Here is a 53,771-nt window from a genome sequence, read left to right on the forward strand (position 1 = left end):
ACGCGGTCGAAGGCGCCGTTGAAGAGGTTCTGGTCGCCGGGGAAGGTGCCGGAGTCGGCGTGCTGCCAGATCGTCTGGAAGCTCCAGCCGGCCGGGAGGGTGCCGACGGTCGAGGCGTAGCGGGCGATCCACAGCGGGTTGGTGGCACCGAACGAGGCGTTGTTGCCGGTGCAGGTCTGCCACCAGTTGGTGGTGGTGTGTACAGCCTTGTACCTATGTCCTGAGCTGCGAAGTTTCGATTATCACACCATCTACGGCAAGGCGCTGCGGAGAGGCTGCCGGCCGTTGGCGGCAGGGTCCGCCACCTTGTCCGGGCTGAGGTGCGAGGGGCCAACGACCGAGCGCCCCTGTCCGGGCTACCCGGCGGGCCCGTGCGGCTGCCTGGGCGGCCTGCTCGCGGCTGCGCAGGGGGACGTTCCAGGCTTCGAAGAGGATTTCCATGCGGCGGCAGGTGACGCCGTAGTACCCCATGAGGGTGGAGAGCGAGGTGCCGTCGTTGTAGAGCCGGGTGGCCTCCTCGCGGTCCACGGCGGGGTCGCTGTCCACCGGGCCTTGGGTGGCTCCCCAGTTCCGGAGCCATTTGGCCATGGTGCCCTCCGACACCCCGTGGCCTGTGGCGATCACGTGCACCGGGGTTCGGTTCGCGTACGCGGTGATCAGGTCGGTGCGGGTCTTGCCGGTGGGCTCGGGGACCCTGGGCGGCACGGAGGTCCGTTCGGGCGTGGGGGCCCGCCCTCGTGCGGTGCTGTGGTCGCGAAGGGGGCAGGGCCGGTCTGCGAGGTCAGGGCATCGTCGTTCGACGCGGGAGGGGGACGGCCTCCCATGGCAACGGGGCGGGGCGCAGTCCGGTCGCTTCCTCCAGCGGTCGGACGCGGTATCCGGCCTTGAGCATCTGGTCCTGGAGCCATTTGGGGTCGCAGGCGTACACCGTCGCGAGCCGTCTGACGCCGACACCGGCGGCATAGCGCTGCGCGATGGCCGGCAGTGCGGCGATCACAAGGGCTCCGATCATGGCCTGCCGGTCGGGCTCGGTGGTGGCCCACATGGCTGCTCCTGCTGATGTGGAGAGCGCCCCCGCTTCGTGACTGCGGGGGTCATCACGAAGCGGGGGCGGGCCCGCCGCCGGGGGTTGAGGGCGGCGGGGGTGCGAGGTGGTCAGGCCCGGCGAGCCGTCCGGGCCGGGCGCGGCGGCCTGACCGAGGAACGTGTACTCGGCGTGCCACCGCTTGCCGTTGGGGTCGAAGCTGCCGGGGCCGGAACTGTCGCTCACGGGGGCGTCCCTGCGGGTCGGGAGTACGGGTTCGAGAAGGGAGCCGCCGACCGTTCGCGAGGGCCGGACGACGTACGTCAGGCAGTCGGTGTGCTCCCCGGTCGGGACGAACCCCGCTTTGAGGAGGACGCGGCCGGAGGCCGGGTTGTCAGGGTGGTGCTTGGCGTGGATCTCCGGCAGGCCGAGGCGGCCGAACGTCAGTTCGAGGATCTTGTGAACCCCTTCGGTGGCGTAGCCCCGGCCCCAGGCGTCGGGGCGCAGGATGTAGCTGATGGCGGCGTCGGGGCGGTCACAGTGCAGCTTGACGATGCCCAGGAGGTCGCCGTCCACGACGAGGCCGAGCATGTACAGCGCGCGGGGGTCCTGGGCTGCGTGGACGGCGGCGTCGCGGGCGTAGTAGCGGGCTTCGGCGGCATCCATCGGTGCCCGGCCCAGGTACCTGGTCGCCTCCGTGCTGTAGATCCGCAGCAGGGCCTCGGCATCGCCGGGAACCAGCTCCCGTAGCTCGATCACGCGTCCACCGCTTCGATGAGCTTGACGAGTTCGGTGGCGGTGGGCCGGTCGTCGGGGGTGGCCAGTAGGACGTAGCGCAGCCGGGCCTGGAGGGCAGGCCAGGGCATGGCGGTGGACATCGGGACGGTACGGTGGGCGATGGCCTTGCGTTTCGCCTCCACCGGGGCGTCCTTGGCGAGTCCGCCGGCCTCGTAGTCCAGTGGCCAGGCACCGGTGGCGCAGGTCCACAGGGTTGCGGCGAGGGCGTAGACGTCGGTGGGCTGGGTCGTCTGGACGGGCTGGGGACCGTTGATGATCCGGGCGGCCAGTTCGGGCGAGGTGAGGTGGATCATCGTGCCGTCGAACCTCGACCAGGGGGTGTCGCCGAGTCGCCGGGACCAGGCGAAGTCGAGGAGCCGGACGCCGTGCTCGGTGTGGATACCGTGCTGCGGTTGGAGGTCCCCGTGCACCCACCCGGCGTGGTGCAGGTCTGCCACGGCGCGGCACAGACCGACCGCGGCGGCCAGGGCGTCGTCCCTGCCCTCGCCCCGCTTGCGCAGGGGCCGGAAGACGTCCCAGGTGGACGGTCCGGCCAGCCACGGGGTGACGTACCAGACGCCGTCGGCGAAGCGCCCGGCGGTCACGGTGTAGCCGGTGAACTGCTCCAGCACGGAGGCTTCACGGGCGGTGACCTCGGCGGCCTCGCCGGTGCCGAGCTTGATGCTCACCGCCCCGCGCGGACCGCTGGCCTTCCAGACCGCCGAGCCCCGCCGGTCGCTGATCTCCTCCAGCTCGACCGGTCCGCAGGCCGCCTCCGCGGCGCTCAGCGCGGCTGGGGCAACGGAAGTGAACTCGCCCATTCTCGTACTGCCTTCCACTCGCAAGGGATGTGCTCGAAGACGTCCCGACCGTCATCGGCCGCCACGGACAGCGCCGTCGCGAGGTCGGGCGTGGTCTCCAGGAATGTCGGGTCCAGCGGTCGGACGCCCGCTCGTACCGGGAGGAACGAGAGCGGCGGCGGCGGGATGCTCTGCCCGCGCCGGCCGGTCTCGACGGCGCCCTGGGCGAACTTGCCGAACATGATCCCGACCGGGGCGTACAGGTTCTTCAGGGCCCAGTGCGGCCAGGTCAGCAGTTCGCGGTGGTCCGCGCCTTCGCAGTGCCCGAGCAGCACCACGTTCTCGCACGGGAGAACACCGTAGGGCCGAGGCATCAGCGGACGGATCCATTCTGCGGCCTGGACCCCGGCGTAGAACAGCTCGGCCTCCACGGCGTACGGGTGGCTGCCCGGGGTGATCTCGTAGACGGTCCATCCGGTCATGCCGCGTCGGGTGGACGGCCTGAGGAACGGGCAGTGCTCGTGCAGGCCGGCGAGGTAGCCGTTGATGTCGATGCCGGACGGGTTCTCCGTCCGGGCTTCGGTGAGGCGGAGCGCCCCGGCGGTCGGCCGGGACGCTCCGTCGACTGGTGCGGTGATCACAGGTAGGACGCCGCCGGGGTGAGGTCGTCGCCGTCGCCGGGGCCGGGCTTGGGGCCGCAGTCCCACTCGGCGGTGACGGTCCCGCTCTCCCGGTACTGCGTGAGGGCTTCGGTGTTCACGGTGCCGTCGGCGTTCGTGAACCAGATCTCCGGCAGCGGCCCGTACGCCTCCTCGTACGCGGCCACCCACGCGATGGGCCCGTGACCGTTCATCTCGACGTGGTCCAGCGTGCGGCCGGCGTGCTGGAGCGCGAACGTGTGGTGCGCGGCGGGGTCCGCGAGGAGGGTGTGCCACGCGGAGTCGATGGCGGCGGAGAACATCTCCGGCGCGGTCTGGCCCGCGTCGATCCGGCGCGCGGCGATCGTGAAGAACTTGCCCAGCTCGTCCAGCTCGACGCTGGGCTTGAGGGTGGGGGTGCTCATGTGCCTCTCCAATCAATCGGGTTGGCTCCGCTCGCCCGGGAGTGGGCGAGCAGTGGTGCGTGGTGGTGCGGCCCGGGTTCGGCGGAGGGTTCGTTCCGGCGAGCCGGTGGCGCGGTTGGTGGTCAGAAGCGGCCGGAGGCGATCAGTGCCGTCGCCAGCGCTATCAGCGCGAACAGCGCGAGGGTGTAGGCGACGGCGACCGAGCGGGGGGCGGGAGCCCCGCGAGCGAAGCGTTCGGCCGCGTCTCGGTAGTCGTCCTGGCCGTCGTCCACGGGCCTACGCCGGCCGCTTGGTGAGCACGGCCCGCAGGGTGGCCCGGCGGAGGGGAGTCCGGGCTCGGGCGATGCCGTCGGCGCAGGTCATGTGGCAGGTGCTCCGGGCGTCGCCGGGGGCCTGGAGGACCGTGCCCGCGCAGACCGGGGTCCCTCGCCGGCAGGCCCAGCAGGTGCCGTCGCGGTAGCCGTCGGGCCGGCGGATCGGTGCGACGAGCCGTGCAGTCCCGGCAGCGGCAGGTAGAGCGCACGGCGGCGATCTGGAGCAGCGTTCCCACGGACGGCGGATGATCGGCCGCTCGGGCCACTCGGGCGGCCCGGTAGTCGTCCAGCGGGCTCCAGCTGGCGGGGATCCGGTGCAGCTCGCTCCTGCTCGAACCGCTCACGACCTCGCGGTATACCCGTGTGGTGGTGCGTCTCGCCATCGCTCTTAATTCCTTCGCTGCCCGGAATAGATGAGTCCAGTGAACGGTCCGGGAGTTGTTCCGAACCAGAGCAGAAGGTGAGCACCTGTCAGGCATAATCAAGGCACTGTCCGGCCTGACCCGGGCCTTACGAACCGAGCGGAGGCCGTTGTGGCTCCGAGACGGACGCGACTCGCGCAGCGCCGCAAGGCGCTGGGCTACAGTCAGGAATCGTTCGCCGAAGCACTGGGAGTGGCGGTCTCCACAGTCACCCGCTGGGAGGCCGGCAGGAACGACCCCCAGGGGTATGTGCACCCCAAGATGGCAACGGCCCTCAAGGTCACCCCTGAGGGGCTGGCGGACCTCCTCACACCAGAGGTGACAGCCCCTGACCGTTCGGTGCTCTACGCCGCTGCCCCACCTCTTGGTGATACTGACGACATGAAGCGCCGCGATGTCCTGAGTCTGCTCGCCGTGACCGGTGCGCTCATTGCCCTGCCGGGCTCTGAAAGGCCCTCGTCCCGGTCCGGAACGGCTGCGTCCCTGGCAGAAGCCGGGCCGGAGCTCAACTCGCACCTCTGGAAGGTGTTCGTACTCTCCGGCTCCAAGCAAGCCGTGTACCCCATGGTCAGGCACCAACTAGGTCTCCTGGCCAAGGGGCTGGGAGAAAGCCAGAGCGGTGCCTCCCATCGGCAGCTCTGTGCGCTGGTTGGAGACCTGTACCAGCTGGCCGGCGAGATCTTCTTCGATGCCAACCGGTACACAGATGCAGCACATTGCTACACCCTGGCCGCCAGTGCCAGCCGGGAGGCCGGGGCCTTCGACATGTGGGCTTGTGCACTGACGAGGCACGCCTTTGTGGAACTCTACGAGCGGCGTTTCACCGTCGCGGCTCCGATACTGGCAGCGGCTTCTCAAATCGCCGAACGGGGAGACAGCCAGCTGTCGACTCGGTACTGGGTGGCAGCGGTCCAGGCGGAAGTTCATGCCGGGCTCGGCGATCTCGATGCCACCAAACGGGCCCTCGATGATGCCGAGCAAGTACACAGCTTGTCCGGACAGCTCCATAACGGCGGCTGGCTCCGATTCGACGGTTCGCGCCTCGCCGAGGAACGCGGGACCTGCTATCTCGCGCTCGGCCGTGCGGATTTGGCGGAGCAAGCGCTGACAGCCGCGCTCTCACAACAGCTCTCGCTACGTCGTCGCGGGGCGGTGCTCGCGGAGTTGGCAGCCCTGAGTGCCGAGCGCCGTGATCTCGACAAGACGAGCCACTACACTCGCGCTGCCCTGGAGCTGGTGGACCAAACCGGCTCGGGCTTCATCAGCAGGAAGGTGCAGGGCGTCAGGAGTCGCCTTTCTCCGCTCATGGCCGATGGCCGGGCTTCAGCACTGCACCAGCAGATCTCGGCGCTTGACAGCGCCCCTTTGGCGAAGGAGTAACGAATGTCGTCTGATGGGCGGATCTTCCGCGACGCGTGGATCGCGGGTGTGCAGGAGCACTTCCCGGGCGAACCGAAGGCCGGTTACGTCGCTCCCTGGGACGAGACCCCGGATTGGGAGCGGGAGTGCGCCGCCGCGGTCTACGGCCAGGTCCGCGACTTCATCGTCGTGAGCGGCGGCAATACGTCGAAGCTCACTAGGGAACAGAAGGGCCGGTTTGTGGCGACGTGCTGGATCGCTCAGATCCACAAGCACATCGAGAACCCGAAGCCGGGCTATGTTGCCGACTGGAGTGACCTGCCGCTCTGGCAACAGGAGACTGACGCGGACATCTTCGAGGCGATCGAGCGCACGCAGTCCTGACCGACCTGACCCTGCCCCGCCGGTCCACTTTCTCAAAGCCGGAAGGGGAACGGCCGGGGTGGGGCCTGGTGCACCCGGCACTTCGACACCGAGGGGCCCCACCCCTGGGTGCGGGGGTGGGGCCTGGTGCGGCCGGGGTTCGGTCAGTCGGTTCCGAGGGCTTCGAGCCATTGGTCGGCGTTCATGCCGTCGATGGCGGGGTGGCCGTCGCGGAAGCGGATGTCCCGGGGTGCAAGGGCGACGTCGAGCAGTGGGCCGAGGTGCAGGCACTCACGGACGACGAGCCCCGGTGGGCGGCCTCCGCTCGGGCCTGGGTCTCGTCTCCGAAGTACTGGCGGGGGGCGGTCTCCGTCGAGCATGCGGCCGGCGGCTCCGTACGCCTGGCGCTCGACGGTCCTGTGCCATGGGGGCCAGCCACTCCGAGCAGTCGGAGCACTCGGCGTACCCCGTGCCGGACAGAACGTCCTCCACCATGGACATGGTGATCTCTCCGAGCGAGGGGCAGGACAGCTTGCGCAGCACGTCCTCACTGTCCACGCCGTCGGGCAGGGCGAGGGGTGAGCCTTCGATCTCTTCGACCATCGCGGCCCACTCCCGGGCGCTGTGGTCGTCCTCGTCGAGCAGCGGATACCCGGCCAGGCTGTCCGTGATCCGGCGCCCTGCGTCGGCGGCCAGGAAGCTTCCGGCGTCGTGGATGATCCCTTCGCCGTACGTGTCCCACAGCCCGCCGCACTCCCCGGCTGCGTCGCCCATGATCTGGCACGCGGCCTGCCAGCTGGACTGTGTGCGGACGGCGTCCGACTCGTGCTGGTGCCAGCCTTCCCCGTCCTCCAGAACGCCGCCTGTGCCGTCCAGGACCATGCCGAGGGTGGCCCATTCGTGGGCTCCGCTTCGGCCTCCATGTGGTGCGCGAAGTCCCATGCGTGGGCGCGCTGTTCGGTGGCGGTGAGGAGTTCGGCGGTCAGGGTGGTGCTCATGATCGTTCCTTGCGGTGGTGCGGTCCGGGGCGGGGGCTATCGGGTGAGCCAGTCGCAGGCGTACACGCTGCCCTGCTGGCAGGCGTCGCGCATCGCGTCGGTCCACCCGTCGTTGAAGGCGGTCACCTGTGCGGCGTCGGTCGGGGCCGGTTCGTTGTTCGGGGCCTGAGCGCCCTTCCGCCGCCGGGGCGCGGTCGGCCCGGGCTGGCGCGGAATCGTTTCCGCGCCGGCCCGGGCCGGGGTGCGCAGCGGCGTTCGGGTCAGCCGTTGGCGAGGGCCTGGACGCGGTCGAAGGCGCCGTTGAAGAGGTTCTGGTCGCCGGGGAAGGTGCCGGAGTCGGCGTGCTGCCAGATCGTCTGGAAGCTCCAGCCGGCCGGTAGGGTGCCGACGGTGGAGGCGTAGCGGGCGATCCACAGCGGGTTGGTGGCACCGAACGAGGCGTTGTTGCCGGTGCAGGTCTGCCACCAGTTGGTGGTGGTGTAGATGGTGGGGTAGCGGCCGGTGCGGGTGTGCACGGTGTTGCTGAAGGAGCGGATCCAGCTCACCATGGCGCTCTGGCTGAGGCCGTAGCAGGTGGCGCCGTAGGGGTTGTACTCGATGTCGAGGGCGGGCGGGAGGGTCCTGCCGTCCTTCGACCAGCCGCCGCCGTGGTCCACGAACCAGTTGGCCTGCGCGGTGCCGGAGGAGCGGTCCGGCAGGGCGAAGTGGTAGGCGCCGCGGATCAGGCCGGCGTTGTAGGAGCCGTTGTACTGCTGGGCGAAGTACGGGTTGGTGTAGGTGGTGCCCTCGGTGGCCTTGACGTAGGCGAAGCGGGCGCCGTTGGCGCGCACCGTGGACCAGGCGACGTTGCCCTGGTAGCTGGAGACGTCCAGGCCGGGGGTCTGGGTGACGGCGAAGGCGGCGGCCGGGGCGGCGCCTGCCTCCCGGCCCTCGTGGGCGGCGACGGTGGAGCCGGCGAAGTCGAGCTCGGGGTGGATGGGCGGCAGCTCGCCGTGCCGGGCGGCGGAGTTCTCGGCCGTGACCGCTTCGGAGGGGGACGCGGTGGTGGGCGCGGGCTCGGCCGCGTACGCCGGGGCGGCGACGCCGACGGCCAGGGCGGCCGAGGCGGCGAGGGCGGCGAACGCGGGGAGACGGCGGTTCCCCTGCTTGCTGGCGGTGGCGGTGGCGGTGGGGCTGGCGGAGCGGGAAGTGCTGGGCATGACACTCCTCTGGTCCGTGGTGACGACCCGTTGGATGCGCGGACAGCCGGTGCGCCGGTGACGGCAACCGGCTGGAGCAGGTTAGCCATGTACGTGCCAGCCCGCCAGGTATCGGTGGCCACATCCTGAACGGGCGTCACATGGTGCTGGTCCCCACCTTTCGGCCTCCGTTCGCACGGGAACCCGGCCCGTGCCGCCCCTCGGCGCACCGCCCACCTGGGCCGACGCGGCTACGGACGGCGCGGGCGCGGGTGCGGACGGGGGGTGCGGGAGCGCCCGGCCGGCGCCCCCGCACCGCCGCGTCTTTCCGCTGCGGTCAGCCGGCCGTCGCCCACTCTTCGCGCAGCCGCCCGAACACCTCGTGGAACTCGGGGAAGGTCTTCCGCACGCAGCCGGGGTCGTCGAAGGTGATCCCGGGCGTCCGCAGCGCGGTGACCGAGAAGGACATCACCATCCGGTGGTCGCCGTGCGAGGCGAGCGCGGTGCCGCGCGGGGTGCCCGGGCTGATCTCGATCCAGTCGTGGCCGGTGGCGACCGCGATGCCGAGTCGGCGGAGGTTCTCGGCGCAGGCGTCCAGCCGGTCGCACTCCTTGACCCGGGTGTTGGCGACGTTCTCGATCCGCACCGGCCCGTCGGCGAACGGGGCGAGGGCGGCGAGCGTCGGCATGGTGTCGGAGATGTCGCGCATGTCGACGGTCAGGCCCGAGAGCCGGCCGTCCCGGGGGCCCTCGACGGTCACCCGGTCCGCGCCGACCTCCACCCGCGCGCCCATCCGGGCCAGCACGTCGACGAACCGCAGGTCCCCCTGGAGCGCGTCCTCGCCGAGCCCCGGGACGGTCAGCTCCCGGCCGGTGAGCGCGGCGGCCGCGAAGAAGTAGCTCGCCGTCGAGGCGTCCGGCTCGACCGGGTAGGCGGTCGCCCGGTAGCCGCCGGGCGCGACCTCGAAGACCCGGCCGGTGCGGGTCACGGTGGCGCCGAAGGCCCGCATCATCGCGACGGTGATCTCCACGTACGGCGCCGAGACCAGGTCGGTGACCGTGATCCGCAGGCCCTGCTCGGTGAGCGGGCCGAGCAGCAGCAGCGCGGTGAGGTACTGCGAGGACAGGCCCGCGTCGAGGGTCAGCTCGCCGCCCCGGACCCCGTCGGCGGTGATCCGCAGCGGGTGGTGGCCCTCGGCCTCCTCGTGCCGCAGGTCGACGCCGAGGGCGCGCAGCGCCCCGGTCAGCGGGCCGAGCGGGCGCCGGCGCATCTGGGCGGAGGCGTCGAAGCGGAAGGAGCCGCGGCCGGCGGCGGCGAGCACGGGCAGGAAGCGGGCGGTGGTCGCTCCGTCGCGGCAGTAGACCTCGGCGTCGCGGGCCGGGCCCTGCGGGCGGCCCTCGACCGTCCACCGGTCCGTCTCGCGGGTGATCGCGTAGCCGAGCGCCAGCAGGCCCTCGGCGAAACCCTCGGTGTCGTCGGAGCGCAGTGGCCGGAGCAGGGCGGTGGTGCCGTCGGCGGCTGCGGCGAGGAACAGCGCCCGAGCGGTCACCGACTTGGAGCCGGGGATCTCGACGGTCGTCATGGGGCCTCCGGGATGAGTGGGCCGGGTGGGATGGGCGGAATGGACAGGGAGAACGGAATGGGTGGGACGGGCTGGAGGGGAGGGAGGGCCGGGCTCGTCCCGGCCATCCTGCCGGAGGCGGCGCGGCGCCCGGGGTGGCGTCCGGCTGTCGGACGGCTGCCGCGCGCAGGGCGGACACCGGCGCGCGGTACGGCGGGCCGGGGTGGCGTCGGGTGGCGTCGGGGCGGGTGCCGAGGTGGACGTCCGGGCAGGTCGGGGGCCCGGGCGGTTGTGGCACGATGCCAGGGATCGGCCCCACGGCCGCCGCCCCGCCCGGGGACCCGTCCCGGGCCCGCCCGAGAAGAGGCCCCCGTGCCCGAGAGCAGCACCCGAGCGGCCGCCGAGGCCGTCGGCACCGACCGGCTCGCCTTCCGCACCGCGACCACCGCCGACGTCCCGGCCCTGCTCGCCCTGGTCGAGTCCGCCTACCGGGGCGAGGCCAGCCGGGCCGGCTGGACCACCGAGGCCCATCTGCTGGAGGGCCAGCGCACCGACACCGAGGGCGTCACCGCGGCGGTCACCCACCCCGAGGGCGTGGTGCTGCTGGCCGAACTGGACGGCGAGCTGCTCGCCTGCTGCCAGCTGGAACACCGGGGCGAGCACGCCTACTTCGGCATGTTCTCGGTGCGGCCCGGCCGCCAGGGCGGTGGTCTCGGGCGTGCCCTGCTCGCGCGGGCCGAGCAGTACGCGGCCGAGGAGTGGGGCGCGGTGGAGATGGAGATGACCGTGATCGAGCAGCGCGCCGAGCTGATCGCCTGGTACGAGCGGCGCGGCTTCCGGCGCACCGGCCACTACTCGCCGTTCCCGTACGGAGACGAGCGCTTCGGCATCCCGCTCCGTCCCGATCTGCGGTTCGAGAAGCTGACCAAGGAGCTCACCGCCCGGCCGTGACGACCCGGCGTCGGGCGGTGCGCGGCACCGGCCTGATGCGGGCCCGGTGTGATGCGGGCCCGGTGTGGGGCCGCCCGCCCGTGCGGTGGCGGGCGGCCTCTGCCGCTTTCTCCGTCGTGGATCAGCCCTGGGTGAGGACCGGCAGCAGACCGCGTTCGCGCAGCAGGGGAAGCAGGTGGTCGCGCACGGCGGGGGCCAGGTGCAGGGCCGGGTCGAGGCCGTCCGTCCAGCGCAGGTCGGCGAGTTCGGCGGCGGGGGCGGGCACGCGGTCCAGCCCGGCCTCGAACACGGTCATCCGCAGCGGCACGCCCTCCAGCGCCGCGACCGCCTCGATGTCCGCGAGGTGGCGCGGTCCGACGGGGGCCGCACCGAGTTCCTCGGCCAGCTCGCGGGTCAGCGCCGCGAGCGGCTCCTCCCCGGCGTCCGGCTTGCCGCCGGGGAGGTAGAAGACGTCCGGTGCCGCCTTCTTGCTGACGACCAGGAGCCGGCCGTCCTCGACGACGGCGGCGGCCACGACGGTGAGCGGTGCGGGATCGGGTTCCGGTGTTTCGTGCTCGAACATGATCGTGATTGTTCCAGTCGCCGATCATCCAGGTCCTTGCGGGGGAGTCCTCCGGGGAGGCCGCGTACGCTCGGCGACGTGCCCCGCCATCGGAACGAGCCCCGCCGCCCGGTCTCCGACGGGCACACCTCCCTGTGGACGCTCCGTCACAGCCACAGCCACAGCCACGCCCACAGCCGAAGCCACCGCGGCGCCGCGCCGGGTGGCGTCCGGTCCCGGGAGTGCCGCGGGACGCTCGGGCTCCACCCGCAGCCCGCCGGTTCCGGCGGACCGCTGCGCATCGTCCTCGTCGAGGGGCCCGGGCCGTTTCGTCCCGGGCGGGTTCCCGCCGGGCTGCGGTGGCGTGGGGTTCACGCACGGCGCCTCGCCGAACCTGCGCGAACCGGGCGCCGTGCGGGCCGTGCTCGACGCGGTGCCGGCGCGCGGGGCGTGGCGGCCGGGGGAGCGGCGGGTGGTGGAGCGGCGGCGGTGCGGGCCGACGGGTGGTCGCGGCCGGCGGCCGCCGCCGACGGTCCACAGGACGCGCCCGCTCAGCCGTAGATGCTGTGGCAGAGGCGGGCCTGCTCGGAGCCGGCCGTCCAGCGGCCGAACCGCTCCGCCTGGTCACAGATCGTGTCCGCCCCTGCTCCCGGTGCGGTGCCCGCCAGAGGGGCGCTGACGGCGGGGGAAGGCGCGCGCGTGGCCCCGGGCGCCGGGGTGGGCGCCGGAGCGGGAGCGGCGGCAGGGGCGCCCGCCGTCCGGGTGGGCGCCGGGCGCGGGGAGCGGCTCGTCTTCGGTCGCGGTGACGCCGCGTGATCCCCGCCGTCGGCCCGGGACACCGCGCCCGCCGTCGGCCCGGCCGCCGCGCTCGTCTCACCCGTCCCGCCCTCCGCGGTGGCGGGCCGCGCGGCCTCGCCGCCCGTCGTCGTCGGCGGCGGCAGGGGGGAGGGGGCCGGCACCGGCAGCCGGTCGGCCGCCGGGGACGCGGCCGGGGACGGCGCCAGCGGAGGTGCCGCGGACGGCGCCGGGAAGGCCACCACCCCGGACGACTCCTCGCCCGGCCCGGTCCCGCACATCGCCAGCACCGCCGCCAGTCCGGCGACCATCCCGGCCGAGCCCACCGCCCACATCCGGCGCCGCCGCCGGCGGGACGCCTCGGCCGCCGCCGCCATCGCCTCCCAGGCCGGTGGCTCGTGGGGCGCCGCGGGCGGGGCCGGCACCGGCGGGGGCTGCCACGCCTGCGAGGGCCACTGCCACTGCACGGCGCCGGAGGGCTTCGTGGTGCCCGCGCCGGTCGGCCGCGTTCTGCCCGCCGTTCCTCCCGCCGACCCGCTGGGCGGCCCGCCCACCACCGGTCCGCGCGGCGGCGGACCCCCGTTCGCCGGAGCCCCGCCGCCTGCCGAATGCCCGCTCATGTCCTCGTCCTCCTGCCATCGCCTGCCCCGGCTCCCCGGCGGCCCGCTGGCGGCCCACCCGTCACCGACGCCCGGTCGTACGGGAACGGGGCCGGTCCGGCACAGCCGAGGGGCCCCTGCTCGCCGTGCTCAACGAGCGCGCCGACGGCGGGACATGACCCGTAAGAGGGGCCCGGGGGCGCGCCCGGGCCCGCCCGCGCCCCGCCCGTACGCTGCCTGCCGTACCCCGGGTGCGTTCCCCGGAGGTCCGCCACATGCTGGGGTCCATGGAAACCAACAGCACCTCCGGCACCGCGCAGCCCCTCGTCAAGGTCGCCGAGTTCCGCACCGACAGCCGCTACCGGCTGGTCCACTTCGAGGGCCACGGCTGGGAGCCGCTCGGCCCCGAGGAGTTCGAACCGAGGGTCCACCAGCTGTTCCCCGACCTCGACCCCCGCGACCCGGTGCGCGTCCGGTGGGAGGACCGCCCCTGGGAATGGCCCGCCTGGCACCCGGGCGAGGCCTGACCGCAGGCGTGACGCCCATCCGGGTAGGGTTGACGCGGCCCGCTGACGGCCCCGGTTGACACCGCGCGGCGCCGGCCGGCAGGCGGGCCGGGACGTGGGCCGGGACGTGGGCCGGTCGGACGGCTTCGGAGGGTGGAGGGGGAGTGGCTGTGGGGGACGCGCGCACGGACCGCCCGGCGGGTACCGCCGGCTACGGCGAGGCGGCCGAACAACTGGCGGCGCAGTACGAGGCCGTCACCTTCGCCGAGGTCCACCGCGAGGCCCTGCACCTGTTCCCGACCCGGCCCGCCGACGTCCTCGACATCGGCGCCGGCAGCGGGCGCGACGCCGCCGCGCTGGCCGCCCTCGGCCACCGCGTCGTCGCCGCCGAGCCCACCGCCGAACTGCGCCGGATCGGCGAGCACCTGCACGCCGCCGCCGGCGTGCGCTGGGTGGACGACGCCCTGCCCGCCCTGCCCCGCCTCGGCGCGGCGGGCGCACGCTTCGACGTCGTCCTGCTGACCGCCGTCTGGATGCACCTGCACCCCGACGAGCGCCCGCCGGCCATGGACGCCCTCACCCGCCTGCTCGCCCCCGCCGGCCGGCTCTTCCTCTCGCTGCGCCACGGCCCCGTCCCGCCGGGCCGCCGGATGTACGACGCCCCGGCCGAGGAGACGCTCGCCCTCGCCCGCGCCTGGGGCCTGCGCCCCGTGCTGCACACCGAACGCCCCGACCTGCACGGCCGCTCCGACGTCCACTGGACCGTCCTGGTCCTCTCGGACGTCAACCAGCGCTGAAGCTCCACAGCTGCGCCGGGTCGTCCGGCCGGCACTCGGCCATGGTGACGGCGGCGTTCACGCCGTTGGCCCGCAGGCAGCGCCCGGTGACGACGTCACGCATCGTGTAGCCCGTCCCTCCCGCCGCCGGCTGGACGTGCCAGAAGCCACTGGCGGAGGCCCGGTCCTCGGAACCGAGCCGTACCGGCCCGGTCCGGTCCGAGGTGAGCCGGGGCCCGTGTTCATCGCACGCGCCGTACATGGTGGTGCCGAACGGCCCGGGTGCGCTGACCCAGCCGAACTCGGAGGCGCCGCCCAGTCCGACGGGATTGTCGGCGGACAGGTCGTCCTTCGCCATCCCGATCGCCACGCCGAACTTCACGCTGACGATGAGGCTCCAGGCGGCGCCGGTGCATGCCGCCGGCCGCGCACCGGCGGTCGTCGGCGCGAACGTCGGGTACGTCGCCGTGGGGAGCGGCGGTCTGCCCCCGCTACCGGTCCCCGGCGGCGGGGACGCCACGTCGGCGCTCTGGCCCACCAGGCCGTAGGCCAATCCCGAGACCACGAAGAACGCCATGGCGGCGCCCACCAGCCTGCGGAGGCCGAACGAGCGCGGTCTGGCAGGGGTCCGGATCCCCGCAGACGCGTGCCCGGACGCGTGGACGTGCGCGTGCAGACGACCGGAGCTCCGACGGCGGGGCACGCGATCAGGGCGTGGGCGGAGCCAGGGGCCGCCCGTCGTCAACCGCACGTCGACGAGGGCGGCCAGGTACCGCCGCCACCACGAGTGGCTCCCGCGCGCCGCTTCCCCCGCACCGCCGACCGCGTCCGCGCCCGTCACCAACAGGGAGTCCAGGTAGCGGCGAACGAAGCGTCCCCCAGCGTGTCGCGACCGACCCCCCGGCCGCATCACTCGCGGCACAGTATGCCGCAGCGGGCGACGGGGGACGGGGGACCCGGCGATGAACTCCCGCAGCTGTCGACGCATCGTCAAGTCCCCTACGCCCGCGCCTGGAACCCACCCGCCCCCGACCCTTGCCCGCATGGACCGCCCACCCAACCGCCGAACACCGCATTAACCACAACTGACCCACGCCGGCCACCCCGAACCCGGATAGGCTTCTCCCACACCCACTGCGAAGCACGCCAGATGCCCGATATGCCCGACTCTCAACAAGTTGCAGAATCCCGCCCCATCGCCCCATGAACCCGCAGCTCACGAACTCTGCTCCCCGCGCCCGCGGGGATGGTCCCGACACCGTCCAAGCCCCGTCGTGCCGGTACGTCTGCTCCCCGCGCCCGCGGGGATGGTCCCTGGTCCGGATGGCGCGCACCGGGGAGCTGGACGCTGCTCCCCGCGCCCGCAGGGATGGTCCCGTCTCCCCTGGCGCGCTGCGGTGGGAGAAGCTCTGCTCCCCGCGCCGCGGGGATGGTTCCCAAGAGCGCTGCTCTTACAAAGCAGATCTCAGCTGTTCCCCCATGCGGGCGCCAATCGGGCAGTTGGGGAACGGACTGCTCTGTTCCCCAACGTGCGGGGGAAGAAGGCGTTCTCCTCATGCCCCAGGGTGTCGATGTAGTTGCTCGGCACATGGTCCAGGGTGATCGCCTGGCTTCCGTGCTCCGGTGCGGGGTTCGTCGCTGCCATGTGGCGTCGCTGAGTGGGTGTCACGGGCTGAGTTCTTCTGCTCCCATGCTCGGGCCTCAGGTTGAGATGCGGGCCGCGATGCCGTCGAGGAGGAAGTCGAGGCCGGTCCGGAAGGTCTCGTCGGGGTCCAGATGCGGGCCGTCGCGTACGACCGTGGCGAGCGCGGGGAAGCGGCCGGTTGCGAACGTCCGCTGCAGATAGGGCCCGAAGGCGGCCTGCCACTGCGCCTTGTCCATCCCGGTGGACCGCTCGGCGCGCCGCTCGGTGATCTCCCGGCGCACCGCGCCGATCACGTACGCGTTGACCGCTCCGATCGCCGGCACGGCGACGTCCAGGGCGACGCCGCCCATCGCGGCCACCACCGCCTCCCCGCTGGCCAGCGTGTGCGGCCCGAGCTGCGGCCGTCCACCGATCAGGTCGGCGAACCACTCGTGCCGGTGGGCGGCTTGCCGGGTGGCTTCGGCCAGCGAGCGCAGGACCTCCCGCCAGCCGTCACCGGTCGGTCGGATCTCGGCGTGGACGGTATCGACCATCAGGTCGAGCAACTCGTCCTTGGTGGCGATGTAGCCGTACAGCCGCATCGGCCCGACGTCGAGCGCGGCGGCCACCTTGCGCAGCGACACCGCCTCCAGGCCGTCCGCGTCCGCCAGTCGGATCGCCGTTCGAACGATCCGCTCCCGGCTCAGCGGGGCGGGCACCGGTCGATCCGACGGCTCCGGTCGCTCCCATACCAACATGCCGACGACAATACCCCGCCTCCCTGTTACAGTGACCTCGCTCGATACGGTGTATCGACCAATACGGTGAATCGGGGTAGCCATGACCATCGCCATCGTCGGAGCCGGCTTAGGCGGCCTGCTCCTCGCCCGTGTGCTCCACGTGAACGGCATCGACGCCGTCGTCTACGAACGCGAATGCTCGCGCGGTGCGCGCGCTCAGGGCGGCATGCTCGACCTGCACGCCGGGACCGGCCAACAGGCCATGCGCAAGGCCGGCCTGATCGACCGGTTCCACGCGATCGCCCGACGTCAAGGCCAGGACCTGCGTCTCCTCGAACCGGACGGCACCCTGCTGCTCCAGGAGGACACGCCCGACGACGCTCCGCTCGACCGGCCCGAGGTCGACCGCGCCGATCTGCGCAACCTCCTGCTGGACTCCCTCCCGGACCGCACGGTTCGCTGGGGGTGCGCGTTCGAGTCCGCCGACAGCGGGCACCTGCGCTTCGCCGACGGCGGCTCAGCGACGTACGACCTGCTGGTCGGCGCCGACGGGGCGGACTCCCGGGTCCGCGCACTGCTCACCGATGCCCGGCCGACCCACACCGGCCAGAACGTCGTCGAGCTCGGCATCCCCGACATCGACCACACGCACCCCGACCTCGCGGCGATGGTCGGGCGCGGCAACTACTGGGTGCTCGGCAACCGGCAGTCCCTCGCGGCGCAGCGGAACGGGGACGGCCGCGTACGCGTCTACCTCAGCTTCTACGACACCGCCGAGGAATGGCTCGCCACCAGCGGCATCCCGTTCGACGCCCCGGCCGCCGCCCGGGCACGGCTGATCGACCTGTTCGCCGGCTGGGACCCGCGGTTCACCGCACTGATCGCCGCCTGCGACGGCACGATCCTGCCGCGGCCGATCACCACCCTCCCGGTCGGCCTGACCTGGCCGTCGACACCAAGCGTCACCCTCCTCGGCGATGCCGCGCACCTGATGCCACCGGTGGGCCAGGGCGCCAACATGGCGCTGCTCGACGGCGCCCTCCTCGGCCTCGCGCTCGCCGCGCACCCGGACGACTTCCCGGCCGCCGTCGAGGAATACGAACACGAGATGTTCGAACGCACCAGCGCCGCCGGACGGCAGTCCGCGCAGATCCAGGACATCCTGGCGTCGCCGGACGCCAGCCGGAAGATGCTCGCGTTCTTCCAACCCGCCTGACCACCAACAAACTTGACGAGACCTCAGGCTCGCGGCCCGGAACCGGGAACGGCTACCAGGACCACGGAATTCCCGACGCGCCGTGCTCTACGAGCTACCGGACCCACGAGACCCGAGCAGCGTGCGGCTGCCCCACCCTCACATGCTCGAACGGCTCCGACAGCGGCTCGACGGCGACGCACTCGACCGCCCGTCAGGCTCTGCGGCAAGGATCGCAAGCCGGACACCCAGCGCGCACGCCGCCTACCTCCTCGGCCCCTGGAACGACCTTCCGGACCAAGGCCACCACCGTGAACAACCTGCCCTCCCCCGGCGCCCGCCAAGCGCCCCAATTCACCGCCCTCACCTGCCCGCCCGCCCAACTCGCCCACGACTACTGGGAAAGTCTCGGCCCCACATCACCACCTACGCCGAGCATGCCCCCCAAACTACGCACCGCCAACGGCCCCCGCGCCATGCGCCCCTCCCTCGGCCCCCCGACGCGAGCCGCTGCCACCAACACCACGACAATCCCACCACGCGACGCCCACCAACTCACCACCCGCTCAAACCCCTCGGCCCCGCGCGACCACCCACCGGAATCCAAAGAACTGCGCCAAAGCCCCGCCGAGCACCCCGGCCCCGGCCTTCGGGACCATCCCCGCATGCGCGGGGAGCAGAGTTCGTGAGCTGCGGGTCTATCGGGCGGCGGGGCCGGATTCTGCAACTTGTTGGGATTCGGGCACATCAGGCCTTTGGGGTGCGTGGTGGATGCTGGAGAAGCTTATCCAGGGTGAGCTGGGGCGAGGGGCGGCATCCGTCGCGCAGGAAGTCGGAGTGGCCGACTTCCTGCGCGGTACGAGTGGTCCACCGTTCGTCGGCCCGGGGTGGCCGAGGTGGCGCTCGTCGTGCGGGCTGTGGTGGTCGGGGTTGGGGGCGTTGGGCTGTTCGTGGCGCCTCGGTTTGAGGTTTCCGCCGTGGTGGTTTGTGGTGCACGCCGGAGTGTTCGGTCGGACGTGCCTGATGAGTTGGTTGTTGCGCGTGTTGCGATGGCGGGATGGGTGTGGCCGGGATTGTCAGGAGTGTGTAGGAGGTGCTGGAAAGCCGTCCATCGCCTCTGGCGTGGGTCGTGGCCTCGGCTGCCCGGCGTTCTGCGGGTCACTGCGGTGAACGCTCGAAGGCGGCGCCATCCTTGTCCGGTTGGGAACCTGGTCGGGTGGGGCGGCCCGGTCTTCGGCGATGTCGAAGGTCGAGACCTCGGTTCAGGTGACGGCCCGCCGCACGCCGGATCCAGGCGATACGATTTCCCGCTGTGGCAGCCGACACGAACCCGGAGTCGTTTGACAGGTTTGCTCGGGACTATGACCGCACTTCGTCGGCTTGCTTCCAGGGCGGAACACCTCCTGGATCTCGGGCCTTGGCCTCGCAGGGAAGAGGGCCCTGGACGCGGGATGCGGCCCGGGCCATGCTGTTGAGGTGCTCGCCGACTCGTTCGGAGAGGTTGTTGGGGTCGACCTGAGCGAGCCCTTGCTAGACATCGCGAGCGTGAAGCGCGGCAGGGACAACGTCCGGTACGTGCGGAGCAACGTACTCGACATACGTGAAGAGGGCGGCTTCGACCTGGTCTACAGCCACACGATGCTGCACCACCTGGAGGACTACCGGGCGGGCCTGGAACACCTCAAGTCCCTGGTCCGTCCTGGCGGCACGGTGGCACTGATCGACAACGTCTCAGATCTCTGTCCGACGCCGCCCCGAGCGGCATACACCTGGCCGGCGGTCTGGGGGTTCCCGCGCAGCGTGCGCGAACTCGGTCTGCGGGACGCCTGGTTCATGCTGCGGTTCTGGCACAGCAAACCCTGGCTCGACCACTTGCTCAGTGACCGGTACCTCTCCCGCGACCAGTTCCGCTCCCTCTACGGCTCGGTCTTCCCGGGAGCCCACTTCGATGATCTGGGGTTCGCACTGGCGATGAGCTGGAAAGCGCCTGCGCTGAATTGATGAGAACTCCAGAACGGCCACCTGATCTCGGAGAGTGAGCGTTTTCAGGTTCGCCACTCCGGGGTGACGCCGTGGCCCTCGCTTGAGTCCTGGAAGCTGTTCGGCTGGGCCCGCCGGGCACAGTGGCTTGTCTGTGAAAGTCGCGGGCGGGCAGTTCGCTGAGGGGCCGACCCTGCGCTTCGGGGCGGAAGACGATCGTGGGGAGGAATGGAACACACGCTCCAAGTACCATCTCTGCAAGGTTCTCCGGCCGGTACTTCTCAACCTCCGCAGTGGCGTGGTCGGACGGAGACATTTCTGCAGGGAGGGCAGAGGGCGATGAGTGTGGCTGAGAGTTGGTCGCGTGTGATGAGTCTTCTTCGGGAGCACGCGCCGGCCGATCACGCGGATCTGCCGGGGCCCGCTACGGAGCAGATGCTCGCGGCAGCCGAAGAGCGGATGGGGATCTCCCTGCATGGGGACCTGCGGACGTGGCTGTTGCAGAACAATCCGGATCTGCCGGTGGAAGACGTCGACGACGACGTGATGTGCTGCGGCTTCGACGGGTTCCCCGACGAGGGAAGCTTCTTTCTGGGTATCCGGGCGATGGAGAGGCTTTACGCGAACCGCTCGACGTCCTGTGGATTCGACCCTCCGGACCAGCCGGACTATCCGTTCTGGCGTAACGAGTGGATCCCGTTCCTGTCCGACCAGGACGGCTGGAGGGGAAAGTTCATCGATGTGCGGGACGGGCGTGTCGGCAGCTGGTTCGTGGGTGAGATCACGGTCACGGGCGAGTACGAGTCGATGGCCCGGTACTTCGACTCCGTGGCAGAGACGCTGACGAGGATCGCTGGTGGAAGCTCCCCGGTCTGTCGGTTCACCGAAGGCCGACTTGTCTGGTCGTGAGACGGTCCTCAACCGGATGACGGCCATTGCCAGGCCGCCCTCACCTTGGAACGACAATGAGCCTCGTCAGCGATGGCGTTCCAGCGTGAGGACGGCTGCGGCGACGACGGTCATCCGGTTGGGGCTGCAGCGGGCCCGGCGGAGGATCTGCCAGGACTTGAGTCGAGCGATGCTTCGTTCGACCGTTGCTCGTGCCGCTGACAAGGCTCGGTTGATCGTCTGCTGGGTCGTGGTGAGGTCCCGGCCGGGAAGCCGACTGATGGGTGTGGTCATCCAGGAGCCGGCCCCGATGTAGGCGCGGTCGGCGAGCACGGGGACGCCCTGGCGTTCGCAGATCCGGATGATGCGGTGGGCACGGGCCGCGGTCAGGTCGTGGGTGCGGCCGGGCAGCGCGGGTGAGATCCACAGCAGCTTGCCGGTGGGATCGGCCACGACCTGCACGTTCACGCCGTGACGGCGGTGCTTCTGGGAGAAGTCGGCCCGACTGTCGCCGACCCGGTCGCACTCGGCGAGCGTCCCGTCGAGCAGGACGTAGTCCGGGTCGGTCTCGCGCAGGACCCGCAGGAGGCCGGGTGCTTGGCGGGACAGGTGCCCGACGACGGCCGTGACGTAGGTGTGGGCGGTCCCGACGGATATGCCGAAGCAGGCGGCGATCTGTGCGAGCGTGTCGTGCCGGCGCAGGTAGACCAGGCCGACGAGAGCACGCTGGTGAGGCGGCAGTTTGCAGCGTCGGTCACCCTCACGGGTGACGATGAGCATGGATACCCACTCGACCAGAGCGTGCGGCAAGTCGAGTGCGGCAGGACGGGGAACCAACGAGCCGCCTGCGCTGATGAATTGAGACGTCGAGCACATCTCTCAACGGCACGGGAGCCTCGTGTGTTACGGGACGCTGGCCCGTCACCCGATCCGGGGAAGGGGCTGGATGATCAACCCGTGCTCGGTCTCGACCAGGATCCCGTGTTCGACCAGCCGCTTGAGCTTCACTGGATCTGATCTTTGCAGGCGTTCTTTAGTACTCCAGTCATACTTCGCGATCTGGTTCGATGACCCACGGGACCTTCTGGCCTCAGCCGAGTCACGGAGGTGGGCGGATGGACGAGCGCACGGTCATGTTGAACGAACTCGCGCGGGGCCTGCGCCCGCTCGGGCAGGGTGTCGAGTGGTTCGAAGCCCTCCCCTCCGAGGACCAGTTCGAGGTCCTGCGGGATCTGGGCGGGCACGGCCTTCAGGCGCGCGCGACGGTGGAGGATGGGCCCGAGGGCATGCGACTCGCCGGTATGTGGTGCACAGAAGAGTGCTTCCAAGCCGCACAAGGCCAGGTTGGCCTGGACCACTACCAGGTCCGCCACTGGACCTCTTGGCACCGCCACATCACCCTGGCCATGCTCGCGCTGGCCTTCCTCGCCGCCGTCGCCGTCAGTGCGAAGCCCAACCAGGGCACCACGGACCCGAACCGTCCAGTCCGCAGCAGCGACCCGATCGACCTGACCATCCCGGAGATCCCCACCTCATCGGCACTGTTCGGACGGCCGACCGCACCTCCGCACCGCCTTCTGGCCTGGCCAACCTGGCGCAGACTCCACCAGGCACAGGCCAGAAGCTGCCACTACCGACACCAGGTCGCCCCGCCCACCCACGCGCCCGCCGCTCGCCACCGGCTCCCGTTTCGCGCCGACCACTGGGAGGCGCCCGGACACTCCGGCCGGGGAGGGGGAGCGCCACGGCGGCCCTGGAGCGGGGTGGGGCAGCACTGGACCCGGCGTGAACCCGAGCCCGCCCTACCCAACTGCACCACCAGCCACCAACAGCTCGAAGAAGGTAAGGGAGAGAGGGGTGTCGGCATGCCCGGGCGCCCAGAATCTTGGGACTGATCTGGGGAAATGTCGCAAGGTCGGCTGGAGGTACCGCCTGCCCGTTGTGGGCGCGCCGTACACGGGCCCAGCGGGCGCTATCGGAGCAGGACGTACAGCAGGTAGCCAACGGCAACGAGGGTCAGGAGAACCGGGAGGAAGCAACTGCTTCCTCCGGAGCTCGCGGACGCCGCGAGACTCCCCCCGCCACCGGGCGCGTCGGTCGGGAAGGTGGGGAAGCGGGGAGCGTCCCACTGGTGGGTGCCGTCGCTCTGGAGGGTGCCCAGGTGGAGACCGCCGGTCAGACGGCGCGCGGCGTCGGTGAACTCGACGGCGAGCTCGGCCAGCCGGGACGGCGTTCCTTCTGCGGGCAGTTGGATGTTCCGTGTGCTGTGGGCCTGCAGGTCGAAGGGTTCCATGGTGCTGGTCGCGGCTTCGCGGGTGTAGATCACGTGGACATCCGTGATCGGCAGTGGGGCGCCGTTGGAGACCTCACCAGCCAGGCATCCGGGGCGGCGGCCGGGTTCGCCCCTGCGAGCCGCCTGATGACTCTCGCGTTGACGGGTGCGGCCTGGGCCATCTCCTCGCGCGCCGCGATTGCCCGCAGGTTCTGCTGTTCGGCCGCTTCCTCAGCCGCAGCACGCCTGGCCGCCTCGGCGGCCGTCCCGCTTCTCCTTTGCGACCGTGCGACGGCGATCGGCAAGGCTGATCCAAAGTGCCGTCAGGCTGCTGAGCACTCCGGCAATGGCGGTAATCAACGCGATCACGCAGTCATGCTGACGGTATGTGACGACTGGTGTCTATGGTCTGTGGGAGCCTGCACGCTGTCCGGTCACTTGGCGGGCGGCGGGACGGGGTGCGGGATGGAGTCGCTCTTGAGAGGCGGCGGAAAGCGTGGCCGGCTTCGGGTGGGCCGCCGGCGACTCTGGGCGCCGCCGCGAGCCGTGGCGGGGCCGTCGGAGAACGGGTTGCCACGGCTGTGTGACGGCGCCGCGCTGCCGGTTCGGAGGCCGGGGTGACGAACGTGGGCGCGGCGGCGTTGGAGCAGGGGTGAGCAGCACCTCCTCTCCCCGCCCACGGCGCAGCGGCACCGGGTTGGCGCCGGGCGTCGTTGGTCGGGCCTTCGCCGTCGTGGTCCCCGCTTCCTTGGGCCCGGGAGTCGGTCGACGCCGACCTGCAGCGCGTGCTGGTCGGCCATCAGCGGCTGGTGGCCGCGCGGCGAGAGGCGGCATCCGAGGACTTGGACGAGGACGCTCTGGGCGTGGCGGCCCAGGAGGCCCGCCAGGACGGACAGGACCATCCCCGCACGCGCGGGGAGCAGCTCGACCGCGGCGTCCCGGAAGGGCCCGCCGAGGGACCATCCCCGCACGCGCGGGGAGCAGCTGCGGGACAACGCCGCCACCCACATCGAGCAGGGACCATCCCCGCACGCGCGGGGAGCAGAGTTCGTGAGCTGCGGGTTTATCGGGCGGTGGGGCGGGATTCTGCAACTTGTTGGGATTCGGGCATATCGGGCCTTTGGGGTGCTTCATGGTGGATGCTGGAGGAGTCTATCGAGGGCCGGCTGGGGTGAGGGGCGGTATCCGGCGCGCAGGAAGTCGGAGTGGCCGACTTCCTGCGCGGTGCGAGCGGTTCAGCGTTCGGTGGGGCGGGGCGGGGTGGGTGGGTGGCCGCTCTTCGTGTGTGGTCGGTGGGGTGTTCTGCGGTGACGCGAGACGGTCTGCTGGCGCAGGGGGCGTTGGGGGAGGATTGGTCGCGGCGGGTGCTGGACGATCAAGGGAGGCCACCGATGGATGACGAGGAGAGCCTGCGCCGCTTCGGGCTGCGCCCCGCTCGCGGGCAGCTCGACGAGATCCGCGGGCTGCTCAGGGAGCACGCGGAACGTGAGCGGCGTGCTCAAGGCGAAGGCGACACCGAGCTGATGAAGCTCTGTTGCGTCCAGCTGTTCAACAGTGGTGACCTCGACGACGCCCTCCTCGTCTGGAGCGCGAAGGAGTCCAGCTTCGACGCGGCGTGCTCGATCGACATCGAGCTGCTTCTCGGTCGTGGAATCGAGGCGACGAAGGCCCACCTCTCGGCTCATCCTTCCCCGACTGCGCCGGCGGTGCTCGACCGCCTTCGCGAGCTCGAATCGGAGGGCGCGTTCGAGGGGTTCTCGGTGGAGGAACGTTCGGCCGGCTACGACCGGTACTACGAGGGGGAGTGAGTCCCGTCAATCCGAGGGGGTTCCCTGGGTGCGGGTGAGCCGCCAGATCTGGTCCACGCCGGTTCCGGCCGGGGCGGGGTGTTCGGCGGGGCGGCGGCGGTGTTCGGTGAATCCGAGGCGGGCCGGGATGGCGGCGCTTGGGAGGTTGGCCGGGTCGTGGACGATCTCGACGTAGTCGACGCCGGGGAGGCGGAAGGCCTGTTCGACCAGGGCGCGGGTGGCCCGGGTGGCCAGGCCCCGGCCGGTGGCGGCGGGGTGCAGCCAGTAGCCGATCTCGCGGCCGTTGTCCGAGGTCCCCGGGGGGCGGGACAGCATGCAGAGACCGACGATCGCCCCGTCGGCCACGATCGCGTAGCTGAACGCCTCGCCGCCGGCCCAGAGTTCCGGGCGGCGAGCGAGGAACTCGGCGGTCCTGGCCAGGCTGTGCTCGGTGACCCAGGCCATCCACGGGCGCAGGTGATCCAGTGACTCCTCGATGACCCGGAAGAACTCCGGAAGGTCCGCCTCGCCGTTGAAGCGGCGCAGCGTCAGGTCGTCCAGTTCGATCACCTGCTGTGGAAGGTCCATGCCAGGAGCATCGCGGGTGGGTCCCGCCGTCGGCAACACGATTGGCCGAGCCGTCGCCGGGAGCGCTCGAAGGCCGGTGCGGCGGCGAACGGTTGACGGTCGCCGTCGTGGTCGGTGCGGAGGCCGGCCACGACGGCGGACCCGGGTATCGGACGCTAGCGGGCGGTTGCGCCGAAGTCGTCCTCGACCAGGCGGGTGGCCCACCGGCGCAGCAGGTCGGCCACGGGCGGGTGGTGGAGGCCGGCGGCCTGGGCCAGGCGGTCGGCGGAGGTGGTGTCGTAGCGGTCCTCGGAGAGGAAGGTGAGGGTCTCCGGGTCGGCGCCGGTGAGGGCGCGCGGCAGCCGGCGGACGAGGCCGACGGGTACTCGCCCCCGGGGTGCGCGCACGCCCAGGTGGTCGGCGAGCAGGGCGATGAGGCGGGGAAGGGGCGGGGTGTCCGGGTCGAGGACGGTGTGGGCGTGGGCCGGTCCGGTGTCGTGGTCCGGGACGGCCGCCAGGAACCGGGCCAGATGGTCGATCGCGACCACCGGGACGAAGGTGCGGGCCGTGCCGGGCAGCAACGGCAGGCGGCCGGACCAGAGTTGGCGGACCAGTTCGGCCAGGCCCAGGTACTGGCCGGACTCGCCGGTGACCGAGTGGCCGATGACGCTGCTCGGGTTGACCGTCGTGAGCGGGACGCCGAGCCGGCCGGCGGTCACCCGGACTGCGGCGTCGCCGAGGTGCTTGGAGGCCTCGTACGCGCCGAGCCGGGCGTAGAGGGCGGAGGTCTCGGCGGGCGGGAGCGGGTGGCGGGGTGCGGGGTCCCGGCCGACGCGGTACCCGGAGACGTGGACCAGCCTGCGCAGCCGCGGCCGGGCGGCGGCCCAGTGCAGGGCGGTGAGCGCGCCGTCGACGTTGGCGGCGTGCGCCGTGGCGCGGTCGAGACCGAAGGCGAAGCGGGCGGCGAGGTTGTGGACGTCGCGGACCTCGGCGAGGCGGGCGTCGTCCCCGGGGGCGAGCCCGAGTCCGGGGCGGGTGAGGTCGGCGGCGACGGTGGTGAGCGGGCGGTCGTCGGCGCCGTGGGCGCGCAGCCAGCGGCGGAGTTCGCGGTCGCGGCCGGTGCCGGGGCGGACGGCGGCGGCGGTCGGTTCGCCGCGGCCGAGGAGTTCGAGGACCAGCCAGCGTCCGAGGAAGCCGGTGGCGCCCAGGACCAGGGTGGTCGGCGGATGGGGTGCGGTGCTCGTACTCATGGAGGCTCCGATTCTGTAGACCGGTCTGCATATTTTTTTGGCGCGGAAGGGTGGAGCGGAGTGGTGGCGGGCCGGTCGACAGGGAAATCAGTAGACCGGTCTGCATATTTTTTGGGCGGACAGACGGGCGAGCGGGCGCCGGACCGGCCGGCGCCCGCTCGCCCCGAGCTCAGCGGGTGGGCTGCGGTGCCCGGTTCGCCTTCGCCGCGACGTCCGCGGTGATCAGGTGGCGCACGGCGTGGGCGGCGTCGAGCAGCGGTTCCACGGAGCGGCGCACCTGCGCGAGCAGGACCGCGCCCTCCAGCAGGGCGAGCGCCTGTCCGGCGGCGACGTCCGCCTCGGCGGGTGCGAAGCCCTCGGCCGTCAGGCGCTGCGCGAGCACCCGCTGCCAGCCCGCGTACACCTCCGTGCAGACCTGGCGCAGACCCTCGTTGCCGCCCGCGACCTCCAGGGCGACGGTCGCGATCGGGCAGCCCTTGGTGAAGCCGGACTGCGTGAGGCGGTCGGCGAAGGCCTGGGCGAGGGCGGTGAGCACGCTCGCCGTGTCGGCGCCCTCGCGGGCGAGCGAGGCGAGCAGGTCCTCGACCTCCTGGCCGGCCTGGGTGAGCGCGGCCGCGACCAACTGGTCCTTGCCCTCGGGGAAGTGGAAGTACAGCGACCCGCGGGGCGCGCCGCTCTCCGCCACGACCTGGTTGAGGCCGGTGCCGAAGTAGCCGTGTGCTTCGATCAGGCTCCGGGTACCGGCGATCAGCCGGGCGCGGGTCTCCTCGCCTTTGACTCCCATGCGGAAAACAGTAGACCGGTCTGCATATTCCTGTCGACAGGCTTTCGAGCGGGCATGGTTGACGGGCTGCTGGTTTCGGGCCGAGGGCTTGATCGCCTACCGTTCCGCGCATGACAACGAGTCACCCGTCGACCCCCGGCCCGCAGCACGGCGGCCCTGCCGCACAGCACGACGACTCCGGTCGTCGCCCCGGTCGTCGCTCAGCCCGTCGCCCCGGTCGTACCGGCCTGCTCGCCGCCCTGCTCGCGTCCGCGCTGGGCGTCACCACCATCGCGCTGGCCACCCCGCACGCCGCCTCCGCACCTGCCGCCGCCCCCACCCCCACCCCCGCCGCAGCCACAACCGCAGCCGCAGCAGCCCCCGCGCCCGGCGAGGTCGTCGTCGACGAGGCCTTCAACGGCCCCGGTCTCCCCGCCGGTTGGACCGCCGTCGAGGGCACCTGGAAGGTCGAGAACGGCCGCCTCGTCGGCGCCTCCACCGACTGGAACCAGCAGACCCGCATCACCTTCGGCCGCCACCTCACCGACTTCCGCATCGAGGTGACCGCCCGCTTCGAGACCGTCGTCGACAGCGCCCGCTGGACGGCCCTCGGCCTGGACGTCCCGGCGAGCGGCGCCACCCCGTGGTCGATCGCCACCATGCGCTCGGGCACCACCGCCGCCAACGGCCTGGAGTTCGCCCAGCGCACCCCCGCCGACACCTGGAACGTCACCAACACCGCCACTGGCCCCTCCGCCGCCGGCACCGGCCGCGACGTCCGCGTCGCCGTCGAGGTGCACGGCACCACCGCCCGCTGGCTGCTCGACGGCCGGGAGGTGACGCGCACCACCCAGGTCGCCCGGAGCGCCGACGGCGGACAGGCCCTGCTGGTCAACGGCTCGCAGGTCTCCTTCGACGACCTCAGGGTGACCGCGCTCGCCCCGGGCGCCTTCGTCCGCCAGCCGGGCGCGCCGCTCACCGTGTTCGCCCACCGCGGCGCCTCCTCCGCCGCGCCCGAGAACACCCTCCTCTCCGACGAGGTCGCCCGCCGGGCCGGCGCCGACTGGATCGAGAACGACGTCCAGCCCAGCCGGGACGGCGTGCCGTACGTGGTGCACGACGACACGGTGAACCGCACCACCAACGGTTCCGGCCGCGTCCGCGACTTGACGGCCGCTCAGCTGGACGGCCTCGACGCCGGCGCCTGGTTCGCCCCCGCCGCGGCCGGCGCGCGCGTGCCGAGCCTCGCCGCCCAGCTCGACGACCTTCGCACCCGCGGCGGCAGCCTGCTGCTGGAGATCAAGGGCCCGCACACCCGCGACGAGGTCGCCCGCATAGTCAAGGAGATCCGCGACCACGGCATGACCGGTCGGGTCCTGGTCCAGAGCTTCGAGGTCGACGCCCTGCGCCACACCCGCGAGCTGGCCCCGGACCTGCCGCTCGCCCTGCTGCGCGGCGAGCTCGACGCCGACCCGGTGGCGGTCGCCCGCGGCCTCGGCCTGTCCGCCTACAACCCCGCCGACGGCGCCCTCGCGGCCCGCCCCGGCGTGATCGCGGCCCTGCACGCGGCCGGAGTCGCCGTCAACGTCTGGACGGTCGACGCCCCCGCCCGCTGGAAGGCCCTGGACGCCGCCGGAGTCGACGGGATCATCACCAACCGCCCCGCCGAGCTGGCCGGCTGGCTCGCCGCCCGCCCCTGAAGCCTGGTGCGGAGGCCGGGCGCGGGCAGGCGCACCTGCGCTCCGACCTGCCGGTCCACGGGGCTTCGGGCGAGGTCGCGCAGACGGTCGGCGGCCCGCACCGAGCGGTGCGGACCGCCGACCGGCCGCACGCCCGACTCCTGGTCGACTACCACGTCCGGCAGGCCGTGGCCGACGGCCGCACCGTCGCCCTACGTACCGGGAGTGCCGCCTGCGCTCGCCCTCGTCGAACAGGGCGAGGAGTTCCGCGACGCCCAGGACCTCGGCCTCCGGGGCTGGGGGCGCCTCCGGCTCTCCGAGCGCGGACTCGCCGTCCACCTCGCCTGCCTGCGCAGGAAGCTCGGCCGGCACTGGGTCGAGAGCACCGACCGGGGTCACCGCCTCGGCCGGCCCCGACACCCCGCGGACCGACGACGGAACGATGACAGACCGACGGCGGACCGACGACGGACCGACCAAAGACTGACGACACGTCAATTCGACCTCCCGATTCGGGAGATCGACTTCAACCGGCCGGCCCGGAAGGCTATTCTCGCCCTGCGGCGCACCGGGGTGGGCCTGGAACACTGATCACCGTGGGTGGGGGAAGCATGGCGGACGAACCGGAGAGCACCGAGCTGGACTCCCTGGAGTTCTGGGTCACCGAGGACGAGACGAACGACGGCGACACCATGGGCCTCTTCGGCCGCGACCGCGAGGCCGTGCTGCGCCGGGTGCCGCTCGGCGCGCTGCGCACGAATCTCACGGAGACCGTCGACGCGCTGCAGGCGCTGTTCGAGCGGATCGCGGAGCGCGGCGGCCCGATGCCGCTCAAGGAGGTGCAGTTGAGCTTCCAGGTCTCCGCCTCCGGCGGCGTGCAGCTGATCGGCAGTTCCCAGGTGCAGGGCACCCGCGGGATCACCTTCGTCTTCGGCCACTGACGCCCGACGGGCCGGGCTCGATGGCTGGGTTCGCCGCGCTGCTGATCGGGGCCGGCGACTACACGCTCGCGGGTCTCACCCCGCTGCCCTTCGTCGCCCGGGACCTGCAACGGCTGGGCGAGGCCCTGCGGGCCCGGGGCTTTCGGGTCGCCCTTCCCCGGGCGCACGGCCAGGTGGGCGCGAACTTCGTGAACGGCGAGGTCGGCCAGTTCCTGCGGAACGCCCGGCGCGGCGAGACGCTGCTGATCTGCCTGAGCGGGCACGGGCTGTCCGCCGAGGGGCAGGACTACCTGGTCCCCGAGGACGCGCACCCCGGGGTGGAGCCGTTCTGGTCCGGCTGCGTCGCCCTCGACTGGCGCAGCGAGATCGAGAACACCCCCGCCGCCCAGGTGCTGTTCCTGATCGACGCCTGCCGGGAGGGCGTCCGGCAGGACTCCATGGGCGGCACCGTGGGCTGGGGAGCCAGGAAGGCTCTCGCCGTGGCCGGCCGGAAGGTCGCCCACGTCTACGCCTGCTCGCCCGGCGGGTTCGCGCTGTTCGTCGCCGGCGGGCCGCCGGGGCGGAGACCGGACGACGGCTCGTTCAGCCTCTTCTCGCGCGCGGTCCTGGAGACGCTGCTCTCGCACGAAGGGCCGCTCACCCTGGAACAGCTGAGGGTGCACACCCAGAGCCGGATCGAGGACCTCCACGAGAAGCACCGGAAGAAGGGCGGTCCGCAGAGCATCCGGGTGCTCACCGACGCCGACCACGCGCAGTTCGTGGTCGCCGGCCCGGCCCGGGTCACCGCTACCCCCGCCCCCGTCACCCCCGTCACCACCCCCGCCGCCGACGGGAACGGGCGGGAGCCCGTGCTGCAACCGATGTCCGTCGTCGCGCCGACGGACCCCCAGGACACCCGGGTCCTGCTGGCCGCCGCCGTCCACCAGGCGGTGACCGGCGGCGGCACCGGCCTCCTGGCGGAGTTCGCCGCCGTCGGGAGCACGGCCGAGCTGCTCCAGCTGAGCTCCCAACTGGACATGGCCCCCGGGGCGTCCGCCGCGATGTGGGCTGCGGCGGCCGTCCGGCGCCCCGTCGGCCCGCTGATGGAGCTGGCCGTCGCGCTCTGCCGCACGGGACACACCGAGGTCGCGGACCGGTTGATGGGCGCGGCGGCCGTCGAACGCCCGGCGGACGAGCTGCTGCTCGCCCTCACCGCCGCCGGCCTGCCGCCCGACACGGACGAGCTGCTGCGGACGGCGCTCGTCCGCGCGCTGGCCGGACTGCCGGCGCAGGCCCTGGTCACCTCCGTGCTCCGCCTGCACCGGGCCGGACTCGCCCTCACGGTGGCGCAGTTGCTCGCGGAACCGCGCCCGCCGGAGGACCTGCCGCCGCTGCTGACCGCACTGGACGGCGAGGGCCTGGTGGCGGAGGCCGACAAGCTGGTGCTGAGGGCGTTCGGCGCGCGCGGTTACGCGGAGGTGGACCGGCTCTTCGAGGTGCTGTCCCGGGCCGGTCAGGCCGGCCGGCACGCCGCGGCGCTGACGGCGCTGGCGGCGGGCGAGGCGGCCGGGATCGTCGAATGGCTGGCGACCGGGGGAGCGCGGGAGGGCTTCGAGGAGGACGCCGCCTTCGTGCTCCGGGCCGCCGTCGCGCAGCGGCCGGACTGGTACCTGCTGCCGGAAGCGCTGCGCGCGGCCGGACTCCGGCGCCACGTCGGCCTGGTGCACGAGGAGGGCGCCCGACTCGAACCGCCGGCGGTGCGCAGGGCGCTGGAGCACATGGTGGCCGAGGGCGCCGAGGAGGATGCCAGGGCCGTCGTGGTCCGGGCGGTCAGGCCGCTGCGCCCCCGCCCGGCCGCGGCCCTCGTCGCGCTGCTCCGCGGCCGGAGGACGGCGGGGCTGTTCCTCCCCGCCCTCGTGGCGGTGTGTGAGGAACCGGCGGCCCTGGTGGCCGAGTTCCTCACGCACGTCGGAGCAGGCCCCCTCGGCGGCGAGGGGAGCGCCGGCGGCCTGCTCGATGCCGTCGTGCCGGTGCTGGCGGACCGGTATCCTCCGCACGAGGCGGCGGCGTTGTGCGAGGCCCTCGACCGGGACGGCCGCCACAGCGCGCTCGCCGTCGAGGTCCGGGAGGCGCTGGTCCACCGCAGGCCGCCCACGGACCTGCTGGCCGTGGCGGCGGCGACGCCGGGCCCGGTCCGGTTCGCGTTCCTGCGGCAGATCGTCGCGGCGCCCCGGGGCCCGGAGCAGCTGGCCGATCTGCTGGCGATGCCGGGCCACGAGGGTCTCGGGCCGCTGCTCGGCGTGCCGGTGGCGTTGGCCGTCGTCGCGGAGCACGACGACGCGACACTCGGCGAGGTCCTCGGCGCACTCCTGGCGCGGAATCGGTCGGTCGCGGTGGATTCGTTGCTCGAGGCTCTCGCCAGGTGCCCGGACCCGGCCCGGCCGGCGCGGGCCGCGGAGTGGCTGGAGGAACGGGGGCAGCACCGGCGGGCCGCCGAGCTGCTCACCTCGGCCGCCGATGGGCGGAGCGCGGAGGGGCTCGCTTCCCTCGTCGAAGCCCTGGGGCACTCCCCGAACCGGGATCTCGAACGGCGCTTCCTGGACGAGGTGGTCATGCGCCGGCCCGTCGCGGAGCTGGTCGCCCTGGCCGGGGCACTGCTCTGGATCCCGGGACGGGGTCGGCGACTGACCGGGCTGAGCGTCGGCATCCTCGCCCTGGCGGTCGACCGGCGCTCGCCCGTGGAGGTGGCGCTCCTGCTGGTCGCCCTCGACGGGGCCCGGGGCCCGGGCGGTCGGGATCTCGTCGAGATCACGGATCTGGTCGCCGGGTACCTCCGGAACCGGTCGGTCGAGGAGAGCGGCGCGCTGCTCGGACACCTGGGTGCCGTGAGCCCCGGTCACCAGCCCGGCGAGGGGCTCGTCCGCGCTCTGCGGGCCAACGCGCCCCGGCTGCTCCACGCGGCCCGGGCGACCGGGGACGAGTCGGGCACCCGGTACGTGCTCGGCGCGCTCGGGGGCGACCCGTCCCTCCGGGGCGAGGAGTTGCGGGACCTGTTGGAGGAACTCCACCGCAGCGGCGGAGCCCGTGAGGCCCGGCTGCTCCTCGACCGGGCGGCCTCCTCGCCGGCGGTCATGGCCGAGCTGATGACGGCGTTCCCGGAGAGCGAGACGCGTGGCGGGCTCTACACGCAGGTCTGGCGGGCGGCGGCGGGCCGACCGGTGGGGGAGGTCGCCGCGGTCCTGTGGTGGCTTCGGCGCGCGACGCCGCGCAACCTCGTGTTCGCCGGGCTGTTCGCGACGTCCGCCTCCCGGCGGCGGTGCCGGTCGCTGCTGATCGCCCTGCTCGCCGGGGGGCAGCGAGCCGTGGCCGACATGGTGCTCCAGGCCGCGCCCTGGGTGACCGGTTCACCCGGCGGGGCGCCCGTCGGTCAGCACGATCCGGCGGTGCGGGCGCTGTTGGAGGAGCTGAGCGGTTTCCTCCTCGACGCCGACTCCGGCCGGATCACGGACGGCCTGCGCGAGTTGCGGTGGCGCGGGGCCGAAGAGCTCGCGTTCCCGCTCCTCCGCCGGCTGGCGTGGCACCGCGACGCCCCGGCGCTCTGGGTGAGCCTGCACGAACAGGGCCTGTACGGGTACGCGACGGCGTTGCTGGCCCTCGCCCCGCCGCGTGTCGAGGCGAGCGGCTGGTACCGGCTTCTCCCGCCGCTCACGCCATCCGACCGGCCGGCGCTCCTGGCGGAGGCCGGCGCGGACCTGCCGGTGCCCGTGCTCGTCGCCGAGGCCGCGACCGAGCGGGCCGCCCTGCTGGCGGCGGTCGTGCACCGCCCGCCACAGGAGGCCGCCGGCATCCTGGTCGAGCTGGCGGACAGTCCGGCGCCGCCACTGCCACCGGCCTGGGGCGCTCCGCCGTCGGATTCGGCGCAGAAGACCGAGGAGCTGAAGGAGGCGCTGCGGACCGGCTTGCGCAAGGTGCTGGCCGCGGCCCGGCCGGTGGACGAACTCCTGGAGGTCCTGCGGTCGTTGACCCGGTTGCAGCGCTCGGAGGAGGCGCGCCGGCTGCTCGACGAGCTGGTCTCCGGCGAGCCGGTGGCCAGGGCCGTCGAGCTGATGACGCAGCCGCCGGAGCGGGCCGGGCACGCGCTGACGCCGCTGCTCACCGAGGCAGCGCTGGCGCACGGCACGGCGGCCGAACTCCTCGCCGGGCTGCTGCGCGCGGGGCACCCGCGGAGTGCGGGGCGGATGATGGACGCGATCGCGGCCCGGGAACCCGGCGGCGAGGTGGCGGCGGAGCTGGTGGTGGGCCTGGCCGGGGCCGGGGTGATGCCGCAGGTCCGCAGGCGCTGGACGGCGGGCTACCTCCGGGGCCGGGAGCCGCGCGAGATCGACCGGTTCCTCAAGCACCTGGAGCGTGCCGGGCTACGGGACGACGCGCTGGCCGCCTACCGCTCGCTCGAAGACGAGGACCGGGAGGCGATGACGGAGTTCACGAGGGCGGAGGTCGAGCGGAACGCGCGGCTGCACGCCGCACTGATGCCGACCTCGCCGCACCCCGCACCGTCGCCGCACCCCGCACCGCGGCCGCCCGCCGGGGAGCCGCCCGCCGCGCCGCCCGACCGGGCGCGGCCGGCACCCCCGGCCGCGGCATCGCCGGGCCCCGCACAGCCGGAGGGCTTCTTCTCCCGGCTGGCCCGCCGCCGTCGCTCCGGCGGCCGGTGAGCCGGGCGCCGAACCGCCCGGGGAGGAGGACCCCGCCCCGCCGGACCGAGGCTAGAACGTGCCGAAGCTCGCCGGCCCCGCCGGCCGGTAGGTGTGGGCGGTGACGCCGGACGGCGTGGTGCGGGTGTCGACGAGGCGGAAGGCGGTGGGCGGGCCCGCCTCGGGGAAGAGGCGGTGGCCGGTGCCGAGCCGGACCGGGGCGGTGACGAGGTGGTACTCGTCGATGACCCCGCGCGGCATCAGGGCCCGGGCGAGCGCGCCGCTGCCGTGGATCTGGATCTCGGTGTCGCCCAGCCGCTCCTTGAGCGCGGCCACCTCGCCGGGCAGGCCGCCGGGTCCCGCGCCGGTCAGCACGGTGGTGTTGTGCCAGCCGGGGTCGCGCAGGGTGGTCGAGGCGATGTACTTGGGCAGCGCGTTGAGCGGCGCGGCGATCGGGTCGGCGGGGTCGGTCACCTTCGGCCAGTAGCCCGCGAAGATGTCGTACGTCCGGCGGCCCAGCAGGAAGGCGCCGGCGCGGCCGATCACGCCGTTCATGAGGGCGCCGAACTCCTCGTCGGCGAACGGGAACAGCCAGCCGCCGTGGGCGAAGCCGTCCTCGCGGTCCTCGTCCGGCCCGCCGGGGGCCTGCATCACGCCGTCGAGGGTCAGGAAGGTGGTCAGGACGAGCTTGGCCATGAAGGGTCTCCCCGCTCGGATGTCGCCCCCACCGGGACCCAAGATCCCAGACCGCCGCCCGCGGCGCCGCGGCGCCACGCCGGTGGGACGGCGCGCGAGCGGGTCTGGAAGAGTGCGGGGCATGAGACTTCGCTGCGCAGTGCTCGACGACTTCCAGGGTGTCGCCACCACCATCGCGGACTGGTCGCCGGTGGCCGACCGGGTGGAGGTCGTGGCGTTCCGCGAGCACCCCGCCTCGGAGGACGAGCTCGTCGCGGCGGTGGCGGACTTCGACATCGTCGTCACGCTGCGGGAGCGGATCGCCTTCCCCGCCCCGGTGTTCGCCCGGCTGCCCCGGCTGCGGCTGCTGGTCGCCTCGGGCATGCGCAACTCGGTGATCGACCACGTGGCGGCCCGCGCGCACGGGGTGACGGTCTGCGGGACGGCCAGTTCGTCGACCCCGCCCGTGGAGCTGACCTGGGCGCTGCTGCTCGGGCTGGCCCGCGGGCTGGTCGAGGAGAGCACGGCGCTGCGCACCGGCGGGCCGTGGCAGAGCACGGTGGGCGCCGACCTGGCGGGGCGCCGGCTCGGGCTGCTGGGCCTCGGGAAGATCGGTGCCCGGGTGGCCCGGGTGGGGCTCGCGTTCGAGATGGACGTGGTGGCCTGGAGCAGGAACCTCACCGACGAGCGGGCGGCGGAGGCGGGGGTGCGCCGCGCCGGGTCCAAGGAGGAGCTGCTGCGCGACAGCGACTTCGTCTCCGTGCACCTGGCGCTCGGCGAGCGCACCCGGGGACTGCTGGGCGCGCCGGAGCTGGCGCTGATGAAGCCGGAGGCGTACCTGGTCAACACCTCGCGGGCGGCGATCGTCGACCAGGACGCGCTGCTGGCCGCGCTCGCCGGGGGCCGGATCGCGGGGGCGGCGGTGGACGTGTTCGACCAGGAGCCGCTGCCGGCCGGCCACCCGGTGCGCACGGCGCCCCGGCTGCTGGCCACCCCGCACCTGGGGTACGTGTCGCGGGACAACTACCGCCGCTACTACGGCGAGGCGGTGGAGGACATCGCGGCGTTCCTGGCCGGCGCGCCCGTCCGGGTCCTCGGCGGCTGACGGCCTTCGGTCCTTCCGCCCTCGCTGACGGCCTGCGGCGCGTCCCCCCCAGCTGACGGCCGGTGGCCCGCCCCCCGGGGAGGGGACGGGCCACCGCTGCCGGGCCGTCAGGCGACCGACACGGCGCTCCACGCGGCGGCGACCGCCTTGTACTCGGTGCCGTTGAGGCCGTACAGGTCCCTGGCGGCGTTCAGGGACGCGGCGCGCGCGCCCTTGTAGTCCGTGGTGGACGTCATGTAGACGGTCAGCGCGCGGTACCAGATGGCGGCGACCTTCTGGTTGCCGATGCCCGCGACCGTCGAGCCGTTGCAGGTCGCGCTGTTGTAGGTGACGCCGTTGACCGTCTTGCTGCCGCTGCCCTCGCTGGCCAGGTAGAACCAGTGGTTGCCGACGCCGGAGGAGTTGTGCACGTCGAGCTGGCCGACCTTGCGGCTCCAGCAGTCGGCGGAGCGGCCGTCCAGCGAGGGCTTGTCGAAGCGGCGCAGCCACGGCGGGGTGGACTGGTCGCTGAACAGGTAGTCGGGGGTGTCCACGGCGTTGTGGGCGTACCACTCGACCATGGTGCCGAAGATGTCCGAGGTGGCCTCGTTGAGGCCGCCGCTCTCCCCGCTGTAGCGGAGGTTGGCGGTGGCGCTGGTGACGCCGTGGGTCATCTCGTGGCCCATGGTGTCGAGGTCGACCTGCTCGGGGTCGGTGGTGCCGTCGCCGTCGCCGGTCATCATGCAGAAGCAGCTGTCGGACCACTGGGCGTTGTCCCAGTTGGTGCCGACGTGCACGAAGACGGTGGCGCCCTTGCCGTCGTTCCTGATGCCGCTGCGGTTGAAGGTGTTCTTGTAGTAGTCGTACGTCCAGGCGGTGTTGGCGTGGGCGTCGACGGCCGCGGTGGCGCGGTCGGTGGAGAACTTCCGCCCGTCGCCCCAGACGTTGTCGGCGTCGGTGTAGAGGGTGCCGGAACCCGCGTTGAGGCCGTTGGCCGAGACGTTGTGCGCGTCCTTGGTGACGTGGCCGCGCAGCGGGTCGATCAGGGCGTAGCCGCCGCTCTGGGCGGTGGTGTCGATGGTGATGTCGCCGGTGTACTCGGAGTGGCCGGTGCCGCTCGCCCCGTGCTCGGAGTCGTAGGCCTCGATCTGCTCGCCGGTGGTGGCGTCGGTGACGACGACGCGGCCGGCCGGCTGGCCGTGGTCGCCGGTGCCCTGGACGGTGGTGCGCCAGGCCAGGCGCGGGGTGCCGTCGGCGGCCCAGACGACGAGTTCGGGGCTGCTGGTGGCGTTGCCGACGCCGGGGGCGGCGGCCAGGGCGCGGCCCGCGGTGAGCTGCGCGGGGACCTTGGGGACGATGCTGCGCACGGCGGCGTCGTGGGCGGCCGCGCGGGAGGAGTCCTTGAGCCGGCCGCGGGCGTCCTGGTGGACCACCAGGTCGCCGCCGACCACCGGCAGGCCGAGGTAGGTGCGGTCGAAGCGGACGTGCTGGGTGCCGTCCGCGTCCAGCACGACGTCCTTGACGACGAGGTCCTGGCCGTCGGCGAAGCCGAACACCGCCGCGTCGCGGGCGACGTTGGCCCGGGCCTGGGCGATCGCGGCGTCACGGCCGGTGGGGGCGGCCGAGGCGGTGCCGGCGGTGACGGTGGCGGCGACGAGGGCGGCGGTGGCCGCTATGGCGCCGGCCGCGAGGCGGCGGCGGGACGAGGAGGAGGGGCTCACTCTGACTCCAGTCGGGGATGCTGCGTGGTGCAGGGATGAGGGATGCGAAGAGATTGACGGTGATCAGTCAGTCGGAGCTAGAGCAAACGTCAGATTTTTGCCAAGTTGTGTCCTGTGTTGATCAAGAGTGATCAGTTGTGGGCGGCCTGTTTACGCTCGTGCCATGACGACCCCCCAGCCCCCGGCCCTCGACCTCCTCTGGCGCGGCGACTTCGACGACCGCGAGCTCGACGCCCTGCACGCCGCCGCCTTCGGTGGCGCGGGCGGCCCCGACGGCGCGCCCACCCCCTGGCGCGCCCGGCTGGAGCGCCACAGCCTCGGCTGGGTCTGCGCCCGCCCGGCGGCCGGCGGCCCGCTGCTCGGCTTCGTCAACATCCTCTGGGACGGCGGCGTCCACGCCTTCCTCCTGGACACCGCCGTCGATCCGGCTGCCCAGCGCGGCGGCATCGGCACCCGGCTGGTCGCCGCCGCCGCCGAACGGGCCCGCGCGGCCGGCTGCGCGTGGCTGCACGTCGACTTCGAGCCCCACCTGCGCGGCTACTACCTGGACGCCTGCGGCTTCCGCCCCACCGACGCCGGCCTGCTCCGCCTCTGACGGACCCCCGCCCCGGCCCCGGCCCCCGCGCCCCGGTCCCCGCCCCGGCCGCGCCTCCCGTACGCTCACGGGATGGACGGATGGGTGGGGGCCTGGACCGGCGGGCGGCGCGCCGTGCACATCGGCAACGTCGCTGACTTCAACGAACAGTTCCTCCCGGAGGACGAGCGCCGGCAGCCGGACGCGGACCGCCGCGCCCGCCGGCTGCGCCAGGCGCACCACTACGCCGGCCTGGCCGTCGCCTACGGCCCCGACCCCGCCGCCCTGGTGCTGCCCGCCGAGGTCGACCGGGCCTGGATCGACCTGCTCGCCCGCGAACTCGACTGGGGCCCGGTCGAGTCCCACACCGGCATCGCCCCCGGCACCACGGTCGCCGAGGCCCTCGCCGCCCGCCCCGCCCTGGCCGCACGGCTCGCCGCCGGCCCGGGCCCGGTACTGCACTGGGGCCGCACCGCCGCCCACGGCGACGGGCCGGAACTCGCCGCGGTGCGCCGCTACGAGTCCAAGGCCGCCGCGCACGAGCTGTTCACCGCCCTCGCCCCCGGCCACCCCGGCATCCGGGTGCCCCGCCAGGAGCCCGCCGACACCCCGCGCCGGGCCGCCCGCCGACTGGCCGTCCGGGCCGCCCGGGGGCTCACCACCGTGCTCAAGTCGCCCCACGGGGTGGGCGGTTACGGCACCGCCGTGGTCACCCCGGCAGAACTCCTGGCGGCCGGCGGCGCCCGGGCGCTGCTGCGCCGCCTGGTCCGCGAGGACGTGCTGCCGCCCGGCGGCACCCTGCTGCTGGAGGAGTACGTGGACGCCGGCCAGGCCGGCTCCGGGCGGCTGCGCGACCTCACCTTCGACGCGGTGATCGGCGCCGACGGCCGGGTCCACCCGGTCGGCGTCGGCGAGATGGCCGTGGACGGCACCCGTTACCAGGGGGTGACGGTCGGTCCGGGCGTGGTGCCGCCCGGCGCCGCGGCCGTCGCCGAACGGTTCGGGCTCGCGGTGGGGGAGCGGCTGGCCGCCGCCGGCCACCGGGGCTGGTACGACGTGGACTTCGTCACCGACCGGGAGCGCCGGCTCGCCCCGACCGAGACCAACCTCCGGCTCACCGGCCCGGCGGTCGCCTTCGTGCTGCGCCACCGCCTGGACGAGGTGCGCGGCCCCGGCCACCTGGTCCGCACCCTGGACGCCATGCCGCTCGGCGCCCGCCTCCCGCAGGAGGCGCTGTTCGAGCACCTGGAACGGGTGCGCCCGCGCTGCGCGCGGCTCGGCGCGACCCTGCTGCCGCTGATCGTGACGGCCGGCTACGAGCCCGAACCGGCCGTCGGCCTGGCGCTCGCCGCCCGCGCCGCCGAGGCGCTGGACGCGGCGCAGGCCCTGCTCGGGGCGGCCCACCACGCGCTGGGCCGGATGTTCGAGGCGCTGCGCTGACCGCCCGCCGACCGCCCCACCGACCGCCCCACCGACCGCCCCGCAGGCCGGCTCAGCCGGGCTCCTTCGGCCGCCAGACGAGGAAGCGGACCACGACCGCCGCCGCGACCATCAGCGCCACGTTGAAGACGTAGACCAGCCACACCTCGGTGGCCCACACCGTCCGGTCGGCGGTCCGGTACAGGTTGTCCTGCGGCCACCAGGCGGCCAGCAGCCAGACCACCGACAGGTGGGCGGCGAACGTCAGACCGCGCGGCCGCCCCAGCCGCCCGAGCACCCCGGAGCCGGTGAACAGCCAGGCCGCGCCCAGCCCGAAGGACGCCCACTCGAAGAGGTACAGGAAGCGGAAGAACACGTCGTACGGGCCCGGAACCGCCGACACGTCCGTCGAGCCCGGCCACAGCGACCCGGTGAACAGCCAGGCGGCCACCGCGAACGGCACCGCCGCCGCCAGCAGCGCGCACCCCGGCTGCGACTCGGAGGCGAGCGGGCCCCCGCCGCCGGCCGCCTTCCCCCGGTAGCCCTTCCCGGAGCCCGCCCGGCGCGGCGCGGCGTGGTCCGAGGGCGCGGGCAGCGGCAGCGCGCCCCGGTCGAGCTTGCCGGCCCGGGTGCGCGGCAGGTCGGGCAGCGGGACGACGGCGGCCGGCGCCTCGCCGTCCGGCAGGTCGGCGGCGAGGCGGGCGGTGAGCGACCAGCCGTCGGTGTCCGGTGCGCCCGGGTCGGTCACCGCGTACCCGACCAGCTCCCGTCGCCCGGGCGCCACCTCCACCTCGGCGACGGCCGCCTCCCGTACTCCGGGCAGCACGCGCAGCCGCGCCTCGGCCCGGACGGCGGCCTGCACCCGTGCGGTCACGGAGCGGGCGGAAGCCGGCCCTTCGCCGCTCCCCAGCACGCTCGCCGCCCGGCCGACGAAACGCAGCGTGCCGTCCGCGGCGAGCCGGCCGAGGTCCCCGGTGAGCAGCACCCGCCCGTCCGGGTCGAAGTCCGCCCGCGCGAAGCGTCGCGCGGTCTCCTCGGGCCGGCCGAGGTAGCCGCGGCCGAGGCCCGGTCCGGCGAGCGCGATCTCACCGGTCGTGCCGCCCGCGACCGGGGTGCCGTCGGGACCGAGCACGTACACCCGGGCGCCCGCGAACGGGACGCCCACCACCGACTCCGAATCGCTGCCCGGCGGCTCGTCGTGGCCCAGGAGCTCGAAGTACGTGCTGTCCACGGCGGCTTCGGCCAGCCCGTAGACGTTCACCACCCGGGTGCCCGGGCCGAGCAGCCGTCGCAGCGCCAGGTGCTCGTCCGGCCACCACTTCTCGGCGCCGACGGTGAGCAGCCGCAGACCGGGCAGGCCCTCCGTGCCGCCCGTCGCGGCGAGGTGGGCGGTGAGGCGCCGCGCGGTGCGCACGTTCAGTTCCAGCAGGGTGATCCGCTCGGCGGCCACCAGCGCGGGCAGGTCGGCGATGTCGGCGCTGCGGTCCAGCGTCAGGTTGCGCGGGGCGACCACCAGCGTGGCGCCCGAGCACAGCGCGCGCACCCAGTCGGCGGTGAAGACGTCGAACTCCAGGCTCGCGGTGCTCAGGACCCGGTCGGCGGGGGAGAGGCCGTAGGCCTCGCGCCACCCGTGGTGGACGGCCAGCAGGTTGCGGTGCTCGACCACCGCGCAGCGCGGCGCGCCGGTGGTGCCCGAGGTGGTGAACACCACCGCCGCGTCCTCGGGCCCGATCGGCACCGGGGGCGGCCCGGCGGGCAGCGCCGCGAGCCCGGTGGCGGCCGAGTCCACGCAGACCAGTGCCGGAGCGCCCGCGTCGGTCAGCCGGATCCGGTGGATCTCCTCGGTGACGACCACGGCCGGGGAGGCCTCGTCCAGCACGTGCCGCAGCAGCGGGTCCGGCGCGCCCGGCTCCAGCGGCACGTACGCGGCGCCGGTCTTCAGTACGGCGAGCAGGGCGACGTACACCTCGGTGCCCCGGCCGATCGCCACCGCGGCCCGCCCGCCGGGGCCGAGCCCGAGGCCGGCCAGGTGGCGGGCCAGCCGGTCGGCCCGCGCGTCCAGCTCACCGTAGGTCAGCTCCCGGCCGGCCCACCGGACGGCCGTCCGCCCGGGGGCGCGCCGCGCCTGCTCCTCGAAGCGTCCGGCGAGCGTCCCGGCGCGTCCCGCCCCGGCCCCGACCGGTTCATCCGTCCCTGTCATGCCCGCCCCCTCCGGCCCGTCCCGCACCGCTTCCACGCTTCCCCGCACCGTCCCGGTTCCCCGATCCTGCCGCCAACTCCCGGGCGGGGACAGGGGCGTGCGGGAGCGGATCCGGTGTGCGGGCGTCCGCGCGGTCAGGCCCGCAGGAGGATGTCGGGCATCGCCCTGGGGCTCGCCACCACCACGGGAGTGGCCAGCACCCGCAGGGTCTCGCGCAGGGTGCGCTGGAGCCGGTCCATGGTCCGGTGGGCCTGCGGGGTGTCGATGTAGATCGAGTTGACGTGCAGACCGGCGGTGTCCCGCTGGAACCACGAGGTGCTGCCGTTCACGCGCGACGCCCACACATGAGCCGTCGGCCGCCACAGCGGGTGGTGCTCGGCTCCCGGGCACTTCCTCATGTCGATGTAGGAGACGAAGTTCACCGGGAACGGCCAGCAGCGGCCCGTGAAGTGCTCCGGCGCGAGGAGTTCCCAGGCCCGGATGAAGGGCACGTCGATGCTCTCCATCATCGCCGTGAACCCGTCCCGGACGCCCGTGACGACCTGGGCGAAGTCGAGGTCCCGGGCGACGGAGAACTCGATGGGCAGGGTGTTCACGAACCACCCGAGGGAGTCCCGCCAGGTGCCCCAGCCGCGTTCGCTGAGCGGCATCAGCGCCCGGTAGAGGTCCGGGCCGCCCTCGTCCCGCAGGGCCATGGCCACCGCCGCGAGCAGCCCCATGAACGGCTTGCCTCCCACAGCCCGGCACCGGGACTCCAGCGCCTCGGCCTGCCGGTCGTCCAGCAGGGTCGCGGTCTCGTTGACCGGCCTGTACAGCCGGCCGGGCTCGCCCCCGAGGTCCAGCGGGAACCGCGGGAAGACACCGCCGTTCCGGCCGATGAACGCCCTCCAGTACGCGAACCGGTCGTCGTCGACGCCGATGGACGCGTAGGACCGGCGCTGCTCGCGGGCGAACTCCATGTAGCTTCCCGGCGGCGGGAGGACGGGCTCCTCGCCACGGCAGTGGGCGGCGTACGCGACGTGGACGTCGCGGACCACGTTCGGCATCGACATGCCGTCCGACACGATGTGGTCGAAGGCGAGGTACACCGTCGTGGAGCCGTCGTCCCGCAGGACGGCCCCCATGATGTACGGCGGCCAGGCCATCGTGTCGATGCCCTTCTGGAAGCTGTCCCCCAGGAACGCGAGGATCTCCCGGGAGGTGTCGAATTCACCCAGGTCGACGGCTTCGAGTTCGATGCCGTCGGGCCGGTGCACGGCGTAGGACAGGTTCCCCGGAACCCGCTGGAACTCACAGCGCAGGACGTCGTGCCGCCGCACCAGGAAGAGCAGCGCCGACTCCAGCGCCGCGCGGTCCAGCGTTCCCGGGATCTCGAAGGTGACGGCGAGCCAGGAGGCCAGGGGCTCACCGGTGTTGCGGGATTCGTCGATCAGCGAATGGTGCTTGTCCTGATTGAATGACGCACTTCGCCGGTTCCGCTTCCCGTGCTGGTCGGCGCAGGCCGGGTCCGACGGGCTGATGCGCCACTGGACAACGCGCCCCGGCGCGATATCGGCCGTTTCCAAAGGGACTTGGCGCATGGTGGTTCTCCTCCGGGACGAAGGGGCGGTCTTCTCGGATCGGTCGGGCGGTGAAGCGGGCGGAACGGGTTTGTCCGGCAGCTTCCCCTGCGGCCGTGTGCCCCGGACTTGAACGCCCGGCAGGCGCGGCGAAGAAGGTCCTTCCGCCGTTCTGCCAACGGGGGGGATCGCTTTGTGTGCCCGATGCACTGCAGAGCGTAGCGCCGGGTGTTCGACACATTGTTGACCGGCTCGCCGCGTTCCCCGGCGTGCGGCCCCGGCCGGCGCGACCGCACGGGATCCGTCGCGATCCGGTGCGGTGTCCAGCGCGCGGACGCCCCGGCCGCCGGCCGGCCGGCGGTTGTACTCTGCACGCGGACGGTCCGCGCCGGCCCTCCGGTGCGGTGCCGTGCCCGTGACCCTGTCCCGGAGTTCCAGGAGGCCGCCCGCATGAGCACGCCCGACCCGCGCACCCCGTCCGAGCAGGACGCGGCGCCGCGGTCCGCCGCCGAGCCGCTGCTGCGCACCCGGGCCGTCGACGTCGTCCGCGACGGGCGCCACCTGCTGCGCGGGATCGACCTCGTCATCCGCCCCGGCGAGCACTGGGCGCTGCTCGGCCCCAACGGCGCCGGCAAGTCGACCCTGCTCGCCCTGCTCGGCGCCGTCTCCCACCCCACCCGCGGCGCGGTGGACGTGCTCGGCCGCCGGCTCGGCCGGGTCGACGTCCGCGAGCTGCGCGCCCACCTCGGCCACGTCAACCCGCGCCACCCGCTGCGCTCGCCGCTGACCGTGCGCGAGGTGGTGCTCACCGGCACCACCGGCACCATCGAGCCGGACCTGAACCGCAAGCCCTCCCCGGAGGAGCTGGACCGGGCCGACCTGCTGATCGACACCCTCGGCATGGCGGCGGCCGCGGAGTCCCCGTGGACCACGCTCTCGCAGGGGGAGCGGGGCCGGGCGCTGATCGCCCGCGCGCTGATGCCCAGCCCGCGGCTGCTGCTGCTCGACGAGCCCGCCACCGGGCTCGACCTGACCGCCCGCGAGCTGCTGCTGGACAGCCTGGACCTGCTGCGCCACCAGCACCCGGAGCTGGCGAGCGTGCTGGTCACCCATCACCTGGAGGAACTGCCGGAGTCCACCACCCACGCGCTGCTGCTGCGCGGCGGGGAGAGCGTCGCGGCCGGGCCGGTGGACGCGGTGATGACCACCGGGCTGGTGAGCGCGACCTTCGGCCACCCGATCCGGATCACCCGGCACGAGGGCCGCTGGACCGCCCGGGCCGCGGCCCGCCGCACTCCGGAGGCCTGAGGGCGAACGGGCGGCGGACCGGCCGTGAGCCGGCCGCGGATCGGCGGTCGAGGGGGGCGCGCACCGCCAGGTGCGCGCCCCTTTACCACTTCTTTGCTCTCTTCGCCACGCCCTGGCGCGCCCCCGATGGCCGGAAATCGTCGGTGAACGGACCGCCGGGCGGCCCTCGGCCCGCTCTCACCTGCACCGTTTCGTGACCGACCCCGGTGTAGACGGCAAAATCCGATATCCCTAAGGTATGCCTTAGCTAAGTGGGCGGGGCGCCGACGGCGCCATTGCTCCCGCCCGAGTTCAGCCCTGCCCTGAAACGCCCTGCCCCGACCGCTGGAGTCCGCATGTCCGCCCGTCGTTCCACCGCAGCCACGCTGCTCACCCTCGCCGTGGCGACCGCCGCACTGGCCGGCTGCTCGAAGAAGGACGACAAGGCCGCTGCCGACGCCGTCAAGGTGAACGCCACCGACACCGCCTGCGAGGTCTCGAAGACCAGCTTCCCGGCCGGTCACGTCGTGCTCGACATCTCCAACAAGGGCTCGAAGGTCACCGAGGTCTACGTCTACGACGGCGACAAGATCGTCACCGAGCGCGAGAACATCGGCCCGGGTACCAAGGCGACCATCAACGCCGAGATCAAGGCCGGCTCCTACGAGATCGCCTGCAAGCCGGGCATGGTCGGCGACGGCATCCGCCAGAAGATCACCGTCACCGGTGACGGCGGCTCGGCGGCGGCCCCGGCCGACCCGCGGCTGACCGCGGCCGTCACCGCCTACCGCGCGTACGCCCAGGAGCAGGCCGACGCCACCATCCCGGCCGTCGAGGCCTTCGCCGCCGCGGTCAAGTCCGGCGACCTGGACAAGGCCAAGGCCCTCTACGCCCCCTCGCGCACCGGCTGGGAGCGCACCGAGCCGGTCGCCGAGAGCTTCGGCGACATCGACCCGAAGACCGACACCCGCGAGGACGGCCTGGAGCAGGGCCAGGAGTGGACCGGCTGGCACAAGCTGGAGAAGTCGCTCTGGGCCGACGCCGCCATCGGTGACGCCGAGAAGAAGCTCGCCGACCAGCTGGTCGCCGACCTGAAGGACTGGCAGAAGAAGATCCCCGAGGCGGAGATCACCCCGACCAGCATGGCCAACGGCGCCAAGGAACTGCTGGACGAGGTCGCCACCGGCAAGGTCACCGGCGAGGAGGAGCGCTACAGCCACACCGACCTGGCCGACTTCGTCGCCAACGTCGAGGGCGCCAAGAAGGCCTACGAGCTGCTGAAGCCGGTCGCCGGCGAGAAGGACCCCGAGCTGGCCAAGACGCTGGACTCCGAGTTCGCCGCCATCGAGACCCTGCTCGCCAAGTACAAGCAGGCCGACGGCACCTACACCTCCTACGACAAGGTCACCGAGACCGAGCGCAAGACCTTCTCCGACGCGGTCAACTCGCTGGCCGAGCCGCTGTCGAAGCTGGCCGCCGCGGTGGTCGTCAAGTAACGCCCGCCGCCCGGTGCGCGCCCGCCCGCGGCGCGCACCGGGCACCGTACCGCGCACCACCCCGTACTCCGCCGTGGCGGCCCCCGTGGCCGCCACGGCATCCGCGAGTCCAGCACAGAGAAGGGTCCACCCGCCCATGGACGCCGAGAACCAGCAGCAGAACGGGACGGACGCCGGCCACGGCACCGCCGCGGACGCCGACACCGCCCCCGCGGGCCGCGCCGCGGTCAGCCGCCGCGCCGTGATCGGCTGGGCCGGCGCCGGTGTCGCCCTCGGCGCGGCCGGCGTCGGCTCGGTCGCCGCCGCCACCCGCCAGGACGACGACACCCCGGCGGCCCCGGCCGCGGCCACCGCCGACATCCCCTTCTACGGCGACCACCAGTCCGGCATCGCGACCCCCGTCCAGGACCGGCTGCACTTCGCCGCCTTCGACGTCTCCGCGACCGCCACCCGGGACTCGCTGGTGCGGATGCTCAAGGAGTGGACCAAGGCCGCCGCCGCGATGACCGGCGGCCGCGAGGTCGGCAGCGGCGCGGCCAGCGGCCTGCCGGAGGCGCCGCCGGACGACACCGGCGAGGCCCTGGGCCTGCCGGCCTCCCGGCTGACCCTCACCATCGGCTTCGGCCCGAGCCTGTTCGAGAAGGACGGCGTGGACCGCTTCGGCCTGGCCGGCAAGCGCCCCGAGGCCCTGATCGACCTGCCGAAGTTCAAGGGCGACAACCTCGACCCGCAGCGCAGCGGCGGCGACCTGTGCGTCCAGGCCTGTGCCGACGACCCGCAGGTCGCCGTGCACGCGATCCGCAACCTGGCCCGGATCGGCATGGGCACCGTCAACATCCGCTGGTCGCAGCTGGGCTTCGGCAAGACCTCCTCCACCACCCCGGAGGCCCAGACCCCGCGCAACATGATGGGCTTCAAGGACGGCACCCACAACATCGCCGGCACCGACACCGCCAGGCTGGCCGAGCACGTCTGGGTCGCCCCCGGCGAGGGCCCGGAGTGGATGACCGGCGGCTCCTACCTGGTCGCCCGCCGGATCCGGATGCACATCGAGACCTGGGACCGCGCCCCGCTCAAGGAGCAGGAGGACGTCTTCGGCCGTACCAAGGGCGAGGGCGCGCCGTACGGGCGGACCAAGGAGCACGACGCGCCGGACCTCAAGGCGATGCCGGTGGACGCGCACGTGCGCCTGTCCCACCCGGACTCCAACGACGGCCGGATGATCCTGCGCCGCGGCTTCTCCTTCACCGACGGCACCGACGGTCTCGGCCGCCTCGACGCGGGCCTGTTCTTCCTGGCCTACCAGCGGGACAGCCGCAAGGCGTTCGTCCCGCTCCAGCAGCGGCTCGCGGCCTCCGACGCGCTGAACGAGTACATCCAGCACGTCGGCTCGGCCCACTTCGCCTGCCCCGCGGGCGTCCGCAAGCCCGGCGAGTGGTGGGGCCAGGCCCTCTTCGGCTGAGGCCGACCCCCCACCCGTCTCGCCCGTTCCACCTCTTCACCCCCCAGGGAGCCAGCGTGTTCGCCAACTACCTGATCGGCCTGCGCGAAGGACTCGAAGCCAGCCTGGTCGTCTGCATCCTCGTCGCCTACCTGGTCAAGACCGGGCGCAAGGACCGCCTTCCCCCCGTCTGGGCCGGCGTCGGCGTGGCCGTCGGCCTCAGCCTGGCCTTCGGCGCCGTGCTGCAGTTCGGCTCCACCCAGCTCAGCTTCGAGGCCCAGGAGGCGCTCGGCGGCACGCTGTCGGTCATCGCCGTCGGTCTGGTCACCTGGATGGTGTTCTGGATGCGCCGCACGGCCCGCCACCTGAAGTCCGAGCTGCACGGCAAGCTGGACGCCGCCCTCGCCATGGGCACGGGCGCCCTGGTGCTCACCGCCTTCCTGGCGGTGGGCCGCGAGGGCCTGGAGACCGCGCTGTTCATCTGGACCGCCGTGCAGGCCACCTCGGACGGCTACAACCCGATCATCGGCGCGGCGCTCGGCCTGCTGACCTCGGTGGTGCTGGGCTGGCTGTTCTACCGGGGCGCGCTGAAGATCAACCTGGCGAAGTTCTTCACCTGGACCGGTGCCATGCTGGTCGTGGTCGCCGCCGGCGTGCTCGCCTACGGCGTGCACGACCTCCAGGAGGCCGGCTGGCTCGGCGGTCTGCACAACCTCGCCTTCGACATCTCCTCGACCATCCCCAAGGACAGCTGGTACGGCACCCTGCTCAAGGGCGTGTTCAACTTCCAGCCGGACCCGACGGTCCTCCAGCTGGTGGTCTGGCTCGCCTACCTGGTGCCCACCCTGGCGTTCTTCTTCGGGATCCTCGGCGGCGGCCCGGCCAAGCCGGTCGCGCCGAAGGCCGGCGAGGCCAAGTCGGCCGCCTGAGCGAACAGTTCACGCCTTCGCGGCACCCCCGATCGCCCCGCCCGGCCACCCGCCGGGCGGGGCGACCGGCGTTTCCCGGCGCCCCGGCGGCTGACGCGGGGTCAAAGTTCACCTCGCGGCTCTACCCGCGTAAACCCCTTGGGTCCCATGCTGGTTGGCATGCCCGGGCCGGTTCCCGCCCGGGGGCTTTCCCCTGCCCTCCTCGACCCAGGAGTCCCCCATGTCCGCGAAGTCCGCCATACCCGCGCCCCGCCGCACCCTGGCCGCCGCGCTCGGCGCGCTGCTGCTCGCCCTCACCGCCCTGCTGACCGGCGCCGGCACCGCGCGGGCCGCCCTGCCGACCCCGGTCTCGGCCGCCACCGCCCGCGGCTACCTCGCCTCGATCGCGGTGACCGCGGAGTCCCACACCACGACCTACGACCGCGCGCTCTTCCCGCACTGGATCACCGTCTCCGGCACCTGCAACACCCGTGAGACGGTCCTCAAGCGGGACGGCGGCAACGTCGTCACCGACGCCAACTGCGCCGCCGTCAGCGGCAGCTGGTTCTCGGTCTACGACAACGCGACCACCACCACCGCGTCGGGCTTCGACATCGACCACCTGGTGCCTCTCGCCGAGGCCTGGCGCTCCGGCGCCTGGGCCTGGACCACCGCCCAGCGCCAGGCCTTCGCCAACGACCTGACCCGCCCGCAGCTGATCGCCGTCTCCGCGAGCTCCAACCGTTCCAAGGGTGACCAGGACCCGGCCGACTGGCTGCCGCAGGCCTCCTACCGCTGCACCTACGCCCGCGCCTGGGTCCAGGTGAAGTACTACTACGGCCTCTCCGTCGACAGTGCCGAGAAGAGCGCCCTCTCCTCGGTCCTCAACGGCTGCTGAGGAAACGTTCGCTCACCGTGACGCACCGGCACCCCACGGTCACCACCGGGGTGCCGGTGCCCCGTTGCGGCGCGAATGGGCCTACGGTGGAGGGAGAGAACGTCTCGACTTGGGAGTGTGGTCGAGATGAGCGGCCCGGCGGACGAACGGTCCGAGCGGTTACCGGCGGAGCAGCGGAGACAGAGATCCGCGTGGCGCGAGCGCGTCCTCGCCCGCGTCGGCTATCTCTCGGCGCAGCTCGACCGGCAGGAGTGCGAAACCGGTGGGGACGAATGCCGGCGGCTGGAGCTGATCGGGGGCGCCCGCCGGTGTCTGGAGAGGGCCACCTCGGCGGCGACCGAGAAGCACGGCTGGCGCAAGCTCTGGTCCGGGGCCACCGCGCTCGAAGGCAGCTGGTCGAACGTCCGCGCCGCCGACGTCCTGCTCCTGGAACTCGTCCCGGCCGGGTCGCTGCCGGCCCGCGCCGTCGACATCCTGGCCATGTCGCGGCTGCACCTGGGCAAGAAGGACCCGCGCACCCTCGCCCTGGCGGCGCGGGTCGGATCCAAGGACAAGCCCGTCGGCGAGGCGGACCGGAGCCTGCTGGTGCACACCCTCGACGCGGCGTACGCGGCGCTCGACGCCGAGTACGCGCGGGTGCGCAGCCTGCGCAACATCCTCTGGGCGGCCAGCGCCTGCGTCCTGCTCGGCGTGGTCTCGCTGGCCGTCTTCGGCGCGGTCTGCCCGAAGTCGCTGAGCCTCTGCTTCAGCCCGGTGCCCTCCACCACGCCAGGCCCGTCGACCGTCCGGATGGTGGTCTGCCCCTCCGGGGAGTACCCGTGGGTCCCGACCAAGCCGATACCCGGTGACTACGCCTCGCGCCTGGACATCGTCACCGTCGAGGTGGCCGGCCTGGCCGGCGCCGCGCTCACCGTGATCGGCTCGCTGCGCCGCATCCAGGGCACCAGCGCGCCGTTCATGCTGCCGCTGGCGGCCGCCGCCCTCAAGTTCCCCACCGGCGCTCTCTCCGCGCTGATCGGCCTGCTGCTGATCCGCGGGGCGTTCGTCCCCGGTCTGAGCGACCTCGACAGCCGGGCCCAGGTGCTCGCCTGGGGCGTGGCCTTCGGCGCCGCGCAGCACCTGGTGACCCGGCTGGTCGACGAACGGGCCCAGTCCACCCTGAAGGAGGTCGGGCGACCACCCGGCGGCGACGCCTCGCCGGAGGACACCACCGGCGGCACGGCGCCCCACGCCAACCCCTGAGCCACAGTGCCCGACAGCACGGCGCCCGCCGGGAGTGATCCCGGCGGGCGCCGCGTGTCTCGGGGCGGTGCGTGCGGTGGCTACGAGCTCTTGATCGCGCCCAGGATGTCCATCCGGGCCGCGCGGCGGGCCGGCCAGAGGGCGGCGAGCAGGCCGATCACGGCGGCGGCGGCCAGGAAGAAGGCGATCTTCCCGGGCGGGACCACCAGGGTGATGTTCTTGAACGAGTCCGCCAGGGTGCGGGTGCCGGCCCAGGCGGTGACGATGCCGAGCAGGACGCCGACCACGCCGCCGAACAGCGCGATCATCAGCGACTCCAGCCGGACCATCCGGCCGATGCCGCGGCGGTCCAGGCCGATCGCCCGCAGCATGCCGATCTCCCGGCGGCGCTCGAACACCGACATCGCCATGGTGTTGATGACGCCCAGGACCGCGACCACCACGGACATGCCCAGCAGGCCGTACATGATGTTCAGCAGGGCGGTCACCATCTGGCTGTTCTCCGCCTTGATGTCCTTCTCGCCCTTGACGCTGATCAGCGGGTTGCCGCCGGTGGCGTCGCGCAGCGCCTGCTTGAGTTCGGGGGTCGCGCCGTCGGCGCCCTTGACCAGGACCTTCTTCAGGCCGGAGCCGGCGGCGGCGTGCGAGCCGACCACCTGCTCGGGGGCGATGACCCCGGCGACCTCGGTGTTCTGCTCGACCAGGCCGCCGACGGTCAGGGTGCCGCGGCTGCCGTCGGGGTAGGTGATGTCGAGCGTCGAGCCGACCGCCAGGCCGTTGCGCTCGGCGTAGCCGGTGGTGGCGAGCAGCTTGCCCTGCTTGAGGGAGTCGGCGGCGCCGGCGGTGACCCTGAGGTCGATCAGCTGGTCGAAGGTGGTGGCGTCCACGGCGGTCAGCCGGGTGGTGTCGCCGTCGGCGACGGCCTTCACCGGCACCTCGCGCACCGCGCTGACCATGGTGACCCCGGCCGTCCTGGCGATCTGGCCGGAGACCTCGGGGGAGAGCATGGAGAAGTTCTCCATGGCGACGGCGTAGTCGGCCTTCAGGTCGACCTCGGTGGCCTCGTCGACGGCCTTGTTCACCGAGGCGCCGACCACGGTCAGCGCGGTGATCAGGGTGACGCCGATGGTGAGCGCGGAGGCGGTGGCGGCGGTGCGGCGCGGGTTGCGCACGGCGTTCTCGCGCGCCAGCTTGCCGGGCGTGCCGAACAGCTTGCGCAGCACCGGGGCGAACAGCGCGATCACCGGGCGGGACAGCAGCGGGGTGAGCACGAAGACGCCGATCATCAGCGCGCCCGCGCCGAGGGCCACCAGGTTGACCTCCTTGGCGGCCGCGCCGGCGAGCAGACCGGCGACGCCGGCCGCGGCGAACAACAGTCCGATGACGTTCCGCACCAGCAGGGACTTCTGGGTGGCCGGCTGCTCGGCCGAGCTCATCGCGGCGACCGGGGCGATGCGCGAGGCGCGCAGCGAGGGCAGCCAGGCGGCGAGCACGGTGACCACGGTGCCGACGAGGATCGAGGCGATCACCGTGGACGGGGCGATCACCAGCGGGCCGGTGGGCATGCCGGTGTCCAGCGAGCCGATCACGGACTGCAGCCCGGCGGCGATGCCGATGCCGGCCACCAGGCCGCCGAGCGAGGCGGTCAGGCCGACCAGCACGGCCTCGGCCAGCACGGAGAGGGTGATCTGCTTGCGGCTGGCGCCGACGGCGCGCAGCAGCGCCAGTTCCTTGGTGCGCTGGGCGACCAGCATGGTGAAGGTGTTGGCGATGATGAAGATGCCGACGAAGAGCGCGATGGCGGCGAACATCAGCAGGGCGGTGGACATGCCCTTGGTGCCGGCCTCGATCATCCGGTCCTGCTCGTCGGCGAGTTCGCGGCCGGTGCGGGCCTCCAGGTCGTCGGAGGCGGGCAGGGTCTGCTGGACGGCGGCGAGCAGCGCGGTGTCGTCGGCGCCGGGCTTGCCCTTGACGTCGATCTCGGCGAACCGGTCCGGGGCGAGGTAGAGCTGCTGGGCGGTGGCGGTGTCGAAGGCGGCGAGCGAGCCGCCGGAGAGCACCCGCGGGTCGTTGGTGGTCACGGTGCCGGTGAGCTTCAGCTCCATGACCGGCCCGTTGATGGCGACGCGCACGGTGTCGCCGACCTTGTAGCCGCCCTTCTCGGCGGTCTTGGCGTCCAGGGCCACCTCGCCGGAGGTCCGCGGGCCGCGGCCGTCGACCAGCGGGTAGCGCGGGTCGGTGCCGTCGGCGCCCGGGACGTAGTTGGTGCCGGTGGTGGAGAAGCCGTTGCCGATCAGCGCGCCCTTGCGGTCGGCGATGCCGGCGAAGCCGCTGACCACGCCGCGGGCCTCGGCGGCGCCGGGCAGCGCGGCGATCGCCTTGCGGGTGTCCTCGGTGAGGGAGGGACCGCCGGAGGTCCGGCCGCCGTCGTCGTACCCCTTGGTGACGGCGGCGCCGTCGCTGACGGTGACGGCGATGTCGGTGTAGCTCTTGGCGCTCTGGGAGCGCATGGCGTTGCCGAATGTGTCGGTGAAGACGAGGGTGCCGGCCACGAAGGCGGTGCCGAGCAGGACGGCGAGCGCCGTCATCAGCAGTCGGGCCTTGTGGGCCAGCACATTGCGCAGTGCGGTGCGGTACATGGGGTGGTGTCAGTCCTGGGGGTCGTGGGGACGGCGGCCGGTTCGCGACCGGGTCGGGCGGCGGACGCGGGGCGTCAGCTGGTGCGGCCCTTGGCGTCGAAGCGGCGCATGCGGTCCAGGACGGTGTCGGCGGTCGGGTGGTGCAGTTCGTCGACGATGCGGCCGTCGGCGAGGAAGACGACGCGGTCGGCGTAGGCGGCGGCGACCGGGTCGTGGGTGACCATGACGACGGTCTGGCCGAG

The 53,771-nt window shown here is 73.2% G+C and carries 44 protein-coding genes and 4 pseudogenes; 23 read left to right on the forward strand and 25 right to left on the reverse strand.

All coding sequences use genetic code 11. The annotated features are described in order from the left end of the window. The 6 genes and pseudogenes from ABT238_RS32530 to ABT238_RS32555 all read right to left on the reverse strand — a co-directional run. Positions 1-215 (reverse strand): annotated as a pseudogene (locus ABT238_RS32530) (GH25 family lysozyme); the annotation flags it as partial. 566 nt (positions 216-781) lie between these two features. Continuing rightward, positions 782-1,783, reverse strand: coding sequence for a GNAT family N-acetyltransferase (locus ABT238_RS32535; RefSeq protein ID WP_350802280.1), 1,002 nt, complete (start codon positions 1,781-1,783; stop codon positions 782-784). Beyond that, positions 1,780-2,622 (reverse strand): protein kinase domain-containing protein, encoded by an 843-nt coding sequence (locus ABT238_RS32540; protein ID WP_350802281.1) that lies wholly within the window; start codon positions 2,620-2,622, stop codon positions 1,780-1,782. The genes ABT238_RS32535 and ABT238_RS32540 overlap by 4 nt, the downstream gene beginning before the upstream one ends. After that, complete coding sequence (locus ABT238_RS32545) at positions 2,586-3,242, reverse strand: hypothetical protein (protein ID WP_350802282.1); 657 nt, start codon at positions 3,240-3,242, stop codon at positions 2,586-2,588. The genes ABT238_RS32540 and ABT238_RS32545 overlap by 37 nt, the downstream gene beginning before the upstream one ends. Further along, the gene (locus ABT238_RS32550) at positions 3,239-3,664 is read right to left on the reverse strand and encodes a glycine-rich domain-containing protein (RefSeq protein WP_350802283.1); all 426 of its coding nucleotides are present in this window, start codon (positions 3,662-3,664) and stop codon (positions 3,239-3,241) included. Before ABT238_RS32550 ends, ABT238_RS32545 begins: the two co-directional genes overlap by 4 nt. Positions 3,665-3,786: 122 nt before the next feature. Beyond that, positions 3,787-3,936 (reverse strand): hypothetical protein, encoded by a 150-nt coding sequence (locus ABT238_RS32555; RefSeq protein ID WP_350802284.1) that lies wholly within the window; start codon positions 3,934-3,936, stop codon positions 3,787-3,789. Positions 3,937-4,511: 575 nt separating this feature from the next. On the opposite strand from ABT238_RS32555, the gene ABT238_RS32560 reads away from it, so the two are divergent. Together ABT238_RS32560 and ABT238_RS32565 are read left to right on the forward strand one after the other, a co-directional pair. Then, positions 4,512-5,780, forward strand: coding sequence for a helix-turn-helix transcriptional regulator (locus tag ABT238_RS32560; RefSeq protein WP_350802285.1), 1,269 nt, complete (start codon positions 4,512-4,514; stop codon positions 5,778-5,780). A 3-nt stretch (positions 5,781-5,783) separates the two neighbouring features. Then, complete coding sequence (locus ABT238_RS32565) at positions 5,784-6,143, forward strand: hypothetical protein (RefSeq protein ID WP_350802286.1); 360 nt, start codon at positions 5,784-5,786, stop codon at positions 6,141-6,143. Positions 6,144-6,413: 270 nt separating this feature from the next. Here the strand turns inward: ABT238_RS32565 and ABT238_RS32570 are convergent, their stop codons facing one another. The 3 genes from ABT238_RS32570 to aroA all read right to left on the reverse strand — a co-directional run bounded on the left by ABT238_RS32570 (position 6,414) and on the right by aroA (position 9,880). After that, entirely contained in the window at positions 6,414-7,004 is a 591-nt protein-coding gene (locus ABT238_RS32570) for a hypothetical protein (RefSeq protein ID WP_350802287.1), read from the reverse strand. A gap of 376 nt (positions 7,005-7,380) precedes the next feature. Continuing rightward, positions 7,381-8,319 (reverse strand): lysozyme, encoded by a 939-nt coding sequence (locus ABT238_RS32575; protein WP_350802288.1) that lies wholly within the window; start codon positions 8,317-8,319, stop codon positions 7,381-7,383. A 316-nt stretch (positions 8,320-8,635) separates the two neighbouring features. After that, on the reverse strand, positions 8,636-9,880 hold the full coding sequence (gene aroA / locus ABT238_RS32580; RefSeq protein ID WP_350566651.1) for a 3-phosphoshikimate 1-carboxyvinyltransferase: 1,245 nt from the start codon (positions 9,878-9,880) through the stop codon (positions 8,636-8,638). Between the two features lie 351 nt (positions 9,881-10,231). On the opposite strand from aroA, the gene ABT238_RS32585 reads away from it, so the two are divergent. Next, a complete protein-coding gene (locus tag ABT238_RS32585; protein WP_350802289.1) occupies positions 10,232-10,810 on the forward strand; it encodes a GNAT family N-acetyltransferase in 579 nt (192 codons plus the stop codon). 121 nt (positions 10,811-10,931) lie between these two features. On the opposite strand, the gene ABT238_RS32590 is transcribed toward ABT238_RS32585, so the two are convergent. Both ABT238_RS32590 and ABT238_RS32595 read right to left on the reverse strand, forming a co-directional pair. Then, positions 10,932-11,372: an NUDIX hydrolase gene (locus ABT238_RS32590; RefSeq protein ID WP_350802290.1), complete on the reverse strand. Its 441-nt coding sequence runs from the start codon at positions 11,370-11,372 to the stop codon at positions 10,932-10,934. A 530-nt stretch (positions 11,373-11,902) separates the two neighbouring features. Then, on the reverse strand, positions 11,903-12,571 hold the full coding sequence (locus ABT238_RS32595) for a hypothetical protein (protein WP_350802291.1): 669 nt from the start codon (positions 12,569-12,571) through the stop codon (positions 11,903-11,905). Between the two features lie 461 nt (positions 12,572-13,032). Between ABT238_RS32595 and ABT238_RS32600 the strand changes: the two genes are divergently transcribed. Then, positions 13,033-13,272, forward strand: coding sequence for a hypothetical protein (locus tag ABT238_RS32600; RefSeq protein ID WP_350566658.1), 240 nt, complete (start codon positions 13,033-13,035; stop codon positions 13,270-13,272). A gap of 143 nt (positions 13,273-13,415) precedes the next feature. After that, the gene (locus ABT238_RS32605; RefSeq protein ID WP_350802292.1) at positions 13,416-14,048 is read left to right on the forward strand and encodes a class I SAM-dependent methyltransferase; all 633 of its coding nucleotides are present in this window, start codon (positions 13,416-13,418) and stop codon (positions 14,046-14,048) included. Here the strand turns inward: ABT238_RS32605 and ABT238_RS32610 are convergent. Together ABT238_RS32610 and ABT238_RS32615 are read right to left on the reverse strand one after the other, a co-directional pair. Beyond that, positions 14,035-14,604, reverse strand: coding sequence for a ricin-type beta-trefoil lectin domain protein (locus ABT238_RS32610; RefSeq protein WP_350802293.1), 570 nt, complete (start codon positions 14,602-14,604; stop codon positions 14,035-14,037). The genes ABT238_RS32605 and ABT238_RS32610 overlap by 14 nt on opposite strands. Positions 14,605-15,728: 1,124 nt before the next feature. After that, the gene (locus ABT238_RS32615) at positions 15,729-16,409 is read right to left on the reverse strand and encodes a TetR/AcrR family transcriptional regulator (protein WP_350566664.1); all 681 of its coding nucleotides are present in this window, start codon (positions 16,407-16,409) and stop codon (positions 15,729-15,731) included. 82 nt (positions 16,410-16,491) lie between these two features. Between ABT238_RS32615 and ABT238_RS32620 the strand changes: the two genes are divergently transcribed. The 3 genes from ABT238_RS32620 to ABT238_RS32630 all read left to right on the forward strand — a co-directional run bounded on the left by ABT238_RS32620 (position 16,492) and on the right by ABT238_RS32630 (position 20,475). Continuing rightward, on the forward strand, positions 16,492-17,607 hold the full coding sequence (locus tag ABT238_RS32620) for an FAD-dependent oxidoreductase (RefSeq protein WP_350802294.1): 1,116 nt from the start codon (positions 16,492-16,494) through the stop codon (positions 17,605-17,607). A 1,455-nt stretch (positions 17,608-19,062) separates the two neighbouring features. Then, positions 19,063-19,587 carry a class I SAM-dependent methyltransferase gene (locus ABT238_RS32625; RefSeq protein WP_350802295.1) on the forward strand — a complete coding sequence of 175 codons (525 nt, stop codon included), beginning with the start codon at positions 19,063-19,065 and terminating at the stop codon, positions 19,585-19,587. Between the two features lie 318 nt (positions 19,588-19,905). After that, on the forward strand, positions 19,906-20,475 hold the full coding sequence (locus ABT238_RS32630; RefSeq protein WP_350802296.1) for an SMI1/KNR4 family protein: 570 nt from the start codon (positions 19,906-19,908) through the stop codon (positions 20,473-20,475). Positions 20,476-20,541: 66 nt separating this feature from the next. Here ABT238_RS32630 and ABT238_RS32635 read toward each other — a convergent pair whose 3' ends face one another. Beyond that, positions 20,542-21,291, reverse strand: coding sequence for a transposase family protein (locus ABT238_RS32635; RefSeq protein ID WP_350802314.1), 750 nt, complete (start codon positions 21,289-21,291; stop codon positions 20,542-20,544). Positions 21,292-21,587: 296 nt separating this feature from the next. On the opposite strand from ABT238_RS32635, the pseudogene ABT238_RS38850 reads away from it, so the two are divergent. Beyond that, a pseudogene (locus tag ABT238_RS38850) lies at positions 21,588-21,701 on the forward strand (DUF5958 family protein); the annotation flags it as partial. 39 nt (positions 21,702-21,740) lie between these two features. Continuing rightward, positions 21,741-22,100: pseudogene (locus ABT238_RS38855) on the forward strand (IS701 family transposase); the annotation flags it as partial. Positions 22,101-22,426: 326 nt separating this feature from the next. On the opposite strand, the gene ABT238_RS32645 reads toward ABT238_RS38855, so the two are convergent. Then, a complete protein-coding gene (locus tag ABT238_RS32645; protein ID WP_350802297.1) occupies positions 22,427-22,780 on the reverse strand; it encodes a hypothetical protein in 354 nt (117 codons plus the stop codon). A 177-nt stretch (positions 22,781-22,957) separates the two neighbouring features. Next, positions 22,958-23,095 carry a hypothetical protein gene (locus tag ABT238_RS32650; RefSeq protein WP_350566673.1) on the reverse strand — a complete coding sequence of 46 codons (138 nt, stop codon included), beginning with the start codon at positions 23,093-23,095 and terminating at the stop codon, positions 22,958-22,960. Between the two features lie 1,022 nt (positions 23,096-24,117). Between ABT238_RS32650 and ABT238_RS32655 the strand changes: the two genes are divergently transcribed. Beyond that, entirely contained in the window at positions 24,118-24,534 is a 417-nt protein-coding gene (locus ABT238_RS32655; protein ID WP_350802298.1) for a hypothetical protein, read from the forward strand. 6 nt (positions 24,535-24,540) lie between these two features. Here the strand turns inward: ABT238_RS32655 and ABT238_RS32660 are convergent, their stop codons facing one another. The 3 genes from ABT238_RS32660 to ABT238_RS32670 form a co-directional block, all read right to left on the reverse strand. Continuing rightward, a complete protein-coding gene (locus ABT238_RS32660) occupies positions 24,541-25,101 on the reverse strand; it encodes a GNAT family N-acetyltransferase (RefSeq protein ID WP_350566676.1) in 561 nt (186 codons plus the stop codon). Positions 25,102-25,256: 155 nt separating this feature from the next. Next, positions 25,257-26,330, reverse strand: a complete 1,074-nt coding sequence (locus ABT238_RS32665; RefSeq protein ID WP_350572577.1) for an SDR family oxidoreductase — start codon at positions 26,328-26,330, stop codon at positions 25,257-25,259. Positions 26,331-26,499: 169 nt separating this feature from the next. Further along, entirely contained in the window at positions 26,500-27,114 is a 615-nt protein-coding gene (locus ABT238_RS32670) for a TetR/AcrR family transcriptional regulator (protein ID WP_350802299.1), read from the reverse strand. Positions 27,115-27,224: 110 nt separating this feature from the next. On the opposite strand from ABT238_RS32670, the gene ABT238_RS32675 reads away from it, so the two are divergent. The 3 genes from ABT238_RS32675 (at position 27,225) to ABT238_RS32685 (ending at position 34,407) form a co-directional block, all read left to right on the forward strand. After that, positions 27,225-28,793 carry a glycerophosphodiester phosphodiesterase gene (locus ABT238_RS32675; RefSeq protein WP_350802300.1) on the forward strand — a complete coding sequence of 523 codons (1,569 nt, stop codon included), beginning with the start codon at positions 27,225-27,227 and terminating at the stop codon, positions 28,791-28,793. Positions 28,794-29,383: 590 nt separating this feature from the next. Further along, positions 29,384-29,713, forward strand: a complete 330-nt coding sequence (locus tag ABT238_RS32680) for a Pepco domain-containing protein (protein ID WP_350572082.1) — start codon at positions 29,384-29,386, stop codon at positions 29,711-29,713. Between the two features lie 20 nt (positions 29,714-29,733). Next, entirely contained in the window at positions 29,734-34,407 is a 4,674-nt protein-coding gene (locus tag ABT238_RS32685; protein WP_350802301.1) for a caspase family protein, read from the forward strand. Between the two features lie 51 nt (positions 34,408-34,458). Here ABT238_RS32685 and ABT238_RS32690 read toward each other — a convergent pair whose 3' ends face one another. Beyond that, positions 34,459-35,082 carry a dihydrofolate reductase family protein gene (locus ABT238_RS32690; protein WP_350572080.1) on the reverse strand — a complete coding sequence of 208 codons (624 nt, stop codon included), beginning with the start codon at positions 35,080-35,082 and terminating at the stop codon, positions 34,459-34,461. A 121-nt stretch (positions 35,083-35,203) separates the two neighbouring features. On the opposite strand from ABT238_RS32690, the gene ABT238_RS32695 reads away from it, so the two are divergent. Continuing rightward, positions 35,204-36,166 (forward strand): D-2-hydroxyacid dehydrogenase family protein, encoded by a 963-nt coding sequence (locus ABT238_RS32695; RefSeq protein ID WP_350802302.1) that lies wholly within the window; start codon positions 35,204-35,206, stop codon positions 36,164-36,166. Between the two features lie 107 nt (positions 36,167-36,273). On the opposite strand, the gene ABT238_RS32700 is transcribed toward ABT238_RS32695, so the two are convergent. After that, positions 36,274-37,866, reverse strand: coding sequence for a M4 family metallopeptidase (locus ABT238_RS32700; protein ID WP_350572078.1), 1,593 nt, complete (start codon positions 37,864-37,866; stop codon positions 36,274-36,276). Positions 37,867-38,029: 163 nt separating this feature from the next. Here ABT238_RS32700 and ABT238_RS32705 point away from each other — a divergent pair, with 163 nt between their 5' ends. Next, on the forward strand, positions 38,030-38,461 hold the full coding sequence (locus ABT238_RS32705) for a GNAT family N-acetyltransferase (protein ID WP_350572077.1): 432 nt from the start codon (positions 38,030-38,032) through the stop codon (positions 38,459-38,461). Between the two features lie 72 nt (positions 38,462-38,533). Continuing rightward, positions 38,534-39,880, forward strand: coding sequence for an ATP-grasp domain-containing protein (locus tag ABT238_RS32710; RefSeq protein ID WP_350802303.1), 1,347 nt, complete (start codon positions 38,534-38,536; stop codon positions 39,878-39,880). Between the two features lie 52 nt (positions 39,881-39,932). On the opposite strand, the gene ABT238_RS32715 is transcribed toward ABT238_RS32710, so the two are convergent. Further along, positions 39,933-42,059, reverse strand: coding sequence for an AMP-binding protein (locus tag ABT238_RS32715; RefSeq protein ID WP_350572075.1), 2,127 nt, complete (start codon positions 42,057-42,059; stop codon positions 39,933-39,935). 134 nt (positions 42,060-42,193) lie between these two features. Continuing rightward, complete coding sequence (locus ABT238_RS32720; protein WP_350802304.1) at positions 42,194-43,639, reverse strand: condensation domain-containing protein; 1,446 nt, start codon at positions 43,637-43,639, stop codon at positions 42,194-42,196. 429 nt (positions 43,640-44,068) lie between these two features. Between ABT238_RS32720 and ABT238_RS32725 the strand changes: the two genes are divergently transcribed. The 6 genes from ABT238_RS32725 (at position 44,069) to ABT238_RS32750 (ending at position 50,890) form a co-directional block, all read left to right on the forward strand. After that, positions 44,069-44,926, forward strand: a complete 858-nt coding sequence (locus ABT238_RS32725; protein ID WP_350802307.1) for an ABC transporter ATP-binding protein — start codon at positions 44,069-44,071, stop codon at positions 44,924-44,926. A 335-nt stretch (positions 44,927-45,261) separates the two neighbouring features. Continuing rightward, positions 45,262-46,401 carry an iron uptake system protein EfeO gene (gene efeO, locus ABT238_RS32730; protein WP_350572072.1) on the forward strand — a complete coding sequence of 380 codons (1,140 nt, stop codon included), beginning with the start codon at positions 45,262-45,264 and terminating at the stop codon, positions 46,399-46,401. A gap of 136 nt (positions 46,402-46,537) precedes the next feature. Next, positions 46,538-47,863: an iron uptake transporter deferrochelatase/peroxidase subunit gene (gene efeB, locus ABT238_RS32735; protein ID WP_350572071.1), complete on the forward strand. Its 1,326-nt coding sequence runs from the start codon at positions 46,538-46,540 to the stop codon at positions 47,861-47,863. 56 nt (positions 47,864-47,919) lie between these two features. Beyond that, the gene (gene efeU, locus ABT238_RS32740) at positions 47,920-48,771 is read left to right on the forward strand and encodes an iron uptake transporter permease EfeU (RefSeq protein WP_350572070.1); all 852 of its coding nucleotides are present in this window, start codon (positions 47,920-47,922) and stop codon (positions 48,769-48,771) included. 220 nt (positions 48,772-48,991) lie between these two features. Beyond that, on the forward strand, positions 48,992-49,648 hold the full coding sequence (locus ABT238_RS32745; protein ID WP_350802311.1) for an HNH endonuclease family protein: 657 nt from the start codon (positions 48,992-48,994) through the stop codon (positions 49,646-49,648). Positions 49,649-49,765: 117 nt separating this feature from the next. Continuing rightward, positions 49,766-50,890 (forward strand): hypothetical protein, encoded by a 1,125-nt coding sequence (locus ABT238_RS32750; RefSeq protein WP_502891486.1) that lies wholly within the window; start codon positions 49,766-49,768, stop codon positions 50,888-50,890. An 80-nt stretch (positions 50,891-50,970) separates the two neighbouring features. Here the strand turns inward: ABT238_RS32750 and ABT238_RS32755 are convergent, their stop codons facing one another. Beyond that, positions 50,971-53,529 (reverse strand): ABC transporter permease, encoded by a 2,559-nt coding sequence (locus ABT238_RS32755; protein WP_350572504.1) that lies wholly within the window; start codon positions 53,527-53,529, stop codon positions 50,971-50,973. A gap of 74 nt (positions 53,530-53,603) precedes the next feature. Then, positions 53,604-53,771 (reverse strand): annotated as a pseudogene (locus ABT238_RS32760) (ABC transporter ATP-binding protein); the annotation flags it as partial.

This window comes from Kitasatospora sp. NPDC001527 (assembly GCF_040298605.1).
GTDB lineage: Bacteria > Actinomycetota > Actinomycetes > Streptomycetales > Streptomycetaceae > Kitasatospora.

Excerpts from the sequence above, each read along its gene's own strand:
- ABT238_RS32745 (WP_350802311.1), top strand. The coding sequence starts at position 48,992 with ATGTCCGCGAAGTCCGCCATACCCGCGCCCCGCCGCACCCTGGCCGCC.
- ABT238_RS32615 (WP_350566664.1), bottom strand. The coding sequence starts at position 16,409 with ATGTTGGTATGGGAGCGACCGGAGCCGTCGGATCGACCGGTGCCCGCC.
- ABT238_RS32660 (WP_350566676.1), bottom strand. The coding sequence starts at position 25,101 with ATGGACCTTCCACAGCAGGTGATCGAACTGGACGACCTGACGCTGCGC.
- efeO (WP_350572072.1), top strand. The coding sequence starts at position 45,262 with ATGTCCGCCCGTCGTTCCACCGCAGCCACGCTGCTCACCCTCGCCGTG.
- ABT238_RS32720 (WP_350802304.1), bottom strand. The coding sequence starts at position 43,639 with ATGCGCCAAGTCCCTTTGGAAACGGCCGATATCGCGCCGGGGCGCGTT.
- ABT238_RS32755 (WP_350572504.1), bottom strand. The coding sequence starts at position 53,529 with ATGTACCGCACCGCACTGCGCAATGTGCTGGCCCACAAGGCCCGACTG.
- ABT238_RS32570 (WP_350802287.1), bottom strand. The coding sequence starts at position 7,004 with ATGGTCCTGGACGGCACAGGCGGCGTTCTGGAGGACGGGGAAGGCTGG.
- ABT238_RS32725 (WP_350802307.1), top strand. The coding sequence starts at position 44,069 with ATGAGCACGCCCGACCCGCGCACCCCGTCCGAGCAGGACGCGGCGCCG.
- ABT238_RS32565 (WP_350802286.1), top strand. The coding sequence starts at position 5,784 with ATGTCGTCTGATGGGCGGATCTTCCGCGACGCGTGGATCGCGGGTGTG.
- ABT238_RS32610 (WP_350802293.1), bottom strand. The coding sequence starts at position 14,604 with ATGGCGTTCTTCGTGGTCTCGGGATTGGCCTACGGCCTGGTGGGCCAG.
- ABT238_RS32675 (WP_350802300.1), top strand. The coding sequence starts at position 27,225 with ATGACAACGAGTCACCCGTCGACCCCCGGCCCGCAGCACGGCGGCCCT.
- ABT238_RS32685 (WP_350802301.1), top strand. The coding sequence starts at position 29,734 with ATGGCTGGGTTCGCCGCGCTGCTGATCGGGGCCGGCGACTACACGCTC.
- ABT238_RS32670 (WP_350802299.1), bottom strand. The coding sequence starts at position 27,114 with ATGGGAGTCAAAGGCGAGGAGACCCGCGCCCGGCTGATCGCCGGTACC.
- ABT238_RS32620 (WP_350802294.1), top strand. The coding sequence starts at position 16,492 with ATGACCATCGCCATCGTCGGAGCCGGCTTAGGCGGCCTGCTCCTCGCC.
- ABT238_RS32680 (WP_350572082.1), top strand. The coding sequence starts at position 29,384 with ATGGCGGACGAACCGGAGAGCACCGAGCTGGACTCCCTGGAGTTCTGG.
- ABT238_RS32590 (WP_350802290.1), bottom strand. The coding sequence starts at position 11,372 with ATGTTCGAGCACGAAACACCGGAACCCGATCCCGCACCGCTCACCGTC.
- aroA (WP_350566651.1), bottom strand. The coding sequence starts at position 9,880 with ATGACGACCGTCGAGATCCCCGGCTCCAAGTCGGTGACCGCTCGGGCG.
- ABT238_RS32690 (WP_350572080.1), bottom strand. The coding sequence starts at position 35,082 with ATGGCCAAGCTCGTCCTGACCACCTTCCTGACCCTCGACGGCGTGATG.
- ABT238_RS32710 (WP_350802303.1), top strand. The coding sequence starts at position 38,534 with ATGGACGGATGGGTGGGGGCCTGGACCGGCGGGCGGCGCGCCGTGCAC.
- ABT238_RS32630 (WP_350802296.1), top strand. The coding sequence starts at position 19,906 with ATGAGTGTGGCTGAGAGTTGGTCGCGTGTGATGAGTCTTCTTCGGGAG.
- ABT238_RS32665 (WP_350572577.1), bottom strand. The coding sequence starts at position 26,330 with ATGAGTACGAGCACCGCACCCCATCCGCCGACCACCCTGGTCCTGGGC.
- ABT238_RS32705 (WP_350572077.1), top strand. The coding sequence starts at position 38,030 with ATGACGACCCCCCAGCCCCCGGCCCTCGACCTCCTCTGGCGCGGCGAC.
- ABT238_RS32695 (WP_350802302.1), top strand. The coding sequence starts at position 35,204 with ATGAGACTTCGCTGCGCAGTGCTCGACGACTTCCAGGGTGTCGCCACC.
- ABT238_RS32550 (WP_350802283.1), bottom strand. The coding sequence starts at position 3,664 with ATGAGCACCCCCACCCTCAAGCCCAGCGTCGAGCTGGACGAGCTGGGC.
- ABT238_RS32655 (WP_350802298.1), top strand. The coding sequence starts at position 24,118 with ATGGATGACGAGGAGAGCCTGCGCCGCTTCGGGCTGCGCCCCGCTCGC.
- ABT238_RS32540 (WP_350802281.1), bottom strand. The coding sequence starts at position 2,622 with ATGGGCGAGTTCACTTCCGTTGCCCCAGCCGCGCTGAGCGCCGCGGAG.
- ABT238_RS32715 (WP_350572075.1), bottom strand. The coding sequence starts at position 42,059 with ATGACAGGGACGGATGAACCGGTCGGGGCCGGGGCGGGACGCGCCGGG.
- ABT238_RS32600 (WP_350566658.1), top strand. The coding sequence starts at position 13,033 with ATGGAAACCAACAGCACCTCCGGCACCGCGCAGCCCCTCGTCAAGGTC.
- ABT238_RS32575 (WP_350802288.1), bottom strand. The coding sequence starts at position 8,319 with ATGCCCAGCACTTCCCGCTCCGCCAGCCCCACCGCCACCGCCACCGCC.
- efeB (WP_350572071.1), top strand. The coding sequence starts at position 46,538 with ATGGACGCCGAGAACCAGCAGCAGAACGGGACGGACGCCGGCCACGGC.